Origin of the sequence: Vibrio sp. 10N.286.49.E11 (assembly GCF_041469505.1) — a bacterium.
Lineage (GTDB): Bacteria > Pseudomonadota > Gammaproteobacteria > Enterobacterales > Vibrionaceae > Vibrio > Vibrio crassostreae_C.
Window position 1 is genome coordinate 1 of sequence record NZ_JBFRKQ010000044.1, and the last position, 57,671, is coordinate 57,671.

A 57,671-nucleotide genomic window follows, 5' to 3' on the forward strand; every position below is an offset into this window, starting at 1 on the left:
ACGCCATGCTCGGCGCACCATAAAAAAGCCCACTCCGAGGAGTGGGCTTTGAGCATTTATATCCGCATATCAGCGATACACTTTAGGCGATTAAGCTTGAGAAGCTTTAACCTGAGCGTGTAGCTCTTGAACTGAAGTTACTGACGTTTTCGCGTCTGCAGTGTGCGCCATACAAGTCGCGAATGCAGCGTTTAGCGTAGTCGTGTAGTTAACTTTCTCAGCAAGTGCACCACGACGAAGAACTTTAGAATCTTCAATCGCTTGACGGCCAGCTGCAGTGTTCACGATGTACGTGTACTCGTTGTTCTTGATACGGTCAAGAATGTGAGGACGACCTTCGTGTACCTTGTTTACTAGACGTGGGTTGATGCCCGCTTCGCCAAGGATAACCGCAGTACCGTGAGTTGCGTCTAGCTGGTAACCAAGCTTAGATAGCTTAGATGCTAGGTCAACAACACGCTCTTTGTCGCCTTCGCGAACAGAAAGAAGTGCACGACCGCCTTCTGGGTAGATGTTACCACAACCCAATTCAGCTTTAGAGTATGCTTCTGCGAACGTCGCACCAACACCCATAACTTCACCAGTAGAGCGCATTTCTGGGCCTAACAGTGGGTCAACACCAGGGAACTTGTTGAATGGAAGTACAACTTCTTTCACTGAGTAGTAAGGTGGGATGATTTCTTTCGTAAAGCCTTGAGACTCTAGAGATTGACCCGCCATTACACGAGCGGCAATCTTAGCGATTGGCGCACCAGTTGCTTTAGATACGAATGGAACCGTACGTGCTGCACGAGGGTTAACCTCGATTAGGTACACTTCATTGTTCTTAACAGCAAACTGCGTGTTCATCAGACCACGAACACCCAACTCGAACGCTAGCTTTTCAACTTGCTCGCGCATTACGTCTTGGATTTCTTGGCTTAGCGTGTATGCAGGAAGAGAACATGCTGAGTCACCAGAGTGAACACCCGCTTGCTCGATGTGCTCCATAATACCGCCGATTACAACGCGCTCACCGTCACAAATCGCATCTACGTCTACTTCAACAGCGTCATCTAGGAAGCTATCAAGTAGTACTGGAGATTCGTTTGATACGCTAACTGCTTCGTTGAAGTAGCGACGTAGGTCTTGCTCGTCGTATACGATTTCCATCGCACGACCACCAAGTACGTAAGAAGGACGTACAACCAGTGGGAAGCCGATTTCACGAGATTTCTCTACCGCTTGCTCCATTGTTGTTACTGTCGCGTTTTCTGGTTGAAGTAGGCCTAGACGGTCTACAGCAACTTGGAAACGCTCACGGTCTTCTGCACGGTCGATTGCGTCTGGGCTAGTACCGATGATTGGTACGCCAGCAGCTTCAAGAGCACGTGCCAGTTTAAGTGGCGTTTGACCACCGTACTGAACGATAACGCCTTTTGGCTTCTCAACACGAGCGATTGCTAGTACGTCTTCCAGAGTTACTGGTTCGAAGTACAGACGGTCAGACGTATCGTAGTCTGTAGAAACTGTCTCAGGGTTACAGTTAACCATGATAGTTTCGTAGCCATCTTCACGTAGCGCTAGTGATGCGTGTACACAACAGTAGTCAAATTCAATGCCTTGGCCGATACGGTTTGGACCGCCGCCTAGAATCATGATTTTTTCTTTGTCTGTTGGGTTTGCTTCACACTCGTCATCGTAAGATGAGTACATGTAAGCCGTATCTGAAGAGAACTCAGCTGCACACGTATCTACACGCTTGTATACCGGGTGGATATCGTATTGGTCACGTAGACGACGGATTTCGCTTTCCGCTACACCTAGAATCTTAGATAGGCGCGCATCAGCAAAACCTTTACGCTTAAGCTTGTTTAGCTCGTCTTTATTTAGACCAGCAAAGCCTTTCGCTTTAAGTTCTTGCTCTAGCTTAACGATGTCTTCGATTTGAACTAGGAACCAACGGTCGATTTGCGTTAGGTTGAATACACCATCTACCGACATACCAGCACGGAATGCGTCAGCGATGTACCAAATACGCTCTGCGCCAGCTTCTTTAAGTTCGTGACGGATAGTCGTTAGAGCATCTGGTGCGTCTAGGTCTACCATTTCGTCAAAACCAGTCGCGCCAACTTCTAGGCCGCGAAGTGCTTTTTGTAGAGATTCTTGTTGGTTACGGCCGATAGCCATAACTTCACCAACCGACTTCATTTGCGTCGTTAGGCGGTCGTTAGCACCTGCAAACTTCTCGAAGTTAAAACGAGGAATCTTAGTTACTACGTAGTCGATTGTTGGTTCGAATGATGCTGGAGTTGCGCCGCCAGTGATGTCATTCATTAGCTCGTCTAGCGTGAAGCCAACAGCCAGTTTCGCTGCAATCTTAGCGATTGGGAAACCTGTTGCTTTAGAAGCTAGTGCAGAAGAGCGAGATACACGTGGGTTCATCTCGATGATAACCATACGGCCATCTTTCGGGTTGATACCAAACTGTACGTTTGAACCACCTGTTTCAACACCAATCTCACGCAGTACTGCTAGAGATGCGTTACGCATTAGTTGGTATTCTTTATCTGTCAGCGTTTGAGCTGGAGCCACAGTGATTGAGTCACCTGTGTGAATACCCATTGGGTCGAAGTTTTCAATCGCACATACGATGATGCAGTTGTCGTTTTTGTCACGAACCACTTCCATCTCGTACTCTTTCCAACCGATAAGTGATTCATCGATAAGAAGTTCATTAGTTGGAGATAGATCCAAACCACGACGACAGATTTCTTCAAATTCTTCTTTGTTGTAAGCGATACCGCCACCAGTACCACCCATCGTGAACGATGGACGAATGATACAAGGGAAGCCAACCATGTCTAAAACTTTGTAAGCTTCTTCCATCGTTTTCGCTGTATCAGCAGTTGGACACTCAAGGCCAATTGCTTTCATTGCTTTATCGAAGCGTGAACGGTCTTCTGCTTTATCGATAGCGTCAGCCGTTGCACCAATCATTTCAACACCGAACTCTTCAAGAACGCCGTGCTTTTCTAGGTCTAGAGCACAGTTCAATGCAGTTTGGCCACCCATAGTAGGTAGAACTGCATCAGGCTTCTCTTTAGCGATGATGTTACGCACAACTTCCCATTGGATAGGCTCGATGTAAGTTGCATCTGCCATGTCTGGGTCAGTCATGATTGTCGCTGGGTTCGAGTTTACAAGAATAACTCGGTAACCTTCTTCGCGAAGCGCTTTACAAGCTTGAGCACCAGAGTAATCGAACTCACATGCTTGGCCGATAACGATCGGGCCAGCACCTAGAATAAGAATACTTTTAATGTCAGTACGTTTTGGCATTGTCTACTACTCCGAATTACGCTGTGTGCTGTTTGATTAGTTCAATAAAGTGGTCGAATAACGGCGCTGCGTCTTCTGGACCTGGGCTTGCTTCAGGGTGACCTTGGAAGCTGAATGCTGGTTTGTCTGTACGGTGAATACCTTGTAGAGAACCATCAAATAGTGATTTGTGCGTTGCACGTAGTGTCTCTGGAAGGGTTTCTTCGTCAGCAGCAAAGCCGTGGTTTTGCGAAGTAATCATCACAACATCACGATCTAAATCTTTAACCGGGTGGTTTGCGCCGTGGTGACCAAACTTCATCTTCACTGTCTTAGCGCCTGACGCAAGAGCAAGAATCTGGTGACCTAGACAGATACCGAAGATTGGTAAGCCTTTTTCTAGGAACACTTTTGTCGCTTCAATTGCGTAAGTACATGGTTCTGGGTCACCAGGGCCATTTGAAAGGAAAACACCGTCTGGGTTCAGAGCAAGTACTTCTTCAGCTGAAGTCTCAGCAGGAACAACCGTTAGGCGGCAGCCGCGGTCAACAAGCATTCGTAGGATGTTTCGTTTTGCACCGAAGTCATAAGCAACAACGTGGTATGGCAATTCTGAGTCTGATTTCGCTTCAGGAAGTCCACCCGTAAGCGTCCACGAACCTTGTTTCCATTGATACGCTTCTTTTGTTGTAACTTCTTTCGCAAGGTCCATACCTTTCAGGCCAGGGAATTCTTTTGCTTTAGCAAGAGCTAGAGCTTCGTCTAGGTTTCCGTCGTTTACTGAAGAGCCAGCTACAATACAACCGTTCTGTGCGCCTTTTTCACGAAGAATACGCGTCAACTTACGAGTATCAATATCAGCGATACCAACAACGTTTTGCGACTTAAGGTAATCAGAAAGGGATTGTTCATTACGGAAGTTAGAAGCGATTAGAGGGAGATCGCGAATCACAAGGCCTTGAGCGTGGATTGAAGAAGATTCTTCGTCTTCGGAATTGGTTCCGGTATTGCCAATGTGAGGGTAAGTAAGGGTAACGATTTGTTGAGAATAGGAAGGATCAGTGAGGATTTCTTGGTACCCCGTCATCGAGGTATTAAAAACGACTTCACCAACTGCAGAACCTACAGCGCCAATGGCTTCACCGTGAAATACTGTCCCATCTTCTAGGACGAGTAGTGCTGACTTCTTCAAGACAACCTCCAGAAATAAAAATGCATTAAAATTGATTTAATTTGCAAATCTACCTTCCTGCAACACCAAAAACTGCGTGTTTATGGAAATTAGACAAATTGGCGGTATTTTAGTGATCTGCGTGATACGTGTCAACATTTAACTCAAAAGAAATTAAACATTTGTAAGGACTAATTCAATTTACCCCCTCAAAGCTCCAAAAGTTCAACTTTCATACGCATTTAGCTCGAATATTACGATTTTCTAATTTTCACCCCTCATTTTAGCCAACCATAGAGTGATAAAAATATCAGCAACAAAACGCAATCGATAAATACCAAGAGAAAACATGACAATTTAAAGATCTAAAACAAAAAACACACTAAAGACCACATAAACAGCATAGAAATGGAGTCAAAAAGGCGATAAGAAGAAAGTAGAAGGAAGATCGGAGAAGTGAGATTACTAAGGAAAAGGCACCAAATAAAGAAAGCGCCGGCAATTGCCAGCGCATAAATATCTATTTATAGGTCATTCAAACCAAGCACATCCGTCATGGTATAAAAGCCTGCTGGTTTATCATTTAACCAAACCGCGGCCTTGATTGCGCCATTAGCAAAGGTCATTCGATCAGTGGCTTTATGGGTAATTTCCACTCGTTCACCGATATCAGCAAACATAGCGGTGTGTTCACCAATAATGTCACCGGCACGAATCGTCGCGAAACCAATCTCATCTTTAGTGCGCTCGCCAGTAATACCCTCGCGTGACCATACAGCTACATCGTTCAGCTCGTTGCCCATAGCACCCGCAATAGCTTCGCCCATACCAATCGCAGTACCTGACGGTGCATCGACTTTATGACGGTGATGAGCCTCAACGATCTCGACATCACAGTAATCGCCCATCACTTTAGCGGCCTTCTCTAGCAGCTTAAAGACCAGGTTCACACCAACGCTGTAGTTAGGTGCCATTACGATAGCCATCTCTTTTGAAGCAGCATCAATCACCTGCTTCTCTTCTTCAGAGAAGCCCGTTGTACCGATGATCAGTTTTTTACCGTGACGTTTACAAAGTTCAATATTCGCTAATGTGCTAACAGGGGCAGTAAAATCGACAATCACATCAAACTCTTCGATGGCTTTAGACAAATCATCGACTAAAGCAACATCAAAACGACCTTCACCGCATAACTCGCCGACATCTACGCCGACCAAAGATGACTCTGGACGCTCTGAACCAGCTCCAACACTTGCTTCTGAATTATGATGAGCGGCTTTCACCAAGTTGCGGCCCATGCGGCCCGCTGCTCCTGCAATTGCAATTCTTACCACTGCGAATATCTCCATTGTTTTGGTTACCGTTGCCACTTATCTCTTGCAGCAACGTTCAATCGATTAATCTCTTTAAACTAACAACAATCTCAAACTCAGGCTAGCAATTACGAAAACTCTTTTATTACTCGCTCTAAAATTGGCACATTTGCCTCTGGGAAGGCGTATTGATTCAATGATTCTAGGCTTACCCATTCACCTTGCTGACCTTCTTTACCATAAGGCTGCTCTTCAAAATCAGTCACGAGAATGAAATCGAACTTAAGTGACTTATCGGTGTAATCAAATTCAAGATGCTCAAACAGAGACTGCTCGGTCACCTTGATACCGACCTCTTCATCAAGCTCGCGAGTCATCGCTTGCTCAATAGTTTCGCCCTCTTCAACCTTGCCACCTGGAAATTCCCAGAAGCCACCTTTGTGCTTGTCATCTGGACGCTTAGTGATAAAGACCTGTGACTTATCTTGATTGAAGATAATACCCGCTACGATATGGATTCTTTTCATTGATGGTGTTCCTTAATAAAACGCTGAACTCACATAGTCCCTAAATACGTCATCCTCAAGAAAGAGGAACGACTGAGTTGGGGATCTAAAACTACGCGAGCCTAACTAAACAAGATTCCCTACTACGCTCACTCCTCGCTATAGGGAATGACAACTTCCTTGCGTAACAAAGTAAGCCATGAAATTTACATACAAAAAGAGCCGCCTAAGCGACTCTTTATATTCTATTTGTCAGTTTTATGAAGCTAAGTTGTAGTGTATGAGAGCAAGGCGGTGGTACGGAGCTTACGACTGTAAGTGAGTACCACCAACGCAGCTATCATGCGCTACAGCAACGATTCATTAAACTTACGCGATTTTACCGTGACACTGCTTGTACTTCTTACCGCTACCACATGGGCATGGCTCGTTACGGCCAACTTTACGCTCGTCACGCACTACCGTTTGTGGAGATGCCGCTTCAGCTTCATCGTCAGCTAGCTGGTTTTCAGCTGTTGCATGTTGCGCTTGTGCACGACGCGCCGCTTCTTCAGCTTGAGCTTGACGTTGAGCTTCCATCTTTTCAACTTCTTCTTGTTGCTGAACGCGCACTTTAGAAAGGATGGTAACAACGTCTGTTTTCAGTACATCTAGTAGGCCTTCAAACAGTTCAAACGACTCGCGCTTGTACTCTTGTTTCGGGTTCTTCTGAGCATAACCACGTAAGTGGATACCTTGACGAAGGTGATCCATCGCAGCCAAGTGCTCTTTCCAAAGGCCGTCTAGCGTTTGTAGCATCACAGATTTCTCGAAGTTACGCAGTACTTGAGCACCAACCACTTCTTCTTTCTGTTTGTACGAATCAACCGCCATAGCAAGAATACGCTCACGCAATGCTTCTTCATAAAGCTTGTCGTCTTCGTCTAACCAACCTTGAATATCAAAGTCTAGATCGAAGTCATTCTTCAGACGATCTTGCAGACCCGCGATATCCCACATATCTTCAAGAGACTGAGGTGCGATGTATTCATCAATCACTGATGCCAATACATCTTCACGGTTGTGTTCGATCATCTCGCTGATATCGTCAGAGCTCATCAGTTCATCACGAAGCTCATAAACCACTTTACGTTGGTCATTGGCTACATCATCGTACTCAAGAAGCTGCTTACGAATATCGAAGTTACGACCTTCAACTTTACGTTGTGCTTTTTCAATTGAGCGAGAAAGCATCTTAGATTCGATCGCTTCGCCTTCGTCCATACCACTTTGGATAAGACCAGCCATACGATCCGATGTGAAGATACGTAGCAGAGAATCTTCCATTGATAGGTAGAAACGAGAAGAACCCGCATCACCTTGACGACCAGAACGACCACGTAGCTGGTTGTCGATACGGCGAGATTCATGACGCTCAGTACCAATGATGTGCAGACCACCTGACTCAAGCACTTTATCGTGGATTACTCTCCAGTCAGCTTTGATCTTCTCGAACTGCTCTTTGGTTGGATTCTCTAGCTTCTCAACTTGTGCCTGCCAGCTACCACCTAATACGATATCGGTACCACGACCAGCCATGTTAGTTGCGATAGTTACCGCACTCGGCATACCAGCTTGTGCAACGATCTCTGCTTCCATTTCGTGGAATTTAGCATTTAGAACGCTGTGCTTAATTTTTGCTTTTTTCAGTGCGTTAGACAGTAGTTCAGACTTCTCGATAGAAACCGTACCAACCAATGATGGCTGACCAGCAGCTACACGGTCTTTGATGTCTTCAATGATCGCATTGAACTTGTCTTCTTCGGTACGATAAACCACATCTGGCATATCGTTACGAACCATAGGCTTGTTGGTTGGGATAACCACTGTTTCTAGGCCGTAGATAGACTGAAATTCGAAAGCTTCTGTATCGGCTGTACCTGTCATACCTGACAGTTTTTCGTATAGACGGAAGAAGTTCTGGAATGTAATCGATGCTAGCGTCTGGTTTTCATTCTGAATCTTCACACCTTCTTTAGCTTCAACAGCTTGGTGTAAACCTTCAGACCAACGACGACCTGGCATAGTACGACCAGTATGTTCATCAACGATAACCACTTCGCCTTCTTCAGTAACGATGTAGTCGACGTCTTTCTCAAACAGTACGTGTGCACGCAGCGCTGCATTAACATGGTGCAATAGGCTGATATTAGTTGGAGAGTAAAGCGTGTCACCCTCTTCCATCAGGCCGTTTTTGACCATTAGCTCTTCTACAAATTCTTGACCGTTTTCAGTCAGGTGAACCTGTTTCGATTTCTCGTCCATGGTGTAGTGACCTTCACCACGGTACTCTTCAGAATCTTCTTTATCTTGGCGCTCAAGGTTAGGGATCAACGTGTTAATACGCGTGTAAAGATCTGAACTATCTTCAGCTGGGCCAGAGATAATAAGTGGAGTACGAGCTTCATCGATTAAGATTGAGTCAACCTCATCGACAACAGCAAAGAAGCGCTCACGTTGAACACGATCTTCAGCACGGAAAGCCATGTTGTCACGTAGGTAATCGAAGCCAAACTCGTTGTTTGTTCCGTATAGGATATCCGCTTGGTACGCTTCTTTCTTCTCTGGTGGAGCCATGTTTGGCACGTTTACGCCAACAGTCATACCAAGGAATTCAAATAATGGGCGGTTTGTTTCCGCATCACGCTTCGCTAGGTAGTCGTTCACCGTTACTACGTGAACACCTTTGCTAGGTAGGGCGTTAAGATAAGCTGGTAGGGTTGCTGTAAGAGTCTTACCTTCACCAGTACGCATTTCTGCAATTTGGCCAGCATTTAGAACCATGCCACCAATCATTTGCACGTCAAAGTGACGCATGCCGTAAACACGCTTAGACGCTTCACGTACCGTAGCAAATGCTTCAGGTAGAAGTTGGTCTAGCGATTCACCTTTATCTAAGCGCTCACGAAATTCAACCGTTTTTGCTTTTAGTTCTTCGTCTGAAAGTGCTTCAAACGTTGGTTCGAAGTTATTAATTTCTTTTACAATTTTTCTAAGGCGGCGCAGTGTTCTGTCATTGCGACTGCCAATTACCTTTGTCAGCAGCTTAGTAATCATGTGCTTGGAATCTCTTCGTTCTCAGATCGTCCGCGATCTATTTTAAATGCCGTCAGTGTCTCTACTAGCTATGAACTAGTCTTCAGTTACTAACCAAGGATACTGAGATAAATCTAGTATCTTTGATATTGTACTTGAGAGTAGAGTTTTCAAGGCTTGAGTTAAAATTAATGCCCTTTAGTGTAAGTAATTTTCACACCAACAACCATTTATAACCCCATTTGTTTGATGTGCTTGGAACTTTTCTTTCTAATTGCTGATGGATTAGCCAGACTGCAGCTCATTGGGAGACAACTTTCGGATGTTGACGACACTGTATCTGGAAAATAGATACAAAAAAACCAGGTCAATGACCTGGTTTTCGAAATCTTATATTGCTGTAAACAACAATTACGCTAGAACCATTCCTGGTTCAGCAAATGCAACAGGAGAGCCTACTTCTTCTTCGAATGTTGCCCATTCCCAAGCTTCTGCGTCAGCAAGTACTGCACGTAGTAGTTGGTTGTTTAGGCCGTGACCTGATTTGTATGCACGAAACTCACCAATAATAGCGTGTCCACACATGTACAAGTCACCAATCGCATCTAGTACTTTATGAGTTACGAACTCATTGTCAAAACGTAGACCCTCTTCATTAAGAATTCGGTATTCGTCAAGTACGATAGCATTATCAAAGCTACCACCAAGTACTAGGTTTTGAGATTGTAGATACTCAATGTCGCGCATGAAGCCGAAAGTACGAGCGCGAGAGATTTCTTTCACAAAACCTTGTGAAGAGAAATCAAACAACAAACGTTGCTCATCAGATTCAATTGCAGGGTGGTTAAAGTCGATCTCAAAGTCCATACGGAAGCCGTTAAATGGAACAAACTCTGCCCACTTATCGCCATCTTCAAAACGGATAGGCTTTTTGATACGAATAAAACGCTTCGCTGCATTCAGTGTTTCTACACCCGCTTGCTGTAGCAAGTATACGAATGGGCTTGCGCTACCATCCATAATTGGGATTTCAGGAGCATCTACTTCAACAATAATGTTGTCGATGCCCATACCCGCTAAAGCTGCGTTAAGGTGTTCCACTGTAGAGATACGTACGCCTTCGTCATTAACAAGAGCTGTACATAGCATAGTGTCACGAACTGACGCTGGATCAGCTGGGAAATCTACAGGTGGATTTACATCTGTACGACGATAAACAATACCTGTATTTGCAGCTGCCGGGCGAAGAGTAAGTGTGACTTTACGACCAGAGTGGAGACCCACACCAGTTGTTTTCACAATTTCTTTCAGAGTACGTTGTCTGATCATCTGCTTGCCTCGTTATCAGTGCTACAAATCACGGTCAGTATTTACCGACCGCGAATTTTACCATTAATTCGACGATAGTCAAATTTTGGGTATTTGTTAATCAGCCTGACGTCGTAAGAATGCTGGAATATCTAAGTATCCACTCTCTTTCTCAGCCTTAGGTGCTGCACTTTGGCTAGCGCCTGTACCTGAAGAAACAGGTGACGTTGTTGGTTGCGGCTTAACTTGAGGTTTAACCTCAGTTTTTTCTTGCAATGGTTGTGCCACTTTCTCTTCCACTTTTGGTGCAGTTTGAGCCGCTACCTGTGGTTGAGGAGTTGGTGCAACCTTAGCTTTACCACCAGCAACTAATGTAATGTCTGGTTTTTTCTCTGTGCCGATACCTGTTGCAACAACAGTTACGCGGATTTCATCTGTCATATCAGGGTCTAGAGAAGTACCAATCACAACTGTTGCATTATCAGATGCGAATGCCTTAACTGTATTACCTACTGTTTCGAACTCATCTAGACGCATATCTAGGCCTGCAGTGATGTTCACAAGAACGCCACGCGCGCCAGCTAGGTCGATGTCTTCTAGTAGTGGGCTAGAAATTGCTGTTTCAGCAGCTTCTTCAGCACGGTCTTCACCTTTTGCGATACCGCTACCCATCATTGCATGACCCATCTCAGACATTACGGTGCGAACATCCGCGAAATCGACGTTAATCATACCAGGGCGAGTAATTAGCTCAGCGATACCTTGTACAGCGTTTTTAAGTACATCATTTGCACTTGCGAAAGCTTCTAGCAGAGTTACGCCGCGGCCAAGTACTTTAAGTAGCTTTTCATTTGGAATCGTAATTAATGAATCCACATGTTTAGAAAGCTCTTCAATACCTTGCTCAGCAAACGCTAAACGCTTTTTGCCTTCAAAGCTAAATGGCTTAGTTACAACAGCAACCGTCAGCACACCCAACTCTTTCGCAACTTCAGCAATAACTGGAGCAGCACCTGTACCAGTCCCACCGCCCATACCAGCTGCGATAAATACCATATCGGCGCCAGTTAGAACTTCTTTAATTCTTTCTCGATCTTCGAGAGCTGCATCACGGCCTACTTGTGGGTTTGCACCAGCGCCCAAACCTTTAGTGATATCACCACCAATTTGGATCACGCTGCTCACGCTTGTTTTACGAAGTGCTTGTGCATCAGTGTTAACACTGATGAATTCTACGCCTTCGATTGATTCACGTACCATGTGCTCAACAGCGTTACCGCCACCGCCACCAACTCCAACGACTTTAATTACTGCATCGTCAGACATTTCCATCATCGGTTCAAACATGTGTTATCTCCGTTTTTTCCTGCAACTCAGGTTAAAACTCTTTTTGTATCCAATTACGCAATTTGCCAAATAAACCAGACATAGAAGGTGCTGAACGCTTAGGTTCGCTGTAATCACCTTCATCACTGATCTGACAATCTCTTGCATAATGAAGTAAACCAACCGCCGTAGAATGATACGGCTCTTTAACATAGTCAGTTAAGCCACTAACTTCTAACGGCTTACCAACTCGAACTTGATTGCGGAAAACACGTTCCGCACACTCTACCAATCCGTCAATTTGTGCCGCTCCACCAGTGAGAACGACGCCAGCTGCAAGGTGGTGTTTAATACCTTCATCTCGTAGCTGTAATTGAACCGTATCAATAGTTTGGTTAACGAGACCCATAAGTTCAGTGTAACGTGGTTCAATCACTTCCGACAAAGTTTGTCGTTGCAAACTTCTCGATGGGCGACCACCAACACTTGGGACGTTAACAGAGTCATCCTTGCTTACGAGTTCACTCAGAGCGCAACCATGGTTTACTTTTATCTCTTCAGCATCGCTCACTGGCGTGCCGAAGGCGAAGGCAATATCACTGGTTACTGCATTTCCTGCGTAGGAAAAGACTTCTGTGTGTCGAAGTGCGCCGCCAGTCCAAATGGAAATATCCATTGTACCCGCACCGATATCGACAACACATACTCCAAGCTCTCTCTCGTCTTCAGTAATTACCGCATTGCTTGAGGCAAGTCCTGAAAACACGATTTGTTCTACTGTGAGACCACATCGTTCAACAGCTTTAATAATGTTTCTCGCCATGTCGCTATGGCAAGAAATTAGGTGAACACTGACTTCCATTCGAACACCAGATAAGCCAAGTGGGTTCTTAATCCCTTCTTGATAATCAATGGTAAATTCTTGTGGGATCACGTGCAGAATTCTCTGCTCATCACCTATTTTAATTGATTTCGCGGTATGGATCGCTCGATCCATATCGTCTTGAGACACCTCTTCATCAGAGATAGTGCCCATGCCTTTTTCAATTCGGCTTGCGATATGTTTACCCGATAGCGAGATAAATACATTGCTGATTTGGCATTCCGCCATCAACTCTGCTTGATCAATAGCTCGCTGAACCGACTTAACTACCGACTCTAGGTCGTTTACACCACCTTTATCCATACCTCTGGATGGGCTTTGCCCTGAACCAATGATATTGATTTGACCATCAGGCAATATTTCACCAACTAGAGCTGATATGGTCGCAGTGCCTATATCAAGACCAACGATTATGTTGTCATCTGCGGTCTTAGTCATCTGTGCTCTCTTCTAACTCTTGCTCTGGAAACCAGCCTACAGCGGCTCCCGTATCATACCTGAGGTCGATGTAGCTCACTTGATTCGCTTTACTACCAAGTTCGTTGTAAAGCGAAATGAAGCGTTCAACACGCTCATCTAAAGAATCTTTACCTAGTTCTAAACGGATACCGTTATCTAGGATTATTTGCCAAGCGCGACGCTCATTGAGAACGAGCGAGGTAACGGTTAACCCTAGATTGTTAATCAAAGGAGTTATTTGTCGCCACTTTTCTATCACTTTTTGGCTGGTGCCGTCTGGGCCGTAAAGCTTGACTCTATCGCCCTTCAAAAGACCGATATCACCATTAAACACCTGACCATTATCATTTAACAGCATGTTACCGTTCCAGATTGCTGCTGCATGATACTCAGTCAAAAATACTTTTATTGTGTCTGGCCACTGCTTACGAATGGACACCACTGAAACCCAAGGTAACGCTTCTAAACTGTCTTGCAACACACCGATGTCTTGCGACATGAACGTTCCAATATGCTCTAGCTCGCCAAAGGCATGTTGAACATCACCAGCAGTTACGTAAGTTAAGTCGCCTTGAAGTACTATTTTGGAGAGAGGCAATCGCTGATCGTCCCACATCCAAGTTAGTGTGGTATAGAAAAGAAACCCAATGAATAGCAATACCATGACAAAAAAAGACCCGCCTAAGGCGTGTTTCTTGAGCGACGGTAAACTGAATAGGTGGCGGTTTTCGCTAAAAGTACTTTCTACCAAAGCCCGCATTCCCTGTCGTTGGTTCGCAATTCTATTCCCTATCTTCGTAATAGAGGTAAAAGCACTTACTTTAACCTATGAATTATACTGAGCAAAATCAAACTATCAAACGTTGATAATAAGATTTTTGGTCAATTTTAGGTCAATCGCAAGAAGTGAGCGATTGACCACAGTCTGTAGACAGTATTCTGTTACGCGTTCTGCATTTTATTAATGTCTAACTGTAACGATTCCAACTGCTTCGCTACTCGACCAACATCGCCTGCACCCTGCGTTAAAACAAGGTCACCGCCTTGAATTACGTTGGCTAAAGCCGATGGCAGTGCGTTGATATCGGCAACAAAGATTGGGTCTATCTTACCACGCCCACGAATAGTTCGACTTAATGAACGTCCGTCAGCCCCTGCAATAGGTTTCTCACCTGCAGAATAAACATCTAACAGAATTAGGACATCAACCTGCTCAAGAACGTTCGCGAAATCATCATACAGATCGCGAGTACGGCTATAACGGTGCGGTTGGAAGATCATAACAAGACGTTTATCAGTCCAGCCACTACGAGCAGCTTGAATCGTCACATCAACTTCGGTTGGGTGATGACCGTAATCATCGACCAGCATTGCAACGCCTTTACCTGTTTCATACTCACCTAGGTGATCGAAACGGCGACCCGTGCCTTCCGTTCCCGCCATCGCTTTGAGAATCGCTTCATCGCTGATGTCATCTTCTGTTGCAACAGTAATCGCAGCCGATGCATTCAATGCGTTGTGGCGACCTGGAATGTTCAACGTGATATCTAAGTTAGCTTTACCTTCACGTACAACCGTAAACTTGCCTTGTTGACCTTCTTGTACGTAGTTTTCAATACGAATATCTGCGTCTTCAGAGAAGCCGTAAGTAATCACTTGGCGGCTCACCTGAGGGATAAGTTCACGTACAACAGGATCATCTACACACATCACAGCCTGGCCGTAGAACGGCAGGTTGTGTAGGAAATCGATAAATGTCTGCTTTAGCGTTTCGAAATCGCCGCCGTAGGTATCCATATGATCCGCTTCAATGTTAGTTACGATACTAACCATAGGTTGCAGATGTAAAAATGAAGCATCACTCTCATCGGCTTCAGCGATAAGAATACGGCTTGAACCTAAACGTGCGTTAGTGCCAGCACTTTTAACCAAACCACCGTTTACGAAGGTTGGATCTAGGCCGGCTTCCGAGTAAATCTGTGTCACTAGCGCAGTCGTGGTTGTTTTACCGTGCGTACCTGCCACAGCAATACCGTGACGAAAACGCATCAGCTCAGCCAGCATTTCTGCACGACGAACGATCGGTGTGCGCGCTTCACGAGCTGCAATAATTTCTGGGTTTTCTTCGTTGATAGCGGTTGAAACAACCACCACACTTGCGTCGGCAACGTTACTCGCTTGGTGACCGATATAAACGGTCGCACCCTTGCTAACTAAACGATCAGTCACTGGGTTTTGAGCAATATCAGAACCCGTGATCTGGTAGCCTTCATTTAGCAAGACTTCAGCAATCCCGCTCATTCCGGCACCACCAATACCAATGAAGTGGATAGATTTAACACGGCGCATCTCTGGCACCATTGCACGGATTTGCGCTAAGTCTTGGGTATGTTCAATCGTCATCAATTCAATCTCATTATTTTGCTAAAGCTTTAATCGCTTCAGCGACGGTCACATCAGCATCAAGCTTGGCGGCTTGACGAGCTTTTGTTGCCATCATTTTTAATTCATTTCTATCAAGCTGCGCGATAGTGTTCGCTAGCTTATCAGCCGTTAGTTGAGGCTGTTCAATCATTAACGCTGCGCCACATTCAACTAAATGGTCGGCATTCAACGCTTGTTGTCTGTCTTTGTGCATAAACGGAACGAAGATAGAACCGACACCTGCCGCAGACACTTCTGATACGGTTAATGCACCTGAGCGACACACTAATAGATCTGCCCACTCATAAGCTTGCGCCACATCATCAATAAATTCAGTCACTTGAACATTACCAACAGAATGTGATTTGTATTGCTCAATAACTTGTTGTTGATTGTTCTTACCCGCTTGGTGCATCACAGTGAAGCCTTCACCAAGCTGCGCCATCGTTACTGGCAAGGTATCGTTTAGGATTTTTGCGCCCTGACTGCCGCCCATAACCAAGATGCGGATGTCACCATCACGCTCAGCCATGCGTTGCTCGGGTTCAGCTAAGGCAACCACATCTTCGCGTACTGGGTTACCCACCACTTCTGCAGTAGGAAACGCACCAGGGAAAGCTTGGAAAACCTTTTTAGCAATCTTAGACAGCCATTGGTTGGTTAAACCTGCCACTGCATTTTGTTCATGGAGAACCACTGGAATGCCAGACAACCATGCCGCGATACCACCCGGGCCACTCACGTAGCCACCCATACCAAGTACCACATCAGGCTGCCATGCTTTGATGTGTTGCCTTGCTTGAAGTATGGCATTAATAATCTGGAACGGCGCTTTAATTAACTTGCTAATGCCTTGACCACGCAGGCCTTTCACTTTGATGAAGTCGATTTCAATGCCATGCTTTGGCACTAAATCCGCTTCCATTCTGTCTGCTGTGCCTAACCAGCGAATTTCCCAACCTTGTTGCTGAAGCTTTTTCGCTACTGCTAACCCTGGGAAAACGTGACCGCCAGTACCACCAGCCATCACTAAAAGTTTTTTGTTTTGTTTCATCACGTTAGATTCTTATTCTACTAATTCGTTTTGACTATCAGCTTGTTCTTTTTGTTGCATTCGGCATTCGTGGTCAATGCGCAGCAGCATTGATACTGCCACAGACATAACAATTAAACTCGAACCACCATAACTGATTAGCGGTAGGGTTAGACCTTTGGTCGGAACGATGCCAGATGCAGCACCTACGTTAACAAGCGTCTGAAACGCAAACCAAATACCAATACCAAAAGCCAGATAGCCGCTGAACACTTGATCGTGTTCAAAGGCTTTTTTACCTATCAGAATGGCTTTTAACACCAAGCTGAAGATCAACATTAATACTAAGGTAACACCGACAAAGCCAAGCTCTTCAGCCAACACAGCAAATACAAAATCGGTATGCGCTTCTGGTAAGTATTCGAGTTTTTGAATCGAGTTACCAAGCCCTTGCCCCATCCAATCACCACGGCCAAACGCCATCAATGACTGAGTTAACTGGTAACCACTGCCGAACGGGTCGTTCCAAGGTTCCCAGAATGAGGTAACACGTCGAACACGATAAGGTTCTATAACAATCAAACCGACGACCGCGGCAATACCTGCCACCATCAAGGCGATAAACTGTGAAAGCTTGGCACCAGCAATGAATAGCATGCCGAACAGGGTCACTAGCATTACGACCACAGTACCTAAATCGGGCTGGCCTAGCAGCAGCACGGCAAAAGCGCCGAATACCATGATCGGTTTACCAAAACCACCGAAGAAGGTTTTTCTCACTTCATCTTGCTTCCGAACCAAGTAGCCCGCCATAAAGATAAACAGCGATAACTTGGCGACTTCAGCGGGTTGTAAGTTAAATAGCCCTAATGGGATCCAACGCGATGCGCCGTTAACCGACTTACCGACGGCTAATACCACAATCAGCAAGAAGAAGGACAAGCCCAGTAGATACATACTGTATTGAAACCAGCGTTGCATCGGGATTTGCAATATGACGCTAGAGACACCTAACGCCAATACAAGGAAGATGGCATGACGGAACATAAAGTGAAACGGCTGATCGGTTAAACGAGCACTGATGGGGAACGAAGCAGACGTCACCATCACCAAACCTGTCAGCATTAGCCCAAGAGCAATCCACACCAATTGACGATCGTAAAGCGCCTCGGGAGTAGCACGGTTTAGCCACTGCCAGATGGATTGATTAATCTCTTTGACTCTTTGCACTGAATGTTAGTCCTTCAACACGTTAAGCATACTCATGAGCAAGCTCAGTGAACGCATCACCTCTTGCCATGAAATTATTAAATTGATCGAAGCTTGCGCACGCCGGAGACAGCATCACCATATCTCCAGCCACCAGCTGTGGCGAGATAGATTCGATTATCTGCTGCATGGTATCGAACTTTTGTGCCGATGGGTGCAGAGGCATGAATTGCTCTGCATCTTCACCGAAACAACACAGCTGAACACGCTCAAGTTGCGCCAATACGGGTTCAAGCTCACTAAAGTCAGCACCTTTACCAACGCCGCCAACCAAAAGATATAACGTACCTTGATACTCCAACCCAGACAGGGCTGCCAATGTGCTGGCTACATTCGTTGCTTTGGAGTCATTAACCCATTTGATTTCGCGCTTGTCAGCCACGACTTGGCAACGATGCGTCAAACCGTTATAGGCCTTCAAAGCCTCAAGACTTTTGCTGTAGTCGATACCAACTTGCTTCAATAGTGCAAGTGAGACTAACGCATTCGCCACATTGTGACGTCCAACCAATGTTAAATCTTGGGTAGCAAGGACAGGTTTACCGTGATCGACTAGCCACTCAGTACTATCAATCATTGATACACCAAACTCTTGGTTATCTAGGCCAAAAGTCAACAATGGCATTGTCTGGTCAGGGTAAGTATCTTTGTCTTCACGATTAACAATCGCACACTGCGCGTTATTAAAGATTCTTAACTTGGCCTCACGGTAATCAGCCATGCCTTGATAGCGATCCATATGATCTTCAGACAGATTTAAGAATGCCGCAGCGGCAAGCTTTAAATTCGATGTAGTTTCTAGCTGAAAACTCGAAAGTTCAAGGACATATAAATCTGCATCAAGTTCTAGAAGGTCTAGGGCAGGAATGCCAATATTGCCGCCAACGCCAACATTAAGCCCTGCAGCCTTAGCAAGCACACCAGTCAGATCAGTCACGGTACTCTTACCGTTTGAACCAGTAATCGCCACAACAGGCTTATCTACAGCCCAACCAAACAGCTCGATGTCGCCAACGACAGGCGTACCCGCTTGAATCACATCTTGAATTTCAGGCGTCGCTAAAGCAATGCCTGGGTTAGCAACCACCAGATTAGCCTCAGCTAGCCATTGGCCATTCCAGCTTCCAGAATGCAGCTCTACCGACTCAGGCAAAGATTCCTTTCCTGGCGGTAGATCTCGCGTATCAATGACCTTCACATGCGTATGAGGTTGATATTTTACGAGATGTTTAACGACAGAGAGCCCGGTAATACCGAGCCCCACAACCACTACATTTTGAATATTTTGCCAACGTTCCATTTAAACAAGATGCTCTTAATAGTTTTAAAGAGCCTCTAATACAGAGGCTCGCATAGGATTAACGAACTTTCAGTGTCGCTAGGCCAATCAGTACCAATACCATTGAGATGATCCAAAAGCGCACGATAACACGCGGTTCTGGCCAGCCTTTCAGCTCATAGTGGTGGTGAATCGGTGCCATACGGAAAATACGCTGGCCACGTAATTTGTAAGAGCCCACCTGCAGGATTACTGACAAGGTCTCCATTACAAACACCCCCCCCATGATCACTAGTACCAACTCTTGACGAACGAGTACCGCAATCACACCTAACGCACCACCCAGTGCTAGAGAGCCAACATCGCCCATGAATACTTGTGCTGGGTAAGTGTTAAACCATAGGAAGCCAAGGCCTGCACCAACGATAGCAGTACATACCACCACCAGTTCAGAGGTGTATGGGATGTATGGAATGTGTAGGTATGCTGCAAAGTTAACGTTACCTGTCGCCCAAGCGATAACAGCAAAACCCGCAGCAACCATAACCGTTGGCATAATCGCCAAGCCATCTAGGCCATCAGTTAGGTTTACCGCGTTACTGGTACCCACAATAACAAAGTAAGTTAGAACAATGTACAGTAAACCAAGTTGTGGCATCACATCTTTAAAGAAAGGCACCACTAATTGTGTCGCAGCAGTGTCTTGCCCATGAGCATACAGAGCAAACGCCACAACCAATGCAATAGCCGATTGCCAGAAGTACTTCCAACGCGCAATCAAGCCATCAGTGTTCTTACGAACGACTTTACGATAATCATCAACAAAACCAACTGCACCGTAACCGCCTAGCACGACAAGTACGGCCCAAACGTAAGGGTTTGATAAGTCAGCCCAAAGTAAGACCGTAATGATGATCGCAGCAAGGATCATCACACCACCCATGGTTGGTGTACCACGCTTACTGAAGTGAGATTCTGGGCCGTCATTACGAACAACTTGGCCAATTTGCAGCATTTGCAGACGCTCAATTAAACGAGGTCCCATCCACAGCGACAGACATAAAGCCGTCAAAATGCTCGCGATTGCACGAAACGATAAGTATTCGAACAAACGGAAAAAAGAAAAGTGTGGCTGTAGTAGCTCTGCAAGCCAAATTATCATGAAAAGTTCTCCTTTAAAGCAGCGGCTATTTTACTCATTCCTGCACTATTGGCGCCTTTTACCAACAAGGTATGTGGCGCGTTTTCTGGCAAGCTCAAGTGCTGCTCTATGTGCGCGATCATCGCTTCATGCGTTGCAAAGTGAGTGCCGTTACACACTTCACTAATCACCTTGGTATCATCACCGTAAGTGAGTACATGCTCAAAAGCGAATGGGGCAGCATATTCACCGACTTGACGGTGAAGTGCAAGGCTTTCATCGCCTAATTCAGCCATATTGCCTAAAATCAACCAACGCTGACCTTTGAAGCTCGACAACAATTTAGCTGCCGCCTTCATTGCCGGTACGCTGGCGTTGTAACTGTCATCTATCAGCTTGATATTCTGACTTAATTGTTGAACCTCAACTCGGCCTTTAACTGAGATAAGATTCGCTAAACCGCTTTTTATTTCTGCAAGCGTGGCACCGAATTGAATGCTCAGTGCAGCTGCCGCTAATGCGTTTGCTACATTGTGCTGACCAATAATGCCAAGTTCGACATCGATAGCGCCTTGCGGGGTCTGCATATCAAAGCAAGCTTCACCCTGCTCGTTGATGCGAATATTCGTCGAAAAGTAATCCGCCGTGTCATCACTTTCAGAAAAGGTCAGTACGTTTTTGTCTGCAAGCACATCTTTCCAGAAGTCACCACCATTGCTCTCTAGGTTAACAATAGCAGTATCACCAGCAGCAAGCCCCTGAAAAATTTCGCCTTTCGCTTGTTTAACACCATCAATTGAGCCAAAGCCCTCTAGATGCGCGGCAGCAACGTTATTCACTAAGGCCACCTGTGGTTTCACAAGCTGCGTGGTATAGGCAATTTCACCAATGTGGTTCGCGCCCAGTTCTATCACGGCATAGTCGTCATTGGGTTCACTGCGCAGCAAGGTTAGTGGTACTCCAATATCATTATTGAAGTTACCCGCTGTAAACAGCACTTTGCCACGTTGTTGTAGAATACTCGCGACCATCTCTTTGACAGTCGTTTTGCCACAGCTTCCTGTTATCGCCATGGTTGGCACGTTACATTGTTTGTGGATCCAAGCACTTAGCTGACCTAAAGCAAGTTTAGTGTCTTCAACAACAACTTGAGTAATATTTAGGTCAAGTTTTCGTTGAACTAATAACGCACTCGCATTGGCCTCAACAGCCTGACCACAAAAATCATGCGCATCAAAACGTTCACCTACAAGAGCAACAAACAGTGCACCTTCTTCAACGGTGCGAGTATCGGTAGAAACCGCATTGATCAAACTATTGCTCGATTTGCCAGCCTCTATCAGCTGACCGTACACCGCTGAGCAGATCTGCTCGAGTGATACATCAATCATTATGAAATACCTAAAAGTTGTAGTGCTGACTCTCGATCCGAATAGTGGATCGTTTTGTCTTTCAATACTTGGTAATCCTCATGGCCTTTACCTGCCAGAAGAATAATGTCGTTATTACCCGCCTGCTCTAGAGCAAACTTAACCGCCTGAAAGCGATCGTGTTCAACAAAGGCGACTTCAGGCTCACTTAAACCTGCCAGCATGTCTTTAACAATCAATGCCGGGTCTTCACTGCGAGGGTTGTCATCTGAAATAATAATGTTATCGGCGAACTGCTCTGCGGTAACCGCCATCATAGGGCGCTTGCCTGTATCTCGATCACCACCGCAGCCAAAGATTGCCCATAGCTTTCCAGAGCAATGTACACGTAGTGCTGCCAATGCTTTCTCTAATGCGTCAGGTGTATGCGCGTAGTCGACAACCACTTTCGCTTTGTTTGGTACTTGGAACAATTCCATACGGCCAATCACAGGTTGCAATTGAGGTGCTGTGTCGATCAAGGTTTGCTTGTCGATGCCTAGTACAAGTAGGGTCGCGAAAGCAACCAATACATTTGATGCGTTGAACTGGCCAATTAAAGGAACAGACAGTTGTCCCTGCCCCCAGCTACCATCAAAAGCGAGTTTGATACCCGTCTCTGCATAAGCAACATCCGATGCCCATACTGACTGCTGGTAGCCCGATAACGGAAGCAATGACACAGCTACTGCATTGGACAGATCAGCCATCCAAGCTTTACCGACTTCATCATCAACATTAATCACAGCGTGCTTACACTTATGCTGAGTAAACAAGCTCTTCTTAGCCAGAGCGTACTCTTGCATCGTGCCGTGGTAATCCAAGTGGTCACGGCTCAAGTTAGTAAATACACCAGCCTCAAAATCCAATGCCTTAACTCGGCCTTGAACCAAACCATGAGACGAGATTTCCATCGCGGTATAAACAGCGTTTTCTTCAGCCAACTCACTCAGCGTACGTTGTATTTCAATCGCACTACCGGTCGTATTCGCCGCCGTTTTAAGGTTGTCTAGAAAACCGTTACCCGTGGTGCCCATTACCGCAGAGCGTTGGCCGACTAAATCTAGCCACTGAGCAATCAATTGGGTGATAGTGGTTTTGCCATTGGTGCCGGTAACACCAATCAGCTTAGTCGCCTGAGACGAGTAAACACGACCGGCCAACTCAGATAACACCAAGTTAAGGTCTTTAATGTAAACAACCGGAACAGCATCCAACCACTCAATCAGACCATGGGCCTTTTCAGCATCAGCTTGTGCGATAACGGCATTGGCTCCCTGTGAGACTGCTTTGTCAATGAAACGACGGCCATCAACAGCATGCCCAACTACAGCAACAAAAATATCGCCGTCTTTGATGGCACGACTATCCAACTCCAACTGTTCAACGGCAATCGCATCCAGCTCAGGTGAACTAAAGTCACCCCAAGGAGAAAGTAAAGATGACAGCGTGAGGCTATTACTCATATTGAATCCTGATTGGCTCTATTCTTGAAACTTGTTTTCATCAGCAGGGACATTCAGAATTTGCAGTGCGCCCTTCATGATTTCAGAAAAAACAGGGGCTGCGACCGAGCCACCATAGTAGAGGTCACCTTGAGGTTCATTGATCATCACAACCAAAGAGACTCTTGGGTCACTCACTGGAGCAACACCTGCGGTATAGGCGAAGTACTCGTCTCCATAACCACCGGAAATCGCTTTTCTAGATGTACCTGTTTTTGCTGCTACTCGGTAACCCGGCACGGCAGCTCTTGTCGCTGTACCGCCCTTTTGGGTTACGCCTTCTAGCATGTTCAAAACCAACTCAGCATTTTCGCGCTTGATGATCTGTTTTGAGAAATCTTGGTCGTTGCTTTTAACGATATGGATAGGTTCGTAAACACCGTGATTCGCTAACGTCGCATAGGCATGAGCCAATTGCAGCGGAGTAATCGCTAGACCATAACCAAAGGATAAGGTAGCGATTTCAAACTTAGACCAGCGTCGACGGTTCGGGAAAATACCCGCGGTCTCACCGACTAGATTCAGCCCAGACATCTCGCCAAGACCAACAGAACTGTACATGCCCAGTAGCGCTTCAAGTGGCATATCCAGTGCTAACTTCGCCACACCGATGTTACTCGACTTCTTAAGGATTAACGCCAAGTCTGCCTTACCAACTTTGGAAGTATCACGTACACGGCTACCACCGATTTGCATGATGCCGTTACCCGTATCAATTACAGTATCAGCATCCGCGGTACCATTTTCGAGAGCGGCAAGAACAACAAACGGCTTAACCGTCGAACCTGGCTCAAAAGCATCGGTGATCACGCGGTTACGCATCTTAAAGCTTTGTAAATCAGCACGATTGTTTGGGTTGTAAGACGGTGCGTTAACCATGGCCAAAACCGCACCCGTTTTTACGTCTAATAAGATGGCAGATCCAGACGTCGCCTTGTGATCGGCTACCGCCTGTTTAATCGCTCGATAAGCGATGGCTTGTAAGCGCTGATCGATGGTCAATTCGAGTGGTTTACCTTCTTCACGCTCTTCTAGTGCAATGTTTTCAACTACTCGCCCGTAACGGTCTTTACGGATTGTACGTTTACCTGCTTCACCCGTGAGCCACTTATCGTAGCTGCGCTCGACACCTTCTAGGCCGTGTCCATCAATTCCGGTCACACCAATAAGATGCGCGCTGACTTCACCGGCTGGGTAATAACGACGTGATTCTGCTTTAAGACCAATACCCACCAGCTTTAAGTCGCGGATGTATTTCGCCATTGCTGGGCTAACTTGTCTTTGTAGGTAGATAAAACGACGAGATTTGTCGCTGGAGATCTTGTTGATCATCGATTGTCGATCTAAGCCAAGTACATCAGCTAGCGCATACCAACGATCAATTTGGGCCATGCCATTTTTATCGAAGATGGTTTTCGGGTCAGCCCATACCGCCTCAACAGGCACACTGACGGCAAGTGGTTCGCCATTGCGGTCTGAAATAATACCGCGGGCAGAAGGAATGGCCTTAACACGTACAGAACGAAGGTCGCCCTGACGAATTAAGTTATCTGGTTCAATGACTTGGATGTAAGCCACACGACCTACTAGTACAGAAAAGGCAACCAACACAAAAGCAATAACGACGTTGAAACGCCATTTAATCAGAATTGGATCCGAGTCCTTTTCGCTCTTCACTCGCTCTTTCGTTGGTTTCTTAACGGCTTTCGCGGGGGCTTTTTCCTTTTTTCCAGTCATTTCAGTGTGATCACAACTTCTTTGTCGGAGTCTGGACGTTTCATGTCTAGCTCTCGTTTTGCCGATGCTTGAACGCGGCTATGTTCAGCCAGAGCCGTCTCTTCAAGCATTAAATTTCGCCATTCATTATCAAGCTGTTCACGCTCACTCAATGCCATGTCTTTTTGCGTGATTGCCTGACGTGACATGTGTGTCGTGAGAACGACCCCCATCGCGCTCGCGAAGATACAGATAAGCAGCACCAATGGGACTTTACCCACGGAGATCAAATCAAAAAATATTATCTTGGCTAAGTTAGGTTTGGAGGTCTTCATTGACTATAGCTTTTCTGCGATTCGTAATACTGAGCTACGCGAACGAGTATTCTCATCCACTTCATCTTTAGAAGGCTTGATCGCTTTACCAACAGGCTTAAGATCAGCACTGCCTAGCGCTTTGATCTGCTCTTCTGTTAGTGGCAGGCCATGTGGTACTTGCGGACCTTGGCTCTCTTTACGGATAAAGCGCTTCACCATGCGGTCTTCAAGAGAGTGAAAGCTAATAACAGACAAACGGCCTTGAGGAGCAAGAATGCTTGCTGCGCCTTTCAGGGCTGTATCGATCTCTTCAAGTTCACTGTTGATGTAGATACGGAAGGCTTGGAAAGCACGTGTTGCTGGGTGCTTTTTCTCTTTGAAGCTTTTTGGAGCTACATCCGAGATAAGCTTAGCCAACTGACCGGTACGCGTTAGTGGTTCGTTCTCTTCATTCTCTTGATAAGCAATGATACCTTTCGCGATACGACGAGCATGTTTGTCTTCACCGAACTCACGGATAACCCATGTGATGTCATCAAGATCGGCTTCAACTAACCACTGAGAGACAGGAATACCAGTTGTTGGGTCCATACGCATATCAAGCGGGCCGTCTTTCATGAAGCTAAAACCACGCTCAGCGTCATCTAGCTGTGGTGAAGAAACACCTAGATCCAGTAACACACCATCCACTTGACCGACTAAGTCATAACGCTCTGCATATTCAGCCATACCTGAGAACGGGCCGTGAATAATCGTAAAACGAGGGTCATCAATCTTTTGCGCTTCTGCAATCGCTTGTGGATCGCGGTCAATACTAAAGAGTCGTCCATTCTCGCCCAGTTTAGACAGGATTGTACGGCTGTGACCACCACGGCCAAAAGTACCATCGATGTAGGTACCGTCAGGTTTGATCGCAAGTCCGTCAATAGATTCGTTAAGCAATACTGAAATATGTTTGAATGCTTCTGTCATAGTCTTCTCAGTGAGTGGATTGAGCCATTAGTTCGGCAATAATTTGTTCTATTAACGTTTTAGTGTACTGATTTCACGCCGTATCTCCACCATATTGTGTATAGGCTTTGGGAATTTTTGACCCAAGCTCATATCAGGGTGAAGGATTCTAAGGAAATCTAAATAATTTACGTCAATATAAAGCAAAAAACCCATCACTACCGTTAAGTAATGATGGGTTCTTTATATAGGTGGAGTTGACACATACGCCGGGTTCTGTTCCGCTTGCGCGGCGGTAACCATTCGTCTAGGCCTGCAATCGCTCACAGGCTCAAGCAATCTACCCGCCCCCATACGCGAGCAACGCAATGTGAGGGCCTATTTGATCTTGCTCCGGGTGGAGTTTACCTTGCTACGAACTGTTGCCAGTCGCACGGTGCGCTCTTACCGCACCCTTTCAGCCTTACCTGTGCCCCTTCCGAAGAAATGAGGCCATCGGCGGTCTTCTCTCTGCTGCACTTGTCGTGGGCTCGCGCCCCCCAGACGTTATCTGGCACCCTGCTCTATGGAGCCCGGACGTTCCTCCCCTCTACCAGTCTCCCGAAGGACTTCAACGTCAGTTTCCCGAAGGACCTCAACGTCAGTCTCCCGAAGGACATCAGCAAAGCAGCGATTACCCGTTCAACTCCGAGGGCGGATTGTATAGAGATTAGGGTGCAGTGTCTAGCGAGATCACAAATATGGTGCAAACCTCTAAGCAACTGCGTGAATTTTACACAATTCAGACAAAAAAAGAGGAATAACGGCAATACCATCACTCCTCACAAGCTTTTCAATACAGGTTAGCTACTCTATAAAGAGGTTTCTAGTGGTCTAGATGCTCTAGGCCCCATTTGTATAACGCGTTCTTTTTCAGATTGTAGATTTCTGCCGTCATCGCCGCCGCTTTTTTAAGAGGCAGCTCTTTGGTTAGAATGCCTAGTGTGCGAGTCGCTTCGTCTGGCAGTTCTGTGCTCGCTTCTTCACGGTGGCCGTGAATCAGTAACACCATCTCACCGCGTTTACGGTTCGCGTCTTCTTCAATCCACTCAATAAGTTCACCAAGTGGCAGCCCTTGGATGGTTTCGAAGGTTTTGGTTAGCTCACGCGCCAATACAACCTCACGGTCAGGGCCAAGAATCTCGAGCATATCTTGTAGAGAATCTGAAATACGGTGTGGTGATTCATAGAAGATGCATGTGCGCTCTGCCTTTGCGATCTCTAAGAACTTGTCTTTACGACCTTTGCTCTTTGGTGGCAAGAAGCCCTCAAAACTGAAACGATCTGACGGTAAACCAGAAGCACTCAACGCGGTAATCACAGCACAAGCACCAGGAAGTGGCACAACTCTCACACCCGCTTGACGACATTGTGAGACAAGATGGTAACCTGGGTCACTAATTAAAGGAGTACCCGCATCAGAGACTAATGCGATAGACTGACCTTCTAATAATCTTTCGACTAGAACTTGTGCTTTAGTTTGTTCATTATGATCATGTAAAGCGAACGTTCTGGTTGATATATTGAAGTGAGCAAGCAGCTTACCCGTGTGGCGTGTGTCTTCGGCTGCAATAACATCGACACTTGATAAAATTTCAATTGCTCTTTGAGTGATATCTCCCAAATTTCCGATTGGGGTTGGCACAATGTAGAGAGTTGGGCTCTCTGTGAGCAAGGTTTTGTTATCTGTCATTTGTTTACCATCACTTCAACGATTAATATAGATACAAATTTATACGGAATTTAAAGAACTCATGGCAACGATGAACCATAAGAGACTCAGTGTACCACGCTTACTAACTCCAATTGCATTAGCAATTACATTGGCGGCTTGTTCTTCAGGTCCTCAAGCACCAACGAGCGTTGATATTACACTAGATCCAGCGCAATCAACTGAAAGTTACATGATGCAGGCGGATAGTAGCAAAGGAAGTCTACAAAACGACTGGTTAATCATGGCGCTTAAGGCTTCTGTGCAAGTTGGAAAAACCGATCAAGCAACTCTGCTGATTAAACGCTTAGCAAAACAAGAGCTGAGCGAAACGCAACAAGCGGAATGGCAATTAGCGCGCGCTCAACTGCTGGTGAATAACTCGCAGCCTGAACAAGCTTATAGCCAACTGAACTTCCAGCCTTGGTGGAAACTTCCGAACGAGCAGTGGAAAGATTATCACGAGCTACGCGCGAACATTTCTGAAATGCAAAGCGAGTATTTTGAAGCAAGCCGTGAGTTAGTTCTTTATTCAGAATATCTAGACGCTGACGACGAGCTCCAACAGCAAGCTGCTGACCGTATTTGGCAGAACCTAAATAGCTACTCTCAATATGAGATTCTAGAGCTTAAGACGTCGCCTACAGAAGACGTTCTCGCAGGTTGGTTACAGCTGGCGATTTACATGAAGACGCTGAACTCAAACCTTCCAAACCTGCAGGAAACCTTGTCGGATTGGCTAGCAGAGAATCCTCAGCACCCAGCAGCGACATACACACCTCAGGCGATCACTGACGTCTTGGCACTAGAGATCAGCAAGCCAACCAGCACTGCACTGTTGCTGCCGCTAACGGGTAAATACGGTAAGCAAGCACAACTGGTACGTGATGGCTTCATCTTTGCGATGATGAACGACAAAGAACGCGAAGAAGATGCAACGCTGACAGTAATGGATACCAACGTGCAAAGTGCTGCTGAGATTAAAGCGACACTGGAAGAGAACAACGTTGATTTCATTGTGGGCCCGCTGATTAAGAGCAACATAACTAAACTTCAGCAAGCGCAGAAAAACCACGAGAACTCGATTCCAGCTTTAGCTCTGAACATTCCAACGCAACTAGAACCAGATACTAACATTTGTTATCTCGCTCTATCGCCAGAGCAAGAAGTCGCTCAGGCAGCGAAGCACCTATTTGCTCAAGGCTACAAGTACCCGCTTATCCTTGCGCCAAGAGGACGTTTAGGTGAGCGAGTTGAGCAAGCGTTTAAAGAAGAGTGGAAAAAATACAGCAGCAACGATGTTGCTATCAGCTTGTTCTCTGACAAACGCCAACTGCAACGTAATGTGAATCAGGTATTCGGCTTGCAAGAGAGCCAACAGCGTATCGCTCAAATGGACGGATTACTGAACCTAGACCTAGAAACCGAGCCACGCAGCCGTCGTGATATCGATTCTGTCTACATTGTGGCTAAGAACTCAGAGCTAACGCTAATCAAACCCTTCATTGAAGTTGCAATTAACCCTGATGCTAGCCAGCCCGCTCTTTTCTCAAACTCACGCAGCAACAGCGGTGATAAGCAGTATGAAGACCTAACCGGCGTGTTCTACAGCGACATCCCACTATTGGTTGAGAACAAAAACGAGCTTAATAAAGAGCTAAACGACCTATGGCCTGCACACTCAAACGGCCAAAAGCGTCTGCAAGCACTGGGAATGGATGCATACTACCTAATGGATGCACTGCCACAGATGAAAGCCGTACAGGGTTACAGCATTCCAGGTGAAACGGGTGTGCTAACCATCGATAACAACTGTGTGGTTCAACGTGAAATCAGCTGGGCAGAGCATGGGGCTTTTTAGCCGAAAGTTCCTATCCAAACCAACCATCACCCACAAACAAGTGGGTGATAAATACGAGGCCGTGGCAAAATCTTATCTGATTAACCACGGTTTATCGTTAATAGAAGAAAACTTCATAGCAAAATGTGGCGAGATTGATCTTATAATGCGCCATAACAATACGGTTGTGTTTGCTGAGGTAAAATACCGCAAGCAAACCCGCTACGGACATGCCGCTGAAATGGTGACTGCCAAGAAGTCACAGAAACTGCTCAAAACAGCCAATGTTTGGCTTATGCAGCAAGGCTTGTCGGTGCACTCTACAGATTTCAGGTTTGATATTGTTGCCATTGAAGGGCCGAATGACACTATCGACTGGATTCAAAACGCGATTACCCAAGGATAAACATGCTAGACAGCATTAAAGAAAGTTTCACAGAAAGTATTCAAATCCAAATTGCGGCTGCAGAAGCTCTGCCTGACGCAATCACGCATGCCGCTCAAGCAATGGTTGCGACCTTGCTTAACGGAAACAAAATTCTTTGTTGTGGTAATGGTGGTTCGGCGTCGAATGCTCAGCAATTTGTATCGTGCCTACTCAACCGGTTTGAAACAGAGCGCCCTAGCCTTCCAGCAATGGCACTCACAGCAGACAACACCACGCTAACGGCTGTGGCTAACGACTACCACTATGAAGAGATCTTCTCTAAGCAGGTGCGTGCATTCGGTCAAACTGGCGATATTCTGTTGGCTATCTCGACTAGCGGTAACAGCAAGAACATCATCAAGGCAATGGAAGCGGCGGTAACTCGCGACATGACCATCATCGCCTTTACCGGTAAAGATGGTGGTGAGATGGCAGGTTTGCTTGGTGAACACGATGTAGAGATTCGTATCCCGTCACACCGTACAGCGCGCATTCATGAAGTACACATGGTGACACTGCACTGCCTATGTGACCTAATCGATCAAGTACTCTTCCCTGCCCACGAAGAGTGATATACGGAGCATCACAATGAAATCATTAACCTCTATGAGGCTGTTTAAGCTGATTAATGTTTCGCTACTTACACTGTCTCTGTCTGGTTGTGCTGGCATTTTCATTGCTGGTGCTGCAACTACTGCAAACCTAGTCACAGATACGCGAACAACCAAAGAGATTTGGAACGACAACAACATCGAATTTGAAGTTGCAGCGATTACCAATAAACAACCATTCCGTGGCAATGTACGTGTCACCGCAAGCTCATACCGAGGTTCAGTGGTGTTGATGGGGCAAGCAACCACAGATTCAGAACGTCGCGCTTTTGAAAACCAAGCCAAAGAAGTGGCTGGCGTTGAGAGCATCCACAATCAAGTTCGAGTGAAAGAACCTTTGTCTGTAAGTGCTATCAGTAAAGACAGCTGGATTACCACTAAGGTGAAATCAGCTCTGCTTGCGAATGCTGAGCTTAACGGCATCAAAGTAAAAGTGATTACTGAGGATTCAGAAGTATTCCTACTTGGACTCGTGACTAGAGAGCATGCCGATATCGCGACAGAAGTTGCGCGTAACATATCTGGCGTAAAACAGGTTATTCGAGCGTTTGAATACGGTGAAGAAGAGACGGCTGTTAACTAGCCGTAAGCCAGTCAACTAAATGCGATATAGCAGAAAAGAAAAAGCAGCGACGAGTCGCTGCTTTTTTATTTGGTTCGTTATCTAATACCAATCGTAGTAAATAATCTATCATTCTAGCTTGTTAAAAATTTCGATAACTGCGTTAGAATTTTTGATTGTAGAATAACTACTTATCAAAAAATTCCGCCTTGCTCTCAAGCTTTTTTCCTGCGCTATTTCTGATCACTTACTTACTGTGATTGGTATAACTAACGTTATTTGATAACACGAAGGCTTGGGCGACCTTTCGCTGGACGAGGTGGCTCAGGATCTGAGTCTGGCTCTTCAGCATCTACGTCTGCCGTTGCTACGCTCAAAGATGGGCCTTTTTCTGGTTCTTCAAAAGGACTTTCTTCAATCCCTTCTTCAAACGCTTCCATGTAAGCCTCTTCAGGTTCAAACATGGTACCAGCACCATTTTCACGAGCATAAATCGCTTGTACTGCGTAAAGCGGAACGATCACAGAGTGTGGACGACCACTAAAGCGAGCACTAAACGTCACAGCTTCGTTACCCAGTTCAAGTTGTCCAACCGCACGAGGCGCGATGTTCAGAATGATCTGACCATCTTGAACAAACTCTTCTGGAACTCGCACACCCGGTAATGTTGCTTCAACAACAAGGTGTGGAGTTAGTTCGTTATCAACCAGCCACTCATAAAATGCACGAAGCATGTATGGTCGGCGTGGAGTCATATTAGAAATATCCATAAACGCTTAGCGAACGAGTCGCATCTCACGCTCAGCTTCAGTTAGAGAAGCTAGGAATGAATCACGTTCGAATACGCGGTTCATGTAAATCTTAAGCTCTTTAGAACCAGGACCAATTAGTTCGATACCAAGCTCAGGTAAACGCCATAATAGCGGAGCTAGGTAACAATCAATTAGGCTAAACTCTTCGCTCATGAAGTATTCATACTCAGCGAAGATAGGAGCAAGAGTCAGTAGGTCGTTGCGCAGTTTAACGCGAGCTGCTTCAGATTCTTCAGCGTTGCCTTTAACGATCTTCTCTGCAACTGAATACCAGTTACGCTCAATGCGGTACATCATTAGACGGCTGTTACCACGAGCAACCGGGTATACAGGCATCAACGGTGGGTGAGGGAAACGCTCATCTAGGTATTCCATGATGATCTTCGAGTCATATAGAGCAAGCTCACGATCAACAAGAGTAGGTACTGATTTGTACGGGTTCAGTTCAACAAGCTCTGCTGGTAGATTTTTTTCATCAACCAACTCAACTTCAACACTTACGCCTTTTTCAGCAAGAACGATGCGCACCTGATGGCTATACATATCAGAAGCACTTGAGAAAAGAGTCATTACAGAACGTTTATTGGCAGCTACAGCCATGGAGCCCTCCAGTACACTTTAAATAAAAACAATGGAGGCCTAAAGCCTCCATTGAACATTAACATAATTTGGGAATTAGCACGGTATTATAGCACAATTAGTGCACATCACGCCAATACTCTTTCTTCAGCAAAATCACGATGATAGTGAAGATTACTAAGAAGGCCATTACCCACCAACCCATAGCGTGACGCTCAAGTTGAACTGGGTCGCCCGAGTAAACCAAAAAGTTAACAAGGTCACGAACTGCTTCGTCGTATTCACCAGCACTTAATTCGCCAGAGCCGTCAGTCTCAGTGCCAACAACAACCGTCACTTCCTCGCCATCTACCATATGAGTATCGTAGATTGGTGTTGGGATACCTTGCAGTTCTTCAAGAACGTGCGGCATACCAACGCTTGGGAAAACAATGTTGTTCACGCCAAATGGACGAGACGGATCTTCATAGAAAGTACGAAGGTAAGTGTACAGCCAGTCTGCGCCACGAACACGAGCAACCAATGTTAGGTCTGGTGGCGGAGCACCAAACCAACTTGCCGCTTGATCAGAAGGCATAGCATTAACCATCAAGTCACCGATTTTCGCTTCAGGGTCGAAAATCAGATTTTCCTTCATAAGATCAACGGGGATCTCTAAATCATTCGCAACACGTTCATAGCGCTGGTACTGCGTTGAGTGACAAGCGAAACAGTAGTTCATGAACATCTTAGCGCCATTTTGCAATGAAGCTTTGTCTGTTAAATCATTGTTCGCTTTGTCTAATGGTACGTTTGCACCCGCTGCCATCACCAGTGACGGCAACATAGCAAATAAAATTACAATCCACTTTTTCATTTGAATGTCACCCTTTCTGGTAATGGTTTCGTCGCTTCATTTTTACTGTAGAACCACAGTAGAACGAAGAACATGAAGTAACCTAAGCTAAAGATTTGAGCCAGTAGCGTGTATGTTGGCGTTGCTGGAAGCGCACCAAGTACACCAAGCGCAATAAAGCTTATTGTGAATTGGATGATGTTAATCAAATGCAGTTTGCTACGGTAACGGTAAGAACGCACTTTACAACGGTCGAACCATGGTAGTAGGAATAGCACAACAATAGATGCGCCCATTGCTACAACACCTAGCAACTTATCAGGAACAGCACGCAGAATTGCGTAAAACGGCGTGAAGTACCATACCGGAGCGATGTGCTCTGGTGTTTTCAGTGGGTTAGCAGCTTCAAAGTTTGGCGGCTCAAGGAAGAATCCACCCATCTCTGGGTTAAAGAACAGCACATAACAGAAGAAGAATAGGAAACCGGCCACACCAACCATATCTTTCACGGTCCCGTATGGGTGGAAAGGAATAGAGTCAATGATGTCGTATTTCTTAGTGTAATCCTTGTGGAATGGGAACTGCGTTTTGTAGTCGTCGCCCATTGTGCCTTTAGGAAGTTTCGTCTCAATACCGTCTGGGTTGTTCGAACCCACTTCGTGCAGTGCTAGTACGTGAAGTACGATAAGCAGCAGAAGTACAATTGGTAGAGCGATAACGTGCAGTGCGAAGAAACGGTTCAGCGTTGCACCAGAGATGATGTAGTCACCACGGATCCAAAGCGTTAGGTCATCACCGATAACAGGGATCGCACCAAACAGAGAAATGATTACCTGAGCACCCCAGTAAGACATTTGACCCCATGGTAGTAGGTAACCCATGAAAGCCTCAGCCATAAGCACTAAGAAGATCAACATACCGAAGATCCAAAGTAGCTCACGAGGCTTTTGGTAAGAACCATAGATTAGGCCACGGAACATGTGCAGGTAGATAACAACGAAGAATGCCGAAGCACCTGTTGAGTGCATGTAACGTAGTAGCCAACCGTATTCCACATCACGCATGATGTATTCAACAGAAGCAAATGCACCCTCACCTGACGGTACGTAGTTCATTGTTAGCCAAATACCCGTAAGGATTTGGTTAACCAATACCAACATTGCCAAAGAACCGAAAAGGTACCAAAAGTTAAAGTTCTTAGGCATTGGGTATTCAGATAAATGCTTTTTATACGCATTCATCGCGGGTAGACGTTTCTCTACCCAATCAAGCAATCCTTGCATTACGCGTCTCCCTCGTCCACACCGATCATGATCTTAGTGTCACTCAAATACATATGCTTTGGTACAACAAGATTCAATGGAGCTGGTACGCCTTGGAATACTCGACCTGCCATATCAAACTTTGAACCATGACAAGGACAGAAGAAACCAGACTTAACACCCTGAACTTGTTCTGCAAAAGAATCCGGCAGGTAAGTTGGAGAACAACCTAAGTGCGTACAGAAACCAACAGCAACGAAGAATTCCGGCTTAATTGAACGGAACTCGTTCTGTGCGTATTCTGGTTGTTGTTCAGCTTCAGATTGAGGGTCACGAAGTTGACCACCGATCGATTTTAGGTTTTCTAGTACCGACTCAGCACGGCGTACAACCCATACAGGTTTACCTTGCCACTCGACACGAACCATTTGCCCCGGTTCTAACTTACTGACTTCCACTTCCACCGGCGCGCCCGCAGCTTTCGCCTTGGCACTCGGATTCCATGATTTAATAAAAGGCACGGCTACAGCAGCTGCTCCTAAACCACCAACAACGGCTGTTGTTGCGGTTAAGAAACGCCTGCGACCGTTATTTAAAGGCGCGTTGCTCATCCAAACATTCTCCCATTTGCTCCTTGTGGATTGAAATAATTCCGATTAAAGAGCATGGCTAACAAAATATGTATTTAGTTCTATTTATTGACGGCAAATGATAAATAAAACCCTACTTTTTGACAAGATAAAGCTACCTTTTTGTAACAATCATGAGGCAAAGCGCACATTGGGTTACAAAAGCTTTCAAAATATAAGAATTTGGAAATAAAACGAGGAAGGGAAAGCGTTTAGAGGGGGTATAAAAACAAAAAGCCCGGCATATAGCCGAGCTTTGAACCACAATTCCAGTCGTAAAACTGGGGGCGTGTACTTTTTCGTAAAGAAAAATTAACGCTTAGAGAATTGAGGTTTACGACGTGCTTTACGTAGACCAACTTTCTTACGTTCAACGCAACGAGCGTCACGAGTAACGTAGCCAGCTGCACGTAGAGCAGGACGTAGAGTTTCATCGTACTCCATAAGAGCGCGAGTGATACCGTGGCGGATTGCGCCAGCTTGACCAGAAATACCACCACCAGAAACAGTGATGTAAAGGTCAAGTTTCTCAGTTAGTTCAACTAGCTCAAGAGGTTGCTTAACAACCATACGAGAAGTTGGACGACCGAAGTAAACATCAAGGCTACGCTTGTTGATTACGATCTCACCAGAGCCTGGTTTGATGAAAACACGAGCTGCTGAGCTTTTGCGACGACCAGTGCCGTAGTATTGATTCTCTGCCATTTTCATAATCCCCTTAGATGTCTAGTACTTGTGGCTGTTGAGCAACATGGTTGTGCTCAGTACCAGCGTACACTTTAAGCTTACGGTACATCGCGCGGCCTAGAGGACCACGTGGAAGCATACCTTTAACTGCTAGTTCTAGAACCATTTCTGGTTTCTTAGCAATTAGCTTTTCAAAAGTGATAGTTTTAAGACCACCTGGGAACTCTGAGTGACGGTAGTAAACCTTACCCTTAGCTTTGTTACCAGTTACAGCAACTTTCTCAGCGTTAACAACGATGATGTAATCACCAGTGTCTACGTGAGGAGTGTATTCTGCTTTGTGCTTGCCGCGTAGGCGAGAAGCGATTTCACTTGCTAGACGGCCAAGAGTTTTGCCTTCAGCGTCTACAACATACCAGTCGCGTTTTACAGTTTCTGGTTTAGCAACGAAAGTTTTCATGCTAATAATTACCTATTTAAAAAATTTACACTTAAGGAATACTCGCGTATTCCCACTGTCTAAGAGTTACCATTCATCACCCCTTCGAGTGTTGGAAAACTCTTGGCATAACGTGATTTTACTCATCGCTAGAGGCCCACAGTAACGGTAGGTCGCAGGATTATAGAGAAGAGCGAAGAAAAAATCACCTCTTTTTGAACAAAATCACGATTTTTTTAATTCTATTTCTTATTCGAGATAATCAAAGCTAACTTAAGTGTTCTTTTGCCAAATATTCATGGCTCTGCATTTCAATTAAACGCGACTGACAACGTTTAAATTCAAAATCTAGCTGACCATGGGTGTATAGCTTTTCTAGCTCCACTTCCGCTGAAATAATCAGCTTCACATTGCGCTCGTAGAACTCATCAACTAATGCAATGAAGCGCCTCGCAGCGTCATCTGAAGTCGCGCCCATTTGCAATACATCCGCCAATAGAACTGTGTGATAAACCCGAGACAACTCAATATAGTCGTTCTGGCTACGAGCCGACTGACAAAGCTGAGCAAAGGTACCATGCAGTACGCCATCACTCGCTTCGACTACATCTAATTGACGGTGGTTAACCTCTATCTGCTTAAGCTTCTCTTTATCTTCACCAACGAGCTGAGCGTAATACTTTTCGAGATTAATATTCGCTTGGCTATCTAGCGGGTAATGGTAAATCTCAGCCTGTTCTAAGGTACGTAGACGATAGTCAATACCACTATCGACATTAAGGATATGACAGTTGTCTTGAATGAGCTTGATGGCAGGTAAGAAACGCGCTCGCTGTAACCCGTTGCGATACAGATCCGCAGGTGGAATATTAGAGGTCGCAACCAAGATAGCGTTTCGAGCGAATAACTCTTGGAACAAGGTTCCTAGGATCATCGCATCGGTGATGTCTGAAACAAAGAATTCGTCGAAACAGATAATGTCCGCTTCTTCCTTCAACTTGTCTGCGACTAAAGGCAATGGATCACTCACATTACCTAGCGCCTTTAGCTCATCATGAACTCGATACATAAAGCGGTGAAAGTGAACACGCATTTTTTTAGTGGTCGGTAAGGCATCATAGAACGTATCCATTAGGTACGTTTTTCCTCGCCCTACGCCACCCCAAAAATAGAGACCTTTCGGTGGTTGTGGCAGTTCTGGCTTTTTGCCTAGTAATTTCTGGAAGCGAGTCAGTTGAGGAATGGGCGTATTCATGTAATCTTGAAATTGATGAAAGAGTTCATCTAAAGATTTTACGGCTTGCTCTTGTGCTGGATCTCTTTGAAATCCATGTTCTTTTATATCTTGTTCGTATTTTTTAATGGGATTCATGACGACATTTCCACAATGAAAGCAATATCAGACAACAACTAAAAATGAGCCCAAACAGTACGAGGAATAACGTGATGTGGTGAATAATTCAGCATCAAACTGCTAACTAGCGCACACGCATTTCTCTTTATACTGCGGCTTTCTCATAGTACCATGGAGCCGTATCACGTGTAACTAAGCAGTAACAAACATGTTAAAAAACAATAATAAGGAGCTGTTATGCCTTGGATGTATGCCGTTGCCGGTTTACTAGTCGGAGTTATTTTAGGGGTCGCTATTTCTCGTCTCATGACACCTGAATACAAAAAACAAAAGAACGTACAGAAAGAATTGGATAGCGCAAAGTTTGCCCTTGAGCAGCAGCGACAAGAGCTGGCTGATCACTTTGCGAAATCAGCAGAAATGTTGGACACATTAGGTAAAGACTACACAAAACTGTACCAACACATGGAAAAAACAAGCTCAGAGCTGATTCCTAACCTGCCAGAGCAAGATAACCCGTTTGTGAAAACAGCCGCTGCCCATTCGGACAAGCCACAAGAGAAGCCTTCAGTAAAAGAGGCGACACTTGAGGAACAACCGAAAGATTACGCTAATGGCGCAACCGGTTTATTTACAGAGCAGAAGAAAGAAATCATGAATGCTCCCGATGTTGTTACAGCAAAAGCATCGTAAACATTTAACACTTCTGTGAACTTTACAAAGGTTTTTGAGTCATAACCTTCACTCAGGTCATTTGAAACTTATCATACTTATTAAACGTATAAGAGGGTTAAGACCTTAACTAGAGAGGAGTTTATGATGAAAAAACCTTTGCTTGCTTTATCAGTGCTAACTTTAAGCTTAAGTTCAATCATCACCCCCATTAAAGCAACAGCCGCACTGCCATTAAGTGTGGGTAATGAACAATTACCGAGCCTTGCTCCTATGCTTGAACAAGTGACCCCCGCTGTGGTTAGTATTGCCGTAGAAGGCAAACAGGTACAACGTCAGCAAATCCCTGAACAATTTCAATTCTTTTTTGGTCCAGAACAAACACGAGAGCGTCCCTTCCGCGGATTAGGCTCTGGTGTCATCATTGACGCCGAGAAAGGTCATATCGTGACCAATTACCATGTCATTAATGGTGCGGACGATATCAAAGTAAAACTGCATGATGGTCGAGAGTACGATGCTGAGCTAATCGGCGGCGACCAGATGTCTGATATCGCACTGCTAAAATTAGAAGAAGCCAAAAACCTGACCCAGATAAAAGTCGCAGACTCAGACAAACTAAGAGTTGGTGATTTTAGTGTCGCGATCGGTAACCCATTCGGACTTGGGCAAACCGTGACATCCGGTATTGTTTCTGCACTCGGCCGTAGCGGCCTGAATCTAGAAAACTTTGAAAACTTCATTCAAACCGATGCAGCAATCAACAGCGGCAACTCTGGTGGTGCGCTAGTGAACCTTAACGGTGAGCTAATTGGTATCAACACCGCCATTCTTGGCCCTAACGGAGGTAATGTCGGTATCGGCTTTGCAATCCCTTCTAATATGATGACAAACCTGACAGAACAAATTCTCGACTTCGGTGAAGTAAAACGCGGCATGCTTGGCGTTCAAGGCGGAGAAGTGACCTCTGAATTGGCAGAAGCACTCGGTTATGAATCAAGCAAGGGCGCCTTTGTTAGCCAAATCGTCCCTGACAGCGCAGCCGATAAAGCAGGACTGAAAGCGGGCGATATTATTGTCTCTATTAATGGCAAACGCATTGATACCTTCAGCGAGTTAAGAGCTAAGGTCGCAACACTCGGCGCTGGTAAGCAGATTGAACTGGGTGTGGTTCGTGACGGTAAGAGCAAAACCTTTGATGTGACGCTTGGTGAATCCACCAATGATAAAACACAAGCTGAGAAGCTCCATGAAGGACTAGCTGGTGCTGAGTTAACCAACACAACAGAGAGTGACTCTGCAACGGGCGTCAAGGTATCGAATGTTGCTCAAGGTTCACCAGCCGAAGCCTATCAACTCCTGAAAGATGACATCATCATCGGAGTAAACCGCCAGCCCGTTAAGAACCTTGCTGAGTTTAGAGAGATTCTTGAAAAACAACCTGGTGTACTGGCGCTTAATATCCAGCGAGGCGACCGAACTATCTATCTTGTGATTCGATAGTCTTACGTCAGCGCAATTACAGGGAGGCTCAGTAAGTTTGCTTTAAACTTACTCAGTCTCCCTTTTCTTTAGATCAATCAAAATGCTATGCTTCACTTGTAATCAAATCAGTCATCCATTGATGGAGGCTTCACACCTTACTTGTTGAAGAGGGAAACATGCTGTCCTTTCTATTTCGTTCTATTTCCCTTGGACTCGTTTCAGCGGCGCTTATTCTTCTCGCCTTCCCGAGCTTAAGACCAGCGATTGTCGCTGACGTCACTAGCCCTAAAGTCGATAATATTGGCTCTCTTCAGATTTCATTTAACCAAGCAGTTCGCCGCGCGGCGCCTGCAGTGGTTAACATTTATAGCCGTAAATACGCTGAAAGCGATCGAAACAAACTGCTCACACAAGGTTTGGGCTCTGGGGTGATTGTTAGCGAGAAAGGCTACATCATTACCAACTTCCATGTGGTGGCTCAAGCAGACCAAATAGTTGTGGCACTTCAAGATGGCCGAGTAGCAGCTGCGCAACTTGTCGGTTCAGACAAGCGCACCGATATCGCGATACTTAGAGTCAGCGGTGATAATCTACCGGTGATCCCACTCAATCCTAATTACAAAGCCAATGTCGGTGATGTTGTACTGGCTATCGGTAACCCATACAACCTAGGTCAAACAACAACCTTTGGTATCATCTCTGCAACCGGCCGTTCTTCGATCAGTGCCGATGGCCATCAAGCCTTTATCCAGACCGATGCGGCAATCAATGAAGGTAACTCAGGTGGCGCACTGGTGAACTCACAAGGTGAGCTAGTCGGTATCAATACCGCCTCTTTCCAGCAAGCTACCGACATGGAAACCTATGGGATCTCATTCGCTATCCCCTATCCGCTTGCTAATAAAATCATGGAAAAGATCATCGCCGATGGTCGTGTGATTCGTGGCTATATTGGTATCGATGGACAAGACATCAACTCAGTCACCTCACGCATGTTGGGTACTAAGAATATCGGCGGGATCGTTGTGTTGGGGATAGACCCTAATGGTCCGGCTGCCGATGCGGGTTTTGAAGCTCAAGACATTATTGTCAGTATCAACGATAACCAAGTAAATGGTCGCCAGAGTGTAATGGACATCGTTACCGACCTGCGACCTGGTACAGTTATCGATGTGGGTATATTGCGCCAAGGTGAAAGCAAAACCTTAAAGGTGACCATCGCCGAAGATGCTCGCCTGTAGAGCAAACTCTGTAAGCAATGATTCAAGCTGCTAATACACAAGTACAAAAAACCCAGCTCATAGGCTGGGTTTTCTTTTATCTAAAGATTGTTTCAAGTATCTCTACGATTCACTTTGCTCTTCGATATCGATGCGAGTCACTCGCTGTAGTCCTCTAGGCAGTAGACCACCACGACGACCACGTTCACCACGGAAGTTTTCAAGATCCGCAGGTTTCAAACCAAGCTTACGTTTACCGGCGTAGATAGTCAGCGTCGCATTCTCTGGGATAGCCATAAGATGTGAGACAAACTCTTCACGCTCTTTTGCTTTCGCAGAAGGGATGTTGATGATCTTGTTGCCTTTACCTTTGCTCAGCTGAGGGAGATCTTTAATCGGGAACAACAACATACGACCTTGGTTAGTAATCGCCAGAATCTGATTACTGTCCAAGTCAGCAATAGGGCTTGGCATCATCACTTCAGAAGCTTGTGGCAAGTTAACCAAGGCTTTACCGCTCTTGTTCTTGGACAGCAGATCGCTACCCTTACAAACAAAACCATAACCTGCATCAGAACCGACTAACCATAATTGTTCATTCTCTCCCATCACCACTTGGCGAATAGAAGTACCTGGGCTGACGTTCAAGCGGCCTGTAATTGGCTCACCTTGGCTTCGCGCCGACGGTAATGAATGTGACTCAAGGGAGTAGCTTCGACCATCACTGCCGAGGAACACCGCTTGCTGGTTACTCTTACCCTTAGCACTCGCTAAGAATTTATCACCCGATTTGTAGTTCAAACCTTCAGCGTCAACTTCATGCCCCTTGGCATGACGAATCCAACCTTTCTCAGACAACACAACCGTGATTGGTTCGCTTGGTACTAAGTCGCGCTCTGTTAGCGCTTTCGCTTCAGCGCGCTCAATCAGAGGTGAACGACGATCATCGCCGTATTTATCCGCATCTGCTTGGATTTCTTTCTTGATCAGCGTATTCAAGCGACGCTCTGAACCGAGTAGCTTTTCAAGCTTCTCACGTTCAGCTTCAAGCTCTTCTTGTTCCGCTCGGATTTTAAACTCTTCTAACTTAGCTAAGTTACGAAGTTTAATATCAAGAATCGCATTGGCTTGAATTTCAGAAATGTTGAAACGGCTCATTAGGACAGGACATGGTTCGTCTTCTGTACGAATGATCTCAATCACTTCATCGATATTAAGATAAGCAGCAAGCAAACCTTCTAAGATGTGCAAGCGTGCCAGTACTTTATCTAAACGGTACTGCAAACGACGGCGAACCGTTGTGCGACGGAACTCGATCCACTCTTTCAGGATTTGAACTAAGCCTTTAACTTGAGGACGATTATCTAAACCAATCATGTTCAAGTTAACGCGGAAGTTTTTCTCTAGATCCGTCGACGCGAACAGGTGACTCATCAATTGGTCACAGTCGATACGATTCGAACGAGGAACGACAACGATACGCGTTGGGTTCTCGTGATCCGATTCATCTCGCAAGTCGTCAACCATTGGCAGCTTCTTAGCGCGCATCTGGTTAGCGATTTGCTCAAGTAACTTCGCACCTGACACTTGATGAGGTAAAGCCGTGATAACAATATCAGAGCCTTCCTTGTGCCAAACCGCGCGCATCTTGATGCTGCCACGTCCAGTACGGTAGATCTTTTCGATGTCCGATTTCGGGGAGATAATCTCAGCTTCAGTCGGGTAATCTGGACCTTGAATGAAACCCATCACGTCTGAAAGCTCAGACTTAGGCGTATCAATTAGGTGAATGGCTGCATTCGCGACTTCACGCACGTTGTGTGGTGGAATATCGGTCGCCATACCTACCGCGATACCAGTGATACCGTTAAGTAGGATGTGAGGTAGGCGAGCAGGCAACATTTGAGGCTCTTTCATCGTGCCATCAAAGTTTGGTTGCCAGTCAACAGTGCCTTGACCTAATTCACCTAGAAGAACCTCAGCAAACTTAGATAATTTGGCTTCGGTATAACGCATCGCAGCGAACGATTTCGGATCATCAGGAGCACCCCAGTTACCTTGACCATCGACCAATGGGTAGCGGTAAGAGAAAGGCTGCGCCATCAATACCATCGCTTCGTAACAAGCAGAGTCACCATGTGGGTGATACTTACCTAATACGTCACCAACGGTACGTGCTGATTTTTTGTATTTCGATGCAGCCGATAAGCCTAGCTCAGACATCGCGTAGATAATACGACGCTGTACTGGCTTCAAGCCATCACCGATATACGGCAATGCACGATCCATGATCACGTACATTGAGTAATTTAAGTAGGCATCTTCGGTGAACTTGCGCATTGGCAGCTGTTCAACGCCATCATATGTAATTTCGTTAGACATCCATTATACCTCGGCCATATCACCGTTAGTCTGTAGCCATGTACGGCGATCATCTGCACGTTTCTTACCAAGCAGCATGTCCATCATCTCGTTGGTCGCTTCGCTGTCATCAATCGTTAACTGAACAAGGCGACGAGTGTTTGGATCCATGGTGGTTTCACGCAACTGAAGTGGGTTCATTTCACCCAGACCTTTGAATCGTTGCACGTTGATCTTGGCTTTCTTCTGCGATAGTCGCTCAAGCACACCGTCTTTCTCTGCGTCATCGAGTGCGTAGAACACTTCTTTACCGCAATCGATACGATACAGAGGAGGCATTGCCACATAGATATGACCCGCTTCAACTAATGCATGGAAATGGCGAGTAAACAAAGCACACAGCAGTGTCGCGATATGAAGACCATCCGAGTCCGCATCGGCAAGGATACAGATCTTACCGTAACGCAGGCCGGATAAATCATCGTTGTCCGGGTCGATGCCTAGAGCCACCGAGATGTCGTGCACTTCTTGCGAAGCCAATACTTGGTCTGCTGACACTTCCCATGTATTTAGGATCTTACCGCGAAGTGGCATAACTGCTTGGAACTCACGATCACGTGCTTGTTTAGCAGAACCACCCGCCGAGTCCCCTTCCACGAAGAAGATTTCGGTACGGCTTAAGTCTTGAACTGAACAGTCAGTTAGCTTACCCGGCAGTGCTGGGCCTGAAGCGATTTTCTTACGCACAACCTTTTTGCTTGCGCGCATACGGCGGTGGGCATTCGCAATACAAGCTTCTGCTAGCTGTTCTGCCAGTTGTGGCTTTTCGTTCAACCACAGGCTAAACGCATCTTTTACCACACCAGACACAAACGCAGCAGTTTGACGTGAAGACAAGCGCTCTTTTGTTTGACCAGCAAACTGCGGATCTTGCATCTTCACCGACAGTACGTACGAACAGCGATCGAAGATATCGTCGCCCGTTAGCTTAACGCCACGCGGCAGCAAATTACGGAATTCACAGAACTCACGCATTGCATCAAGAAGACCTTGGCGAAGACCGTTTACGTGTGTACCACCTTGTTTAGTCGGTACTAAGTTCACGTAACTTTCGGTGATCATGTCGCCGCCTTCTGGCTGCCAGATGATCGCCCAGTTTGCCATTTCTGTTTCAGCAACGAATTCGCCAACATACGGTTCTTCAGGCAGCAAGGTGTAACCTTTCACGCCTTCGGCAAGGTAGTCTTTTAGACCATCTTCATAGAACCATTTATGCTCTTCACCACCGACTTTGTCGATAAAGGTAATTTCTAAACCTGGGCAAAGCACTGCTTTTGCACGTAGGTTGTTAATCAGACGAAGTGTCGAGAATTTAGGGCTATCGAAGTACTTAGGATCAGGCCAGAAATGTACTGATGTACCACTGTTACGATGACCACAAGTGCCCGTCACAGTAAGCTCTGTTACTGCATGACCGCCTTCAAGTGCGATCTCGTGAACCTGACCTTCTCGGCGTACGGTCACTTCAACACGTTTTGACAGCGCGTTTACAACCGAGATACCTACACCGTGCAGACCACCAGAGAACTTATAGTTGTTATTCGAGAATTTACCGCCAGAGTGGAGCTTAGTTAAAATCAGCTCAACACCTGAGATCCCTTTTTCAGGGTGGATATCGACAGGCATACCACGGCCGTCATCGGTAACTTCTAACGATTGGTCTGCATGAAGTACCACTTTGATCTTCTTAGCGTGTCCCGCTAGTGCTTCATCGACCGAGTTATCAATGACTTCTTGGGCAAGGTGGTTAGGTCTTTCTGTCTCGGTATACATTCCCGGGCGGTGTCGCACAGGGTCGAGACCTTCAAGTACCTCGAGGTCTTTTGCATTATATTGTTCAGTCATAATACGGAGTTTACTCAAAAAGTTTGCGTCAGTTCGCTGGCTCCAGTTTCACTAAAGCAGAATCATTACTATGAACCGTCATAGTAGAGCGAACGAGCGAAGTATTGGGGAATATAGTCTGGAAGCTGAGTAATGATGTCAAGCTAGTTCAAAAACTAAGACATCAAACTATGATATTTCACCATTGATAGATGAAATAACAGGCAAACAAGAGAAAATCACTTGGTTAGTGGAACAGATTAAAGATTTAGAAAGGTGATGATTTGTTGTGGGTAGCGTTCAAAATCAACAAAGCTATGATCCCCGCCCTCTTCTACTGTCTGTGTTGCACCTTGGTACTTCTCTACCGCTTGTCGGTAATCCAGAACTTCGTCTTCCGTTTGCTGAAGTAACCAGAAGTCGCTCGGCTTAGCGATAGCCGAAACCTCTAACGCCTTCAGTTCATCAATATGTTTTGTTTCCAGTACATATCGTTCATCTGTGTATGGGTTTACTTGTTCACCTAAATAGTCAGCAAGAAGCTCATACGGCTTCACTGCTGGGTTTACAACCACCGCTTTAAAACCATAGTGGCTATTCAGCCATGTTGAAAGATAGCCACCCAGAGAGCTACCGACCAACGCTATTTGATATTGCTCTTTGTATTGCTCCACCAGCTGCTGTAAATGAAGTGCCGCTTGTTGAGGGAAACTCGGCAGTTGAGGGGTTACGACTTTAATATCAGCGCGATGCTCCGCACAGTAATCTGCCATCACATTCGCTTTATGAGAACGTGATGAGCTGTTAAATCCGTGAATATAGAGAAGCAGCGATGGCTTATTAGCTTGTTGATTAGAGCCTGGCATCAATAACCGCCTTCATTAGTAACCAGCAGCCTTAAAGTCAGGCAAGAACTGCCCATGAGGCAGACGACGAACTTGCGTGCTAACGGTACCGTCTTGATGTAATTCAATCTCTCTCCAGCCCGGAGACAAAGTATCAACCGCGAAGTCATCTGAGTTAGGTTTGAATTGCACACAAGTCGACGGTGTTGCCATGACTTGTACACCATGATGATCTCGGTTCATGTCTTGATGAACGTGACCACACAGTACGGCTTTAACATTGGTGTGCTGTTGAACCACATCCCAAAATTGATCGGCGTCTTTTAGGTTATGTTGATCTAACCATGCGCTGCCAACCAACAATGGATGGTGGTGCAATAGAACCAAGGTATTACGTTCAGGGAACTCCGTCAGCTTCTGTTCTAATAGGTCAAGCTGTTGATCGCTGAGGCGACCATGAGGCACACCAACCACCTGCGAGTCTAGCATCACCATCTGCCAGTTATCGCCTAGCAAGACATGCTCAACACACTGTATTTGTGGTGATGGTAAAACACTGCCCATATTAGGCTTAAAGTCATGGTTCCCTGGCAGCCAATAGCATGGCTTTTCCAAAGGCTGAATCCCTGACTCAAATTTCTGGTACGACTCAGCACTGTGATCTTGAGATATATCACCGGTTGCTAAAATCGCTTGATAGTCAAAGCCCTGACTAACAATGCCATCGACTACAGCACGAAAGCTATCTTGAGTGTTGATGCTTAATAAGCTGCCATTGCTCGGCGCAAATAAATGCGTGTCCGTTAGCTGCACAAGCTTAATAGTGCTCTCATCAAATTTTGAAGTGTGTGATAATTCCAAAATAACAAATCCAGATACGTTACTGTTTAGACTTTAAAAGTGTTGATAAATAGGCTCAATTAAAAGGCAATTGGGGTTCGGCTGATACCCGTTTTTAAACAAAACGTTAACCATTCCCCAAGAAATTTATTCAATTGAAATTTCTCGTCCTTTTGCAGAAGCTTAGTGTTGGGGTAGTCATATTTCGCTTTGACTCGCGAAAAATCCCCGCTAGCGCACACTTCTGCAACTCGAGCGTCGTGATATAGCCTGACAGACATTTTTGGCAAAGGAAACACTGGCATCGCATCACTCTGACATATATCTATTAATGTGGTGTATTTTGTGACCTCATTCACTGTCAATTGATACACCATATTAACGGCTTGGTAACAGCGAACGTCACCAACCTCATGCCCAACCGGTAACAAAGCGTTCAGTTTGGCATAGTTAGTCTCGTAAACTCGCATCAATTCAGCAAGATCAACATGATACGGTTTTTTGACCGCGATATTTGGCATGACGTTAATCTATCCAGTCTGACTGTAATTCTTGGTAGTTCAATTGTAGCCACTGTAGCGCAATGATCGTGGCTCCATTTTCAAATACACCATCTTTTACCAACTGATAAGCAGCTTCGCGACTCATCACTTGTACACGAATGTCTTCACCTTCGTAGTCCAATCCGTGTACCCCTTTGGCTGTCGTTGCATCAACACAGCCAACAAAGACGTCGAGCTTTTCAGAGCAACCACCAGATGAAGGATAATACGAAGTAATAGGCAATACAGATCCGACTTCGACTCCGGCTTCTTCCATCGCCTCACGACGAGCGACATCTTGTGGTGATTCATCGGTATCAATGATCCCAGCAACAATTTCGTATTGCCATGGGTTCTCATGCTCTAGGGCACCAACACGGATCTGTTCGACGATCACAACTTCGTCACGCACAGGATCATAAGGTAGCAAAGCGGCAGCATGTCCACGCTCAAACATCTCACGCTCTATTGGTTGGCTCCAGCCTCCCTCAAATAGTCTATGTTTAAATGTGTACTTGACCATTTTGAAAAAACCACGAAACAGCGTCTCTTTTGAGACTATTTCCACATCTTGCGGAGTAAACTCATGTCGTTGATTGTCATACTGTTGCATTTGGTACCTCACTAAGTGATCTTTATAGTTTACTCATTGTCCGAGTTAACTACCAAGGATAAGGTTCAACTTTTTATATAAAATTTATAATTAAAGTTAAGTTTTAAAAAATAAATATTGCACAAGTGGACAGTTAACTGTAAAAAAGTGCAAAGTTTCGAGTAAATTACCACCAAACTGGGTTAAACTCTTCTAAAGAAAATTCCATAAAAGGCAGGAATAGGAAAATGAAAAAACTGCTTCCACTATTTATCAGTGCAGCAATTGGCAGCCTGAGTTCGTCAGCTTTTGCTGATACGCTAGCTGAAGTTTACGACCAAGCAAAACAGAACGATCCACAACTTCTTCGTTCAGCAGCGCAGCGCGATGCCGCTTTTGAAGCAGTAACGTCAAGTCGTAGCTCTTTGTTACCGCAAATCAATTTGACTGCGAACTACGACATTAATCGTGGTGACTATAAAGACGCAAGTAATGACAACAACCAATGGGGTGTTGGAATTGGTTTCAGTCAAGAGCTTTACCAGCGTTCTTCTTGGATCACTCTAGACACGGCAGAGAAAACTGCTCGTCAATCTGATTCAGCTTACGCGGCAGAACAACAAGCTTTGATCCTTCGTGTTGCAACAGCATACTTCGAAGTACTTAGAGCTCAAGATAACCTAGAGTTTGTTCGTGCAGAAAAAGCAGCGGTTGCTCGTCAACTAGAACAAACTAAGCAACGTTTTGAAGTGGGTCTTTCAGCAATCACCGATGTACACGATGCACAAGCTCAGTACGATGGCGTTTTGGCTGATGAAGTTCTTGCAGAGAACGACCTAACAAATAGCTACGAAGGTCTACGTGAGATTACAGGTCAGGAACACTCTAACCTAAGCATCCTAGATACTGATCGTTTCTCAGCAAGCAAATCTTCTGAGTCTGCTGTTGCACTTGTTGAACAAGCAGAACAAAAGAACCTTAGCTTATTGGCTGCACGTATCTCTCAAGACGTAGCAAAAGATAACATATCTCTAGCGAGCTCTGGTCACCTACCAAGCTTAACGTTAGATGGTAGCTACGGTCTTGCAGAACAAACCGACAGTTCTAACAGCACAAATGATTACGACTCTGATAACCTAAACATCGGTTTGAACTTAGTTGTACCTCTATACACGGGTGGTAGCACAACTTCTTTGACTAAACAGGCTGAATACAACTACGTTGCAGCAAGTGAAGATCTAGAAGCGACTTACCGTAGCGTTGTAAAAGACGTACGTGCATTCAACAACAACATCAGTGCTTCGATCGGTGCTCTACGCGCTTACGAACAGTCTGTAGTTTCTGCTCAGTCTGCTTTAGAAGCAACAGAAGCTGGTTTTGATGTAGGTACTCGTACTATCGTTGACGTACTAGACTCGACTCGTCGTCTATACGATGCGAACAAAAATCTTTCAGATGCTCGTTACAACTACATCCTAAGTGTACTTCAGCTTCGTCAAGCGGTTGGTACGCTAAGCGAACAAGACATTGTTGATGTAAACGCAGGTCTAAAAGTAGCAAGTAAGTAATTATTAATTACTTAAGTTACCCCTACAAAAATGCCGCTCATTGAGCGGCATTTTTATTATCTATTGAAAGCTAATTCTCAACCTAGCTCAAAGTTAAGCCTTGAGACTAGAAAACGGGAAGGCTAAGAGTTAGCCTCGACCACCTTTAATCGCTTTAATGATTTCAGTGGTAGAGCAACCATCTTCAAAGTTAAGTACTTTCACTTCACCACCAGCAGCAATCACTTCCGCACCACCAGCAATCTCTTCAGGCTTGTAATCACCACCTTTCACAAGAATGCTTGGCAATACCTCAGAGATTAAACGTTGAGGGGTATCTTCAGAGAATGGCACAACCCAATCAACTGCACCTAAGCCAGCCAATACCGCCATACGACGATCAGTTGGGTTCACAGGGCGACCAGGGCCTTTCAAGCGTTTCACTGATTCGTCAGTATTCACCGCAACGATCAAACGATCGCCCAACTCAGCCGCATGGTTCATGTAAGAAACATGACCAGCATGCAGAATATCAAAGCAGCCATTGGTCATCACCACTTTCTCGCCTTTCGCACGAGCACGCTTCACCGCTTCAACCAGTGCCGCTTCAGAGATAACACCGTAGTCTGTGTCTTGACTACCGTGAATCGCTTCCGCTAGCTCAATCGTAGATAGAGTAGATGTACCAAGCTTACCCACTACCACACCTGCAGCAGCGTTCGCCAGTGCACACGCCTCGTCCAGTGGCTTGCCAGCAGCAACAGAAGCCGCCAGTACCGAGATAACCGTATCGCCTGCACCCGTCACGTCATACACTTCTTTCGCTTGAGTCGGCAAATGGAATGGTTCTAAACCTTTGCGAAGTAGTGTCATACCATGTTCACTACGAGTCACTAGCAATGCTTCAAAATCAAACTCTTCGATCAGTGCGAGTCCTTTTTCGATCATTTCTTCTTCAGATTTTACTTTGCCAGCCACCAACTCGAACTCAGCCATGTTTGGTGTAAGCAACGTTGCTCCACGGTAGCGTTCAAAGTCTGCGCCTTTCGGGTCGATAAACACAGGAACTTTTGCTGCGCGCGCTTTTTGGATAAAGCTCTGCACGTGCTCCAACGCACCTTTTGCGTAATCAGATAGAATTACCGAGCGCACATTTGGAAGCGCTTGCTCCATACGAGATAAAACCAGCTCAGGATCCGTATTCTCAAATTTATCTTCAAAATCAAGGCGAATTAGCTGCTGACCACGGCTCATCACTCGCAGTTTAGTAATGGTTGGGTAATCTTCTAACTCAACGAAATCACATTTAACCTTTAGTGCGCCTAAGGTATTTTTTAACACCTCAGCAGGCTCATCTTTACCGGTCAAACCAACGATATGAGCATGGCCACCAAGAGAAGCAATATTCATTGCTACGTTGGCTGCACCACCAGGACGCTCTTCGTTATTTTCTACTTTTACAACGGGTACAGGTGCTTCTGGTGAAATACGGCCAGTTGGGCCATACCAGTAACGGTCAAGCATTACGTCACCGACAACAAGAACGCCTGATTGGCTGTAGTCAGGTAGAATTGGTTTCATTATGGATCTCCAAAAATCGAATCTGGCTAGAGTCTAGCACACTGATTACAGTGGCTAAACTATAGATAAATGAGTAAAAGCCTATCAAGATAGACACATCAGTCACTACGTTATGACTTGGTTAAGCTTCCATCCATTGCTTCCATGCTTGAACAACATGTTCTCTTTCCATCTCAAACTTCTCAATCGCCACATCCGCATCAAGGTTAAGTAGATTCCGGTGGTGGATTTCATCCCTTAATGTGGTGTACGCATTGGTCAATGCCATACCTTGTTGCTCGTCCATTATCCCTTGCGACAACAAGCTTTCAAAGATTCTCACATTGTCACACCAACGAGTAAGCTTTGGCTTCTCATTGCTGTATCTAAGCACTAAGTATTGCGCCAAGAACTCAATATCAGTAATACCGCCCGCATCTTGTTTAAGCATGAATCGATCGGCTTTTTTACCGCCTAAATGGCCACGCATTTTTTCACGCATATCCACAACTGACTTTTTGAGTGTTGCCTCATCTCGTGGCAAGCACAAAACCTCATGCCTAGTTTTGTTAAACGCAGATACCAATAAGTCATCACCGTAAATCATACGAGCACGAGTGAGGGCCTGGTGCTCCCATGTCCACGCGTCATTGTGCTGATACTCGTCAAAGGCATCGGTTGGACTCACCAATAGACCAGATGCACCAGAAGGGCGTAGGCGAGTATCGACTTCGTACAAAATGCCAGAAGCAGTTCTGGTCGAGAAAATATGAATAATACGCTGCGCTAATCTTAAGTAGAATTGGCGTCCATCGATCTCTTTCTTTCCATCAGTATAGATGTGTACCGGGCAGTCGTGCATGAACACGATATCGAGATCGGAGTTATAACCAAGCTCCCAACCACCGACTTTGCCATAACCAACGACAGCAAAACCGCGACCTTCGCGATCTTTAACATGGGTCGGTTCACCAAACTTGGCGGATACTTGTAACCAAGCTTGATTGACACCCGCCTCCACAATGGCTTCTGCTAAGTAGGTCAGGTGATCACTGACCTTCATGACAGGTAGAGCACCCGCAATATCCGCGGCTGCAATTCTCAATATACAGGTCTGCTTAAACTGACGCAGACCTTCCATCTGTTGCTCCATATCATCTTCAGGGATACGGGCTAGATAATCACGCAACTCGGTCTTGTAAGACTCTAAAGGCACGGGATTGTAGAGTTGCTGAGGGTCGATAAGTTCATCTAACAGAATTGGATAACGACCCAACTGCTCCGAAATCATCGGGCTTGCCGTACACAGGCGAACTAGCTGAGTCAACGCGGCAGGGTGTTCATCTAGTAGTTCAAGGTAAGTGGTACGCGTAACGATTTTATGCAGCAGATGCAGTACTCGCGACAAACCAAACTCGGCATCCTTAGCGGTGTACAGCACTTGAAACACTTTCGGCATCAGTCGATTGAGGACTTCCCGCCCACGAGGGCCAAGAGTCTTTTTAGCCAAATCGGCTTTAAACTGAATGATCGTTTTCGCCGCATCAGGCGGGCTCGCGACCGCAATGTCGTGTTCCAACACGTGCTCAATTACATCGGGTTTATGGGCCATATCCCACAACTCGCTAAAGTGGCTCGCGATCGGATTAGCGTCATCTTCATCAACGCCAATTAGGTCTTCGAACACGGTATGTACATTCGCCATATGGGCGCGAGTTGCCACAATCAAGCTATCCCAATCGGAAAATTGCATGGCAACCGCAAGCTGCAGTTGTTCGAATTCACCGTCAGGTAAGGTTTGAGTTTGCTTATCAGCCATGGCTTGTAACAGGTTCTCAAGGCGACGCAAAAACAGATAAGCTTCACGTAGGTGCCCCACCTCTTCAGACTCTAGCAGATGAAGGGATTCAATCGCACTTAAGGTTTCGAGTAACCCTCGACCGCGTAAGCTAGGCTCGCGTCCACCACGAATCAATTGGAAGACTTGTGCGATAAACTCAACTTCACGAATACCACCAGAGCCAAGCTTGATGTTGTTCGAGAGACCACGACGACGCACTTCGCTGCTGATCATAGACTTCATTCGGCGCAGAGATTGAATCGCACTAAAATCAATATAACGGCGGAACACAAACGGGCGTAGCATTTGGCGAAGCTCTTGATACTCAGGGTACATCTCACTGCCCATCACACGCGCTTTGACCATAGCGTAGCGTTCCCAATCGCGACCTTGTTCTTGATAGTAATCTTCTAGCGCAGCGTAACTCATGACCAGTGGACCACTCTCACCGAATGGACGCAGGCGCATGTCTACTCGATAACAGAATCCATCGAAGGTTTGCTGATCAAGCGCCTTAATAATACGTTGCCCGAGACGTGTAAAGAACTGCGCATTGGCAATGCTGCGTCTTGCACCTTGGGTTTCACCATTCTCTGGGTAGGTGAAGATCAGATCGATATCGGAAGAGAAGTTAAGCTCACCGCCCCCTAGCTTGCCCATACCAATGATCAACATCGGCTGTGCTTCGCCTTGTTCATTACAAGGTGTGCCCCACTCTTTACAACAAATATCGTACTGCCATTGGTAGGTTTCGAAGATCATCGCCTCAGCCAACATCGATAGATGATTTAGGCTCTGCTCTAGCTCCCACGAACCCATAAAATCACGCCAAGCAATGTAGGTCATTTCTCGATTTCGGAATTGACGCAGCACGCGCTGACCGCTCATTTCATCGGTGCAACTAGAAAGTAATTCAGCCAAGCGTTCTCGGTATCCTTCAGCGCGTTCTTCGCATGCCAACATATTAGGTAAGTCACCACATAAAACCGTATCACGCTGCAGGCAATCACCAATAAAACAGCTTAAACCGAGTACACGTTTAAGATCTTCAGTCAGTGGCTCAGACCAAGTATTGATGGCTTCACTTTGATGCTCTAATAATTGCTCAAAAGCAGACTGGGAGTGAGTGATGAGTTGAGAAGGCAATGGCATGTTTCTTCCTTGTATAAGCTGCGCGCCGAACAATCGGTTTATCGATTCAGTTCTTCAATAACGAGTTTTCATAACTAAAGATAAGTTATACCAAAGTTACGCCAATAAAAAACGCCCACATTAGCAATGTGGGCGTTTTATCGATTAACTTATCTGGTTGAGCTTACAACCGAGAAACAGTCTCTGGGAATTAGCCTTTGACGGATGAAGATTGGGTGCTGAGGACTAAACCTTAAATTGCTTAATCTTACCGTCGAGTTCTTGCGCGTTACTTTCCATAAGCTGAGAGGTCTCGAGCAGTTCACCAACCACCACAACTGAAGCTTCAACAAGCTCGCGTACATTGGTCAGGTTGACGCTCATCTCTTCAGCAACACTGCTCTGTTGGCCTGCAGCGGTCGCGATCTGGAAGTTCATATCATTGATTTGATTGACTTGGCTTACAATGCCGTCAAGCTCACTTCCCGCGTTAGTCACCAGATCAACACCTTCAGCCGCTTCAACAACACTCTTCTCCATCAGTTCTACCGCAGAGTTAGCGCTGCTTTGTAGATGACTGATCATGTCTTGAATCTCTACCGTCGCTTGCTGAGTGCGCTGTGCAAGGTTACGAACCTCATCAGCAACAACCGCAAAACCACGACCCGCTTCACCGGCACGTGCCGCTTCAATTGCAGCGTTCAATGCTAGTAGGTTTGTCTGTTCTGAAATGCCTTGGATAGTACCAACCACACTGCCAATTGAGTCAACGCGTTCTTCTACTTGGTTTACCGCTGCTGCAGATGCTGCGATATCTGAAGATAGCTCACTCATCTTAGACACTGATCCTTGAACGAACTTCTGACCAGTAAGAGCTTGGCCTGATGCCTGTTCAGTCAATGACGAAGCGCTTTGTGCATGCTCAGCGACAGTTTGCACCGTCGACGTCATCTCACTCATTGCTGTTGCCAGTTGATCGATCTCGTTGAACTCTTCTTGAGCTGACTCTTTGGTTTCAGACATGCTGATGGTCATCACTTCCGTCAGAGCAAACAGCTCATCAGAAGAGGCCACCTGAGTTTTGATCATGTCGTTCAGTTGGACGCGAGTTTTTTCAAGTTCGCGTGCCACATCGCCGTATTCATCTTTACAGTCCATTTGAATCGGCACTGAAAAGTTCTTATCTGCCATGGTTTTAATGGCGTCATTAAGGTATTGAGTCTGGCGCAGCATAACGCGCGCCGCTGCTAACAGAAGAACCACAAACACAATGATCATCAAGGCTGTTTGCCAAGCCACTTGAACTAGGTAAGTCTCGTAATGCTGTTGTGCGACTTGCGCATTGTTCGTTACAGCAAGCAATGAATCGTAAAACGTACTTGCGTCCCATAGCTGCTTCGAAATGATCAAGATAGTGCTGAATATCATCAACATGACCATTTTTGGAACGAGACGAACGTCAGAGATTACCCTTTCCCACGGCTTGAATGACAGTTTAGTCATTGTCAGTTCTCCATTAATTCTTATATATTGATGGCTTCTATATCCGCGAGGTGGCTATGTCAGTCAAAGTTCGCGATTTATTTTGAGCCTCGTATGAATGTTGAATAATACCAAAGACGCCACCAAGCCGATGAGCTTATTGTCACTGATTCTCTCTTTCTTAGCGTTATTTGTGATCTCAGGCTTATTGTTCGTACCGATCGATAAAGAATCGAAACAAGTCCTTATCGGCCTCGATTTTATAATCTGTAGTGTTTTTCTTTTTCAGCTCACAATTGATCTATTTAGATCACAAAACAAAAAAGAATTTCTAAAAGTACACTGGATCGATTTCTTAGCAAGTATCCCAATGATCGAGCCTCTTCGTTTCGCCCGTATTTTTCAAATTCTGCGAGTCATCTTAGTTCTGCGTTCAAGTAAACGTATTTTCAGAGAGTTATTTCGTAATAGGAAAGAGACCACTTTCGCTTCCATCATTCTGCTTTTGGTGATCTTACTGACTATCGGTGCTGGCACGATCCTGCTATTGGAACACAAAGATCCGAACGCCAACATCACTACAGGTCATGATGCTTTATGGTGGGCGTTTGTGACCATCAGTACTGTGGGTTATGGCGACCATTACCCAGTGACAACTTCCGGTCAGTTAGTGGCTTCAATGGTGATCATCTGTGGTGTCGGTGTGTTTGGTATGATTTCAGGCTTGATTACTTCTTTGATCACCTCCCCAACTCATCATGAGAATCAACGAGCGGAAAACAAAGAGAAACACCTTGAGAAGATCATCGAGCAGCAACAGAAAATCTTAGAGCGACTCGAAAAACTTGAGCAACAAACAAAAAAATAGGGCCCGAGCCCTATTTTCAAATTCATACTTCTATTGATACAGGTATCGAGTTTAGTCTTGCCAGTATGGCTCAACCTCAACACTGATTTGGCGTGTCTGTTCCATCGCATGCAGAATAGACACTTCTTGGCGAGCCAACCAACGCTCTAGCTGAAGCTTCTCATCGCCTTCCAGCTTCTCAGTCAAAGGCTCTAATGTTTTAAGTGCCAGCAAGTCATCAATGCCTTGCACCATATCGGCCCATGGCAAGCGGAAGCTGTTTCGTTCATCGTCATCATACAAACTCGCGAAACCAACGCCAGAATACAGATTACGCATCAAACGGTATTGCTGATCAATATACGCTTGGCTAGTCATCACTCGCTCTGGCGGGAAAGCTTCCATCAAATCGGCCCATGTACGATCAAGTTGCTGCACGGAAAACCATTCGATACCACGAGCCATTTGCTCACGTGCTTTTTCATCTAAGAAAGGTTGCCAGCCACGAGACAAGATCCAACGGCTCAGATCTAATAATAAACCGGTGTATCGAGCAGAACTCAGCAAGGTCAGCAGGTCTTCACGATCTGGCAGTTGCTCTTGCATCTCTTTAAGCTCAGCGACCAAGAACTTACGTGCATCGAGCTTACG

Annotated in this window: 47 protein-coding genes and 1 other RNA gene (1 of these 48 running past the window's edge); 9 read left to right on the forward strand and 39 right to left on the reverse strand. The window is 45.7% G+C overall.

Annotated features, from left to right (window positions below; genetic code table 11):
- Nucleotides 1-90: 90 nt before the first annotated feature.
- From carB to rsmI, 21 genes are all read right to left on the reverse strand, one after another.
- Complete coding sequence (carB, locus tag AB4167_RS10180; protein WP_017059294.1) at nucleotides 91-3,321, reverse strand: carbamoyl-phosphate synthase large subunit; 3,231 nt, start codon at nucleotides 3,319-3,321, stop codon at nucleotides 91-93.
- A gap of 16 nt (nucleotides 3,322-3,337) precedes the next feature.
- A complete protein-coding gene (gene carA, locus AB4167_RS10185; RefSeq protein WP_102319697.1) occupies nucleotides 3,338-4,492 on the reverse strand; it encodes a glutamine-hydrolyzing carbamoyl-phosphate synthase small subunit in 1,155 nt (384 codons plus the stop codon).
- A gap of 503 nt (nucleotides 4,493-4,995) precedes the next feature.
- Entirely contained in the window at nucleotides 4,996-5,820 is an 825-nt protein-coding gene (dapB, locus tag AB4167_RS10190) for a 4-hydroxy-tetrahydrodipicolinate reductase (RefSeq protein ID WP_020628676.1), read from the reverse strand.
- A gap of 92 nt (nucleotides 5,821-5,912) precedes the next feature.
- The gene (gene mutT, locus AB4167_RS10195) at nucleotides 5,913-6,311 is read right to left on the reverse strand and encodes an 8-oxo-dGTP diphosphatase MutT (RefSeq protein WP_017062897.1); all 399 of its coding nucleotides are present in this window, start codon (nucleotides 6,309-6,311) and stop codon (nucleotides 5,913-5,915) included.
- A gap of 348 nt (nucleotides 6,312-6,659) precedes the next feature.
- A complete protein-coding gene (gene secA / locus AB4167_RS10200) occupies nucleotides 6,660-9,386 on the reverse strand; it encodes a preprotein translocase subunit SecA (RefSeq protein ID WP_372136488.1) in 2,727 nt (908 codons plus the stop codon).
- A 390-nt stretch (nucleotides 9,387-9,776) separates the two neighbouring features.
- The gene (gene lpxC, locus AB4167_RS10205) at nucleotides 9,777-10,694 is read right to left on the reverse strand and encodes a UDP-3-O-acyl-N-acetylglucosamine deacetylase (RefSeq protein ID WP_010434751.1); all 918 of its coding nucleotides are present in this window, start codon (nucleotides 10,692-10,694) and stop codon (nucleotides 9,777-9,779) included.
- A 96-nt stretch (nucleotides 10,695-10,790) separates the two neighbouring features.
- The gene (ftsZ, locus tag AB4167_RS10210) at nucleotides 10,791-12,020 is read right to left on the reverse strand and encodes a cell division protein FtsZ (RefSeq protein ID WP_017059291.1); all 1,230 of its coding nucleotides are present in this window, start codon (nucleotides 12,018-12,020) and stop codon (nucleotides 10,791-10,793) included.
- A gap of 31 nt (nucleotides 12,021-12,051) precedes the next feature.
- On the reverse strand, nucleotides 12,052-13,320 hold the full coding sequence (gene ftsA, locus AB4167_RS10215) for a cell division protein FtsA (RefSeq protein WP_010434747.1): 1,269 nt from the start codon (nucleotides 13,318-13,320) through the stop codon (nucleotides 12,052-12,054).
- Nucleotides 13,313-14,005: a cell division protein FtsQ/DivIB gene (locus tag AB4167_RS10220; protein ID WP_004729846.1), complete on the reverse strand. Its 693-nt coding sequence runs from the start codon at nucleotides 14,003-14,005 to the stop codon at nucleotides 13,313-13,315. Before AB4167_RS10220 ends, ftsA begins: the two co-directional genes overlap by 8 nt.
- A 278-nt stretch (nucleotides 14,006-14,283) precedes the next feature.
- Nucleotides 14,284-15,744, reverse strand: coding sequence for a UDP-N-acetylmuramate--L-alanine ligase (murC, locus tag AB4167_RS10225; RefSeq protein WP_372136489.1), 1,461 nt, complete (start codon nucleotides 15,742-15,744; stop codon nucleotides 14,284-14,286).
- A 13-nt stretch (nucleotides 15,745-15,757) separates the two neighbouring features.
- Nucleotides 15,758-16,819: an undecaprenyldiphospho-muramoylpentapeptide beta-N-acetylglucosaminyltransferase gene (murG, locus tag AB4167_RS10230; protein ID WP_017062898.1), complete on the reverse strand. Its 1,062-nt coding sequence runs from the start codon at nucleotides 16,817-16,819 to the stop codon at nucleotides 15,758-15,760.
- Nucleotides 16,820-16,831: 12 nt separating this feature from the next.
- On the reverse strand, nucleotides 16,832-18,028 hold the full coding sequence (gene ftsW, locus AB4167_RS10235) for a cell division protein FtsW (protein WP_065584711.1): 1,197 nt from the start codon (nucleotides 18,026-18,028) through the stop codon (nucleotides 16,832-16,834).
- A gap of 22 nt (nucleotides 18,029-18,050) precedes the next feature.
- On the reverse strand, nucleotides 18,051-19,367 hold the full coding sequence (gene murD / locus AB4167_RS10240; protein ID WP_372136490.1) for a UDP-N-acetylmuramoyl-L-alanine--D-glutamate ligase: 1,317 nt from the start codon (nucleotides 19,365-19,367) through the stop codon (nucleotides 18,051-18,053).
- A gap of 58 nt (nucleotides 19,368-19,425) precedes the next feature.
- A complete protein-coding gene (gene mraY / locus AB4167_RS10245; RefSeq protein ID WP_008223690.1) occupies nucleotides 19,426-20,508 on the reverse strand; it encodes a phospho-N-acetylmuramoyl-pentapeptide-transferase in 1,083 nt (360 codons plus the stop codon).
- The gene (murF, locus tag AB4167_RS10250; RefSeq protein ID WP_017070828.1) at nucleotides 20,505-21,878 is read right to left on the reverse strand and encodes a UDP-N-acetylmuramoyl-tripeptide--D-alanyl-D-alanine ligase; all 1,374 of its coding nucleotides are present in this window, start codon (nucleotides 21,876-21,878) and stop codon (nucleotides 20,505-20,507) included. The genes mraY and murF overlap by 4 nt, the downstream gene beginning before the upstream one ends.
- On the reverse strand, nucleotides 21,878-23,362 hold the full coding sequence (murE, locus tag AB4167_RS10255) for a UDP-N-acetylmuramoyl-L-alanyl-D-glutamate--2,6-diaminopimelate ligase (protein ID WP_017059282.1): 1,485 nt from the start codon (nucleotides 23,360-23,362) through the stop codon (nucleotides 21,878-21,880). The genes murF and murE overlap by 1 nt, the downstream gene beginning before the upstream one ends.
- An 18-nt stretch (nucleotides 23,363-23,380) precedes the next feature.
- Complete coding sequence (locus AB4167_RS10260; RefSeq protein ID WP_008223684.1) at nucleotides 23,381-25,138, reverse strand: peptidoglycan glycosyltransferase FtsI; 1,758 nt, start codon at nucleotides 25,136-25,138, stop codon at nucleotides 23,381-23,383.
- Nucleotides 25,135-25,452: a cell division protein FtsL gene (gene ftsL, locus AB4167_RS10265; protein WP_017062901.1), complete on the reverse strand. Its 318-nt coding sequence runs from the start codon at nucleotides 25,450-25,452 to the stop codon at nucleotides 25,135-25,137. The genes AB4167_RS10260 and ftsL overlap by 4 nt, the downstream gene beginning before the upstream one ends.
- A gap of 3 nt (nucleotides 25,453-25,455) precedes the next feature.
- Complete coding sequence (gene rsmH / locus AB4167_RS10270; RefSeq protein ID WP_017062902.1) at nucleotides 25,456-26,406, reverse strand: 16S rRNA (cytosine(1402)-N(4))-methyltransferase RsmH; 951 nt, start codon at nucleotides 26,404-26,406, stop codon at nucleotides 25,456-25,458.
- Nucleotides 26,407-26,634: 228 nt separating this feature from the next.
- Nucleotides 26,635-27,074, reverse strand: an RNA gene (gene rnpB, locus AB4167_RS10275) — RNase P RNA component class A.
- Between the two features lie 176 nt (nucleotides 27,075-27,250).
- A complete protein-coding gene (gene rsmI / locus AB4167_RS10280) occupies nucleotides 27,251-28,117 on the reverse strand; it encodes a 16S rRNA (cytidine(1402)-2'-O)-methyltransferase (protein ID WP_017066241.1) in 867 nt (288 codons plus the stop codon).
- A gap of 61 nt (nucleotides 28,118-28,178) precedes the next feature.
- On the opposite strand from rsmI, the gene AB4167_RS10285 reads away from it, so the two are divergent.
- Genes AB4167_RS10285 through AB4167_RS10300 form a run of 4 tightly spaced genes read left to right on the forward strand, consistent with a single transcriptional unit; the run spans nucleotide 28,179 to nucleotide 31,596 of the window.
- On the forward strand, nucleotides 28,179-29,996 hold the full coding sequence (locus AB4167_RS10285) for a penicillin-binding protein activator (RefSeq protein ID WP_136982230.1): 1,818 nt from the start codon (nucleotides 28,179-28,181) through the stop codon (nucleotides 29,994-29,996).
- Nucleotides 29,983-30,381: a YraN family protein gene (locus AB4167_RS10290; protein WP_017059277.1), complete on the forward strand. Its 399-nt coding sequence runs from the start codon at nucleotides 29,983-29,985 to the stop codon at nucleotides 30,379-30,381. The genes AB4167_RS10285 and AB4167_RS10290 overlap by 14 nt, the downstream gene beginning before the upstream one ends.
- 2 nt (nucleotides 30,382-30,383) lie before the next feature.
- Nucleotides 30,384-30,974 carry a phosphoheptose isomerase gene (locus AB4167_RS10295; RefSeq protein WP_004729817.1) on the forward strand — a complete coding sequence of 197 codons (591 nt, stop codon included), beginning with the start codon at nucleotides 30,384-30,386 and terminating at the stop codon, nucleotides 30,972-30,974.
- A 16-nt stretch (nucleotides 30,975-30,990) separates the two neighbouring features.
- Nucleotides 30,991-31,596 carry a BON domain-containing protein gene (locus AB4167_RS10300; protein ID WP_017062905.1) on the forward strand — a complete coding sequence of 202 codons (606 nt, stop codon included), beginning with the start codon at nucleotides 30,991-30,993 and terminating at the stop codon, nucleotides 31,594-31,596.
- A gap of 254 nt (nucleotides 31,597-31,850) precedes the next feature.
- Here the strand turns inward: AB4167_RS10300 and sspB are convergent, their stop codons facing one another.
- From sspB to zapE, 8 genes are all read right to left on the reverse strand, one after another.
- Nucleotides 31,851-32,345 carry a ClpXP protease specificity-enhancing factor gene (gene sspB, locus AB4167_RS10305; RefSeq protein WP_017072808.1) on the reverse strand — a complete coding sequence of 165 codons (495 nt, stop codon included), beginning with the start codon at nucleotides 32,343-32,345 and terminating at the stop codon, nucleotides 31,851-31,853.
- Nucleotides 32,346-32,351: 6 nt separating this feature from the next.
- On the reverse strand, nucleotides 32,352-32,987 hold the full coding sequence (sspA, locus tag AB4167_RS10310) for a stringent starvation protein SspA (protein WP_009848943.1): 636 nt from the start codon (nucleotides 32,985-32,987) through the stop codon (nucleotides 32,352-32,354).
- 97 nt (nucleotides 32,988-33,084) lie between these two features.
- Nucleotides 33,085-33,822 carry a cytochrome c1 gene (locus AB4167_RS10315; RefSeq protein WP_017061436.1) on the reverse strand — a complete coding sequence of 246 codons (738 nt, stop codon included), beginning with the start codon at nucleotides 33,820-33,822 and terminating at the stop codon, nucleotides 33,085-33,087.
- Nucleotides 33,819-35,084: a cytochrome bc complex cytochrome b subunit gene (locus tag AB4167_RS10320; RefSeq protein WP_017061435.1), complete on the reverse strand. Its 1,266-nt coding sequence runs from the start codon at nucleotides 35,082-35,084 to the stop codon at nucleotides 33,819-33,821. Before AB4167_RS10320 ends, AB4167_RS10315 begins: the two co-directional genes overlap by 4 nt.
- Nucleotides 35,084-35,674 carry a ubiquinol-cytochrome c reductase iron-sulfur subunit gene (petA, locus tag AB4167_RS10325; RefSeq protein ID WP_017061434.1) on the reverse strand — a complete coding sequence of 197 codons (591 nt, stop codon included), beginning with the start codon at nucleotides 35,672-35,674 and terminating at the stop codon, nucleotides 35,084-35,086. The genes AB4167_RS10320 and petA overlap by 1 nt, the downstream gene beginning before the upstream one ends.
- A gap of 330 nt (nucleotides 35,675-36,004) precedes the next feature.
- Nucleotides 36,005-36,397, reverse strand: a complete 393-nt coding sequence (gene rpsI, locus AB4167_RS10330) for a 30S ribosomal protein S9 (RefSeq protein ID WP_004740758.1) — start codon at nucleotides 36,395-36,397, stop codon at nucleotides 36,005-36,007.
- 13 nt (nucleotides 36,398-36,410) lie between these two features.
- Nucleotides 36,411-36,839, reverse strand: a complete 429-nt coding sequence (gene rplM, locus AB4167_RS10335) for a 50S ribosomal protein L13 (RefSeq protein WP_010434689.1) — start codon at nucleotides 36,837-36,839, stop codon at nucleotides 36,411-36,413.
- A gap of 247 nt (nucleotides 36,840-37,086) precedes the next feature.
- On the reverse strand, nucleotides 37,087-38,190 hold the full coding sequence (gene zapE / locus AB4167_RS10340; protein ID WP_136982229.1) for a cell division protein ZapE: 1,104 nt from the start codon (nucleotides 38,188-38,190) through the stop codon (nucleotides 37,087-37,089).
- 219 nt (nucleotides 38,191-38,409) lie between these two features.
- On the opposite strand from zapE, the gene zapG reads away from it, so the two are divergent.
- The 3 genes from zapG to degS all read left to right on the forward strand — a co-directional run bounded on the left by zapG (nucleotide 38,410) and on the right by degS (nucleotide 41,570).
- On the forward strand, nucleotides 38,410-38,865 hold the full coding sequence (gene zapG, locus AB4167_RS10345; protein WP_017061432.1) for a Z-ring associated protein ZapG: 456 nt from the start codon (nucleotides 38,410-38,412) through the stop codon (nucleotides 38,863-38,865).
- Between the two features lie 126 nt (nucleotides 38,866-38,991).
- Entirely contained in the window at nucleotides 38,992-40,347 is a 1,356-nt protein-coding gene (locus tag AB4167_RS10350; protein ID WP_372136500.1) for a Do family serine endopeptidase, read from the forward strand.
- A gap of 158 nt (nucleotides 40,348-40,505) precedes the next feature.
- Complete coding sequence (degS, locus tag AB4167_RS10355; protein WP_171732331.1) at nucleotides 40,506-41,570, forward strand: outer membrane-stress sensor serine endopeptidase DegS; 1,065 nt, start codon at nucleotides 40,506-40,508, stop codon at nucleotides 41,568-41,570.
- A 102-nt stretch (nucleotides 41,571-41,672) separates the two neighbouring features.
- Here the strand turns inward: degS and parC are convergent, their stop codons facing one another.
- The 6 genes from parC to nudF form a co-directional block, all read right to left on the reverse strand.
- The gene (gene parC / locus AB4167_RS10360; RefSeq protein WP_017067236.1) at nucleotides 41,673-43,931 is read right to left on the reverse strand and encodes a DNA topoisomerase IV subunit A; all 2,259 of its coding nucleotides are present in this window, start codon (nucleotides 43,929-43,931) and stop codon (nucleotides 41,673-41,675) included.
- Between the two features lie 3 nt (nucleotides 43,932-43,934).
- Nucleotides 43,935-45,815: a DNA topoisomerase IV subunit B gene (parE, locus tag AB4167_RS10365; protein WP_017061428.1), complete on the reverse strand. Its 1,881-nt coding sequence runs from the start codon at nucleotides 45,813-45,815 to the stop codon at nucleotides 43,935-43,937.
- 239 nt (nucleotides 45,816-46,054) lie between these two features.
- On the reverse strand, nucleotides 46,055-46,660 hold the full coding sequence (gene yqiA, locus AB4167_RS10370; RefSeq protein WP_017061427.1) for an esterase YqiA: 606 nt from the start codon (nucleotides 46,658-46,660) through the stop codon (nucleotides 46,055-46,057).
- A 15-nt stretch (nucleotides 46,661-46,675) separates the two neighbouring features.
- Nucleotides 46,676-47,500: a 3',5'-cyclic-AMP phosphodiesterase gene (gene cpdA, locus AB4167_RS10375; protein ID WP_017061426.1), complete on the reverse strand. Its 825-nt coding sequence runs from the start codon at nucleotides 47,498-47,500 to the stop codon at nucleotides 46,676-46,678.
- Between the two features lie 59 nt (nucleotides 47,501-47,559).
- Nucleotides 47,560-48,000: a DUF1249 family protein gene (locus AB4167_RS10380; protein WP_008222561.1), complete on the reverse strand. Its 441-nt coding sequence runs from the start codon at nucleotides 47,998-48,000 to the stop codon at nucleotides 47,560-47,562.
- Nucleotides 48,001-48,004: 4 nt separating this feature from the next.
- On the reverse strand, nucleotides 48,005-48,634 hold the full coding sequence (nudF, locus tag AB4167_RS10385) for an ADP-ribose diphosphatase (protein ID WP_372136491.1): 630 nt from the start codon (nucleotides 48,632-48,634) through the stop codon (nucleotides 48,005-48,007).
- Nucleotides 48,635-48,861: 227 nt separating this feature from the next.
- Here nudF and tolC point away from each other — a divergent pair, with 227 nt between their 5' ends.
- Nucleotides 48,862-50,181 (forward strand): outer membrane channel protein TolC, encoded by a 1,320-nt coding sequence (gene tolC, locus AB4167_RS10390; RefSeq protein ID WP_136982227.1) that lies wholly within the window; start codon nucleotides 48,862-48,864, stop codon nucleotides 50,179-50,181.
- 129 nt (nucleotides 50,182-50,310) lie between these two features.
- Here the strand turns inward: tolC and hldE are convergent, their stop codons facing one another.
- The 3 genes from hldE to AB4167_RS10405 form a co-directional block, all read right to left on the reverse strand.
- Nucleotides 50,311-51,741: a bifunctional D-glycero-beta-D-manno-heptose-7-phosphate kinase/D-glycero-beta-D-manno-heptose 1-phosphate adenylyltransferase HldE gene (gene hldE, locus AB4167_RS10395; protein ID WP_017061423.1), complete on the reverse strand. Its 1,431-nt coding sequence runs from the start codon at nucleotides 51,739-51,741 to the stop codon at nucleotides 50,311-50,313.
- 121 nt (nucleotides 51,742-51,862) lie between these two features.
- Nucleotides 51,863-54,712 carry a bifunctional [glutamate--ammonia ligase]-adenylyl-L-tyrosine phosphorylase/[glutamate--ammonia-ligase] adenylyltransferase gene (glnE, locus tag AB4167_RS10400; RefSeq protein WP_372136492.1) on the reverse strand — a complete coding sequence of 950 codons (2,850 nt, stop codon included), beginning with the start codon at nucleotides 54,710-54,712 and terminating at the stop codon, nucleotides 51,863-51,865.
- A gap of 225 nt (nucleotides 54,713-54,937) precedes the next feature.
- On the reverse strand, nucleotides 54,938-56,194 hold the full coding sequence (locus AB4167_RS10405) for a methyl-accepting chemotaxis protein (protein ID WP_102321460.1): 1,257 nt from the start codon (nucleotides 56,192-56,194) through the stop codon (nucleotides 54,938-54,940).
- A gap of 97 nt (nucleotides 56,195-56,291) precedes the next feature.
- Here AB4167_RS10405 and AB4167_RS10410 point away from each other — a divergent pair, with 97 nt between their 5' ends.
- Nucleotides 56,292-57,041 carry a potassium channel family protein gene (locus AB4167_RS10410; RefSeq protein WP_102321461.1) on the forward strand — a complete coding sequence of 250 codons (750 nt, stop codon included), beginning with the start codon at nucleotides 56,292-56,294 and terminating at the stop codon, nucleotides 57,039-57,041.
- 51 nt (nucleotides 57,042-57,092) lie between these two features.
- Here AB4167_RS10410 and AB4167_RS10415 read toward each other — a convergent pair whose 3' ends face one another.
- On the reverse strand, nucleotides 57,093-57,671 hold the end of the coding sequence (locus AB4167_RS10415) for an inorganic triphosphatase (RefSeq protein WP_102321462.1). It continues 939 nt past the right edge of the window; 579 of the gene's 1,518 nt are visible here — the last part of the coding sequence; its start codon lies beyond the right edge, outside the window; the stop codon is at nucleotides 57,093-57,095.

What these genes read in the sequence shown, in the direction of transcription:
- murD (WP_372136490.1), bottom strand. Translation starts at nt 19,367, where the DNA reads ATGGAACGTTGGCAAAATATTCAAAATGTAGTGGTTGTGGGGCTCGGT.
- dapB (WP_020628676.1), bottom strand. Translation starts at nt 5,820, where the DNA reads ATGGAGATATTCGCAGTGGTAAGAATTGCAATTGCAGGAGCAGCGGGC.
- murE (WP_017059282.1), bottom strand. Translation starts at nt 23,362, where the DNA reads ATGAGTAATAGCCTCACGCTGTCATCTTTACTTTCTCCTTGGGGTGAC.
- zapE (WP_136982229.1), bottom strand. Translation starts at nt 38,190, where the DNA reads ATGAATCCCATTAAAAAATACGAACAAGATATAAAAGAACATGGATTT.
- rplM (WP_010434689.1), bottom strand. Translation starts at nt 36,839, where the DNA reads ATGAAAACTTTCGTTGCTAAACCAGAAACTGTAAAACGCGACTGGTAT.
- AB4167_RS10220 (WP_004729846.1), bottom strand. Translation starts at nt 14,005, where the DNA reads ATGGTATTGCTATTCATTGGGTTTCTTTTCTATACCACACTAACTTGG.
- AB4167_RS10285 (WP_136982230.1), top strand. Translation starts at nt 28,179, where the DNA reads ATGGCAACGATGAACCATAAGAGACTCAGTGTACCACGCTTACTAACT.
- AB4167_RS10350 (WP_372136500.1), top strand. Translation starts at nt 38,992, where the DNA reads ATGAAAAAACCTTTGCTTGCTTTATCAGTGCTAACTTTAAGCTTAAGT.
- AB4167_RS10315 (WP_017061436.1), bottom strand. Translation starts at nt 33,822, where the DNA reads ATGAAAAAGTGGATTGTAATTTTATTTGCTATGTTGCCGTCACTGGTG.
- AB4167_RS10410 (WP_102321461.1), top strand. Translation starts at nt 56,292, where the DNA reads ATGTTGAATAATACCAAAGACGCCACCAAGCCGATGAGCTTATTGTCA.
- AB4167_RS10405 (WP_102321460.1), bottom strand. Translation starts at nt 56,194, where the DNA reads ATGACTAAACTGTCATTCAAGCCGTGGGAAAGGGTAATCTCTGACGTT.
- mutT (WP_017062897.1), bottom strand. Translation starts at nt 6,311, where the DNA reads ATGAAAAGAATCCATATCGTAGCGGGTATTATCTTCAATCAAGATAAG.
- sspA (WP_009848943.1), bottom strand. Translation starts at nt 32,987, where the DNA reads ATGGCTGTAGCTGCCAATAAACGTTCTGTAATGACTCTTTTCTCAAGT.
- AB4167_RS10380 (WP_008222561.1), bottom strand. Translation starts at nt 48,000, where the DNA reads ATGCCAAATATCGCGGTCAAAAAACCGTATCATGTTGATCTTGCTGAA.
- petA (WP_017061434.1), bottom strand. Translation starts at nt 35,674, where the DNA reads ATGAGCAACGCGCCTTTAAATAACGGTCGCAGGCGTTTCTTAACCGCA.
- ftsA (WP_010434747.1), bottom strand. Translation starts at nt 13,320, where the DNA reads ATGACTAAGACCGCAGATGACAACATAATCGTTGGTCTTGATATAGGC.
- secA (WP_372136488.1), bottom strand. Translation starts at nt 9,386, where the DNA reads ATGATTACTAAGCTGCTGACAAAGGTAATTGGCAGTCGCAATGACAGA.
- murG (WP_017062898.1), bottom strand. Translation starts at nt 16,819, where the DNA reads ATGAAACAAAACAAAAAACTTTTAGTGATGGCTGGTGGTACTGGCGGT.
- rpsI (WP_004740758.1), bottom strand. Translation starts at nt 36,397, where the DNA reads ATGGCAGAGAATCAATACTACGGCACTGGTCGTCGCAAAAGCTCAGCA.
- rsmI (WP_017066241.1), bottom strand. Translation starts at nt 28,117, where the DNA reads ATGACAGATAACAAAACCTTGCTCACAGAGAGCCCAACTCTCTACATT.
- AB4167_RS10300 (WP_017062905.1), top strand. Translation starts at nt 30,991, where the DNA reads ATGAAATCATTAACCTCTATGAGGCTGTTTAAGCTGATTAATGTTTCG.
- zapG (WP_017061432.1), top strand. Translation starts at nt 38,410, where the DNA reads ATGCCTTGGATGTATGCCGTTGCCGGTTTACTAGTCGGAGTTATTTTA.
- tolC (WP_136982227.1), top strand. Translation starts at nt 48,862, where the DNA reads ATGAAAAAACTGCTTCCACTATTTATCAGTGCAGCAATTGGCAGCCTG.
- carB (WP_017059294.1), bottom strand. Translation starts at nt 3,321, where the DNA reads ATGCCAAAACGTACTGACATTAAAAGTATTCTTATTCTAGGTGCTGGC.
- sspB (WP_017072808.1), bottom strand. Translation starts at nt 32,345, where the DNA reads ATGGATATTTCTAATATGACTCCACGCCGACCATACATGCTTCGTGCA.
- lpxC (WP_010434751.1), bottom strand. Translation starts at nt 10,694, where the DNA reads ATGATCAGACAACGTACTCTGAAAGAAATTGTGAAAACAACTGGTGTG.
- ftsL (WP_017062901.1), bottom strand. Translation starts at nt 25,452, where the DNA reads ATGAAGACCTCCAAACCTAACTTAGCCAAGATAATATTTTTTGATTTG.
- AB4167_RS10295 (WP_004729817.1), top strand. Translation starts at nt 30,384, where the DNA reads ATGCTAGACAGCATTAAAGAAAGTTTCACAGAAAGTATTCAAATCCAA.
- parE (WP_017061428.1), bottom strand. Translation starts at nt 45,815, where the DNA reads ATGACTGAACAATATAATGCAAAAGACCTCGAGGTACTTGAAGGTCTC.
- rsmH (WP_017062902.1), bottom strand. Translation starts at nt 26,406, where the DNA reads ATGACAGAAGCATTCAAACATATTTCAGTATTGCTTAACGAATCTATT.
- AB4167_RS10260 (WP_008223684.1), bottom strand. Translation starts at nt 25,138, where the DNA reads ATGACTGGAAAAAAGGAAAAAGCCCCCGCGAAAGCCGTTAAGAAACCA.
- murF (WP_017070828.1), bottom strand. Translation starts at nt 21,878, where the DNA reads ATGATTGATGTATCACTCGAGCAGATCTGCTCAGCGGTGTACGGTCAG.
- mraY (WP_008223690.1), bottom strand. Translation starts at nt 20,508, where the DNA reads ATGATAATTTGGCTTGCAGAGCTACTACAGCCACACTTTTCTTTTTTC.
- nudF (WP_372136491.1), bottom strand. Translation starts at nt 48,634, where the DNA reads ATGCAACAGTATGACAATCAACGACATGAGTTTACTCCGCAAGATGTG.
- glnE (WP_372136492.1), bottom strand. Translation starts at nt 54,712, where the DNA reads ATGCCATTGCCTTCTCAACTCATCACTCACTCCCAGTCTGCTTTTGAG.
- ftsZ (WP_017059291.1), bottom strand. Translation starts at nt 12,020, where the DNA reads ATGTTTGAACCGATGATGGAAATGTCTGACGATGCAGTAATTAAAGTC.
- murC (WP_372136489.1), bottom strand. Translation starts at nt 15,744, where the DNA reads ATGACGATTGAACATACCCAAGACTTAGCGCAAATCCGTGCAATGGTG.
- yqiA (WP_017061427.1), bottom strand. Translation starts at nt 46,660, where the DNA reads ATGCCAGGCTCTAATCAACAAGCTAATAAGCCATCGCTGCTTCTCTAT.
- hldE (WP_017061423.1), bottom strand. Translation starts at nt 51,741, where the DNA reads ATGAAACCAATTCTACCTGACTACAGCCAATCAGGCGTTCTTGTTGTC.
- AB4167_RS10290 (WP_017059277.1), top strand. Translation starts at nt 29,983, where the DNA reads ATGGGGCTTTTTAGCCGAAAGTTCCTATCCAAACCAACCATCACCCAC.
- parC (WP_017067236.1), bottom strand. Translation starts at nt 43,931, where the DNA reads ATGTCTAACGAAATTACATATGATGGCGTTGAACAGCTGCCAATGCGC.
- degS (WP_171732331.1), top strand. Translation starts at nt 40,506, where the DNA reads ATGCTGTCCTTTCTATTTCGTTCTATTTCCCTTGGACTCGTTTCAGCG.
- AB4167_RS10320 (WP_017061435.1), bottom strand. Translation starts at nt 35,084, where the DNA reads ATGCAAGGATTGCTTGATTGGGTAGAGAAACGTCTACCCGCGATGAAT.